The 55,791-nt window shown below is 66.4% G+C and carries 57 protein-coding genes (1 of these 57 only partly in view); 7 read left to right on the top strand and 50 right to left on the bottom strand.

Annotated elements, in window-relative coordinates; genetic code table 11:
• A protein-coding gene (locus NQ034_RS09790) for a biliverdin-producing heme oxygenase (protein ID WP_257048588.1) crosses the window boundary here: on the bottom strand, window positions 1-447 show its 5' portion. It extends 126 nt beyond the left edge of the window; only the first 447 of its 573 coding nucleotides appear in the window; it begins with the start codon at window positions 445-447; its stop codon lies off the left edge, out of view.
• 143 nt (window positions 448-590) lie between these two features.
• On the opposite strand from NQ034_RS09790, the gene NQ034_RS09785 reads away from it, so the two are divergent.
• On the top strand, window positions 591-1,775 hold the full coding sequence (locus NQ034_RS09785) for an NAD(P)/FAD-dependent oxidoreductase (protein ID WP_257048587.1): 1,185 nt from the start codon (window positions 591-593) through the stop codon (window positions 1,773-1,775).
• Window positions 1,776-1,901: 126 nt separating this feature from the next.
• On the opposite strand, the gene NQ034_RS09780 is transcribed toward NQ034_RS09785, so the two are convergent.
• Window positions 1,902-2,786 (bottom strand): bifunctional methylenetetrahydrofolate dehydrogenase/methenyltetrahydrofolate cyclohydrolase, encoded by an 885-nt coding sequence (locus NQ034_RS09780; protein ID WP_257048586.1) that lies wholly within the window; start codon window positions 2,784-2,786, stop codon window positions 1,902-1,904.
• Window positions 2,786-4,069: a serine hydroxymethyltransferase gene (gene glyA / locus NQ034_RS09775; RefSeq protein ID WP_257048585.1), complete on the bottom strand. Its 1,284-nt coding sequence runs from the start codon at window positions 4,067-4,069 to the stop codon at window positions 2,786-2,788. The genes NQ034_RS09780 and glyA overlap by 1 nt, the downstream gene beginning before the upstream one ends.
• Before the next feature lie 171 nt (window positions 4,070-4,240).
• On the opposite strand from glyA, the gene purU reads away from it, so the two are divergent.
• The gene (gene purU, locus NQ034_RS09770) at window positions 4,241-5,113 is read left to right on the top strand and encodes a formyltetrahydrofolate deformylase (protein WP_257048583.1); all 873 of its coding nucleotides are present in this window, start codon (window positions 4,241-4,243) and stop codon (window positions 5,111-5,113) included.
• A gap of 234 nt (window positions 5,114-5,347) precedes the next feature.
• Here the strand turns inward: purU and rplQ are convergent, their stop codons facing one another.
• The 34 genes from rplQ to NQ034_RS09600 form a co-directional block, all read right to left on the bottom strand.
• Window positions 5,348-5,854, bottom strand: a complete 507-nt coding sequence (rplQ, locus tag NQ034_RS09765) for a 50S ribosomal protein L17 (RefSeq protein WP_257048581.1) — start codon at window positions 5,852-5,854, stop codon at window positions 5,348-5,350.
• A 21-nt stretch (window positions 5,855-5,875) separates the two neighbouring features.
• A complete protein-coding gene (locus NQ034_RS09760; protein ID WP_257048580.1) occupies window positions 5,876-6,874 on the bottom strand; it encodes a DNA-directed RNA polymerase subunit alpha in 999 nt (332 codons plus the stop codon).
• 95 nt (window positions 6,875-6,969) lie between these two features.
• Window positions 6,970-7,377 carry a 30S ribosomal protein S11 gene (gene rpsK / locus NQ034_RS09755; protein ID WP_257048579.1) on the bottom strand — a complete coding sequence of 136 codons (408 nt, stop codon included), beginning with the start codon at window positions 7,375-7,377 and terminating at the stop codon, window positions 6,970-6,972.
• 29 nt (window positions 7,378-7,406) lie between these two features.
• Window positions 7,407-7,775 carry a 30S ribosomal protein S13 gene (gene rpsM / locus NQ034_RS09750; RefSeq protein WP_257048578.1) on the bottom strand — a complete coding sequence of 123 codons (369 nt, stop codon included), beginning with the start codon at window positions 7,773-7,775 and terminating at the stop codon, window positions 7,407-7,409.
• A gap of 315 nt (window positions 7,776-8,090) precedes the next feature.
• A complete protein-coding gene (gene rpmJ, locus NQ034_RS09745) occupies window positions 8,091-8,204 on the bottom strand; it encodes a 50S ribosomal protein L36 (protein WP_257048577.1) in 114 nt (37 codons plus the stop codon).
• 81 nt (window positions 8,205-8,285) lie between these two features.
• Window positions 8,286-8,507 carry a translation initiation factor IF-1 gene (gene infA, locus NQ034_RS09740; protein ID WP_257048576.1) on the bottom strand — a complete coding sequence of 74 codons (222 nt, stop codon included), beginning with the start codon at window positions 8,505-8,507 and terminating at the stop codon, window positions 8,286-8,288.
• A 246-nt stretch (window positions 8,508-8,753) separates the two neighbouring features.
• Window positions 8,754-9,578, bottom strand: a complete 825-nt coding sequence (gene map / locus NQ034_RS09735; RefSeq protein ID WP_257048574.1) for a type I methionyl aminopeptidase — start codon at window positions 9,576-9,578, stop codon at window positions 8,754-8,756.
• Window positions 9,578-10,141 carry an adenylate kinase gene (locus NQ034_RS09730; RefSeq protein WP_257048573.1) on the bottom strand — a complete coding sequence of 188 codons (564 nt, stop codon included), beginning with the start codon at window positions 10,139-10,141 and terminating at the stop codon, window positions 9,578-9,580. Before NQ034_RS09730 ends, map begins: the two co-directional genes overlap by 1 nt.
• Window positions 10,142-10,222: 81 nt before the next feature.
• Window positions 10,223-11,518, bottom strand: a complete 1,296-nt coding sequence (secY, locus tag NQ034_RS09725) for a preprotein translocase subunit SecY (RefSeq protein ID WP_257048572.1) — start codon at window positions 11,516-11,518, stop codon at window positions 10,223-10,225.
• Between the two features lie 283 nt (window positions 11,519-11,801).
• Window positions 11,802-12,254: a 50S ribosomal protein L15 gene (gene rplO / locus NQ034_RS09720; protein WP_257048571.1), complete on the bottom strand. Its 453-nt coding sequence runs from the start codon at window positions 12,252-12,254 to the stop codon at window positions 11,802-11,804.
• Between the two features lie 2 nt (window positions 12,255-12,256).
• Window positions 12,257-12,439 carry a 50S ribosomal protein L30 gene (gene rpmD / locus NQ034_RS09715; RefSeq protein ID WP_257048570.1) on the bottom strand — a complete coding sequence of 61 codons (183 nt, stop codon included), beginning with the start codon at window positions 12,437-12,439 and terminating at the stop codon, window positions 12,257-12,259.
• Window positions 12,439-13,095: a 30S ribosomal protein S5 gene (rpsE, locus tag NQ034_RS09710; protein ID WP_257048569.1), complete on the bottom strand. Its 657-nt coding sequence runs from the start codon at window positions 13,093-13,095 to the stop codon at window positions 12,439-12,441. The genes rpmD and rpsE overlap by 1 nt, the downstream gene beginning before the upstream one ends.
• The gene (gene rplR, locus NQ034_RS09705; RefSeq protein WP_257048568.1) at window positions 13,092-13,472 is read right to left on the bottom strand and encodes a 50S ribosomal protein L18; all 381 of its coding nucleotides are present in this window, start codon (window positions 13,470-13,472) and stop codon (window positions 13,092-13,094) included. The genes rpsE and rplR overlap by 4 nt, the downstream gene beginning before the upstream one ends.
• Window positions 13,473-13,474: 2 nt before the next feature.
• Window positions 13,475-14,011: a 50S ribosomal protein L6 gene (gene rplF / locus NQ034_RS09700; RefSeq protein WP_257048567.1), complete on the bottom strand. Its 537-nt coding sequence runs from the start codon at window positions 14,009-14,011 to the stop codon at window positions 13,475-13,477.
• Window positions 14,012-14,028: 17 nt separating this feature from the next.
• Entirely contained in the window at window positions 14,029-14,427 is a 399-nt protein-coding gene (gene rpsH, locus NQ034_RS09695; RefSeq protein ID WP_257048566.1) for a 30S ribosomal protein S8, read from the bottom strand.
• Between the two features lie 64 nt (window positions 14,428-14,491).
• Window positions 14,492-15,058: a 50S ribosomal protein L5 gene (gene rplE / locus NQ034_RS09690; RefSeq protein WP_257048564.1), complete on the bottom strand. Its 567-nt coding sequence runs from the start codon at window positions 15,056-15,058 to the stop codon at window positions 14,492-14,494.
• Window positions 15,058-15,435, bottom strand: coding sequence for a 50S ribosomal protein L24 (rplX, locus tag NQ034_RS09685; RefSeq protein WP_257048563.1), 378 nt, complete (start codon window positions 15,433-15,435; stop codon window positions 15,058-15,060). The genes rplE and rplX overlap by 1 nt, the downstream gene beginning before the upstream one ends.
• A gap of 2 nt (window positions 15,436-15,437) precedes the next feature.
• Window positions 15,438-15,806: a 50S ribosomal protein L14 gene (gene rplN, locus NQ034_RS09680; protein WP_257048561.1), complete on the bottom strand. Its 369-nt coding sequence runs from the start codon at window positions 15,804-15,806 to the stop codon at window positions 15,438-15,440.
• Between the two features lie 149 nt (window positions 15,807-15,955).
• On the bottom strand, window positions 15,956-16,231 hold the full coding sequence (gene rpsQ / locus NQ034_RS09675; protein ID WP_257048560.1) for a 30S ribosomal protein S17: 276 nt from the start codon (window positions 16,229-16,231) through the stop codon (window positions 15,956-15,958).
• Window positions 16,231-16,482 (bottom strand): 50S ribosomal protein L29, encoded by a 252-nt coding sequence (rpmC, locus tag NQ034_RS09670; protein ID WP_306427979.1) that lies wholly within the window; start codon window positions 16,480-16,482, stop codon window positions 16,231-16,233. Before rpmC ends, rpsQ begins: the two co-directional genes overlap by 1 nt.
• Before the next feature lie 2 nt (window positions 16,483-16,484).
• Window positions 16,485-16,901: a 50S ribosomal protein L16 gene (rplP, locus tag NQ034_RS09665; protein ID WP_257048559.1), complete on the bottom strand. Its 417-nt coding sequence runs from the start codon at window positions 16,899-16,901 to the stop codon at window positions 16,485-16,487.
• 3 nt (window positions 16,902-16,904) lie between these two features.
• Window positions 16,905-17,708, bottom strand: coding sequence for a 30S ribosomal protein S3 (gene rpsC / locus NQ034_RS09660; protein ID WP_257048558.1), 804 nt, complete (start codon window positions 17,706-17,708; stop codon window positions 16,905-16,907).
• Window positions 17,708-18,076 (bottom strand): 50S ribosomal protein L22, encoded by a 369-nt coding sequence (gene rplV / locus NQ034_RS09655; RefSeq protein WP_257048556.1) that lies wholly within the window; start codon window positions 18,074-18,076, stop codon window positions 17,708-17,710. Before rplV ends, rpsC begins: the two co-directional genes overlap by 1 nt.
• 43 nt (window positions 18,077-18,119) lie before the next feature.
• A complete protein-coding gene (gene rpsS, locus NQ034_RS09650) occupies window positions 18,120-18,401 on the bottom strand; it encodes a 30S ribosomal protein S19 (protein ID WP_257048555.1) in 282 nt (93 codons plus the stop codon).
• Window positions 18,402-18,416: 15 nt separating this feature from the next.
• Window positions 18,417-19,253, bottom strand: a complete 837-nt coding sequence (gene rplB / locus NQ034_RS09645) for a 50S ribosomal protein L2 (RefSeq protein WP_257048554.1) — start codon at window positions 19,251-19,253, stop codon at window positions 18,417-18,419.
• Window positions 19,254-19,283: 30 nt separating this feature from the next.
• Complete coding sequence (rplW, locus tag NQ034_RS09640) at window positions 19,284-19,586, bottom strand: 50S ribosomal protein L23 (protein ID WP_257048553.1); 303 nt, start codon at window positions 19,584-19,586, stop codon at window positions 19,284-19,286.
• The gene (rplD, locus tag NQ034_RS09635) at window positions 19,583-20,260 is read right to left on the bottom strand and encodes a 50S ribosomal protein L4 (protein ID WP_257048552.1); all 678 of its coding nucleotides are present in this window, start codon (window positions 20,258-20,260) and stop codon (window positions 19,583-19,585) included. Before rplD ends, rplW begins: the two co-directional genes overlap by 4 nt.
• A gap of 5 nt (window positions 20,261-20,265) precedes the next feature.
• Window positions 20,266-20,940, bottom strand: a complete 675-nt coding sequence (gene rplC, locus NQ034_RS09630; protein WP_257048550.1) for a 50S ribosomal protein L3 — start codon at window positions 20,938-20,940, stop codon at window positions 20,266-20,268.
• 13 nt (window positions 20,941-20,953) lie between these two features.
• Window positions 20,954-21,262, bottom strand: a complete 309-nt coding sequence (rpsJ, locus tag NQ034_RS09625) for a 30S ribosomal protein S10 (protein ID WP_009379191.1) — start codon at window positions 21,260-21,262, stop codon at window positions 20,954-20,956.
• Window positions 21,263-21,670: 408 nt separating this feature from the next.
• Window positions 21,671-22,861, bottom strand: a complete 1,191-nt coding sequence (gene tuf / locus NQ034_RS09620) for an elongation factor Tu (RefSeq protein WP_257048548.1) — start codon at window positions 22,859-22,861, stop codon at window positions 21,671-21,673.
• Window positions 22,862-22,969: 108 nt separating this feature from the next.
• A complete protein-coding gene (gene fusA / locus NQ034_RS09615) occupies window positions 22,970-25,117 on the bottom strand; it encodes an elongation factor G (RefSeq protein WP_257048547.1) in 2,148 nt (715 codons plus the stop codon).
• Between the two features lie 78 nt (window positions 25,118-25,195).
• Complete coding sequence (gene rpsG, locus NQ034_RS09610; protein WP_257048546.1) at window positions 25,196-25,666, bottom strand: 30S ribosomal protein S7; 471 nt, start codon at window positions 25,664-25,666, stop codon at window positions 25,196-25,198.
• Window positions 25,666-26,040: a 30S ribosomal protein S12 gene (rpsL, locus tag NQ034_RS09605; RefSeq protein WP_257048545.1), complete on the bottom strand. Its 375-nt coding sequence runs from the start codon at window positions 26,038-26,040 to the stop codon at window positions 25,666-25,668. Before rpsL ends, rpsG begins: the two co-directional genes overlap by 1 nt.
• Before the next feature lie 380 nt (window positions 26,041-26,420).
• Entirely contained in the window at window positions 26,421-27,113 is a 693-nt protein-coding gene (locus NQ034_RS09600) for a hypothetical protein (RefSeq protein ID WP_257048543.1), read from the bottom strand.
• A gap of 283 nt (window positions 27,114-27,396) precedes the next feature.
• Here NQ034_RS09600 and NQ034_RS09595 point away from each other — a divergent pair, with 283 nt between their 5' ends.
• Window positions 27,397-28,101, top strand: a complete 705-nt coding sequence (locus tag NQ034_RS09595; RefSeq protein ID WP_257048542.1) for a hypothetical protein — start codon at window positions 27,397-27,399, stop codon at window positions 28,099-28,101.
• A 70-nt stretch (window positions 28,102-28,171) separates the two neighbouring features.
• Here the strand turns inward: NQ034_RS09595 and NQ034_RS09590 are convergent, their stop codons facing one another.
• From NQ034_RS09590 to NQ034_RS09565, 6 genes are all read right to left on the bottom strand, one after another.
• Window positions 28,172-29,707 carry a sensor histidine kinase gene (locus NQ034_RS09590; protein WP_257048541.1) on the bottom strand — a complete coding sequence of 512 codons (1,536 nt, stop codon included), beginning with the start codon at window positions 29,705-29,707 and terminating at the stop codon, window positions 28,172-28,174.
• A 188-nt stretch (window positions 29,708-29,895) separates the two neighbouring features.
• Entirely contained in the window at window positions 29,896-30,606 is a 711-nt protein-coding gene (locus tag NQ034_RS09585) for a response regulator transcription factor (protein WP_257048540.1), read from the bottom strand.
• A gap of 125 nt (window positions 30,607-30,731) precedes the next feature.
• Window positions 30,732-32,360 carry a mannosyltransferase YkcB-related protein gene (locus tag NQ034_RS09580; protein ID WP_257048539.1) on the bottom strand — a complete coding sequence of 543 codons (1,629 nt, stop codon included), beginning with the start codon at window positions 32,358-32,360 and terminating at the stop codon, window positions 30,732-30,734.
• Window positions 32,249-33,031 carry an ArnT family glycosyltransferase gene (locus tag NQ034_RS09575; RefSeq protein WP_257048538.1) on the bottom strand — a complete coding sequence of 261 codons (783 nt, stop codon included), beginning with the start codon at window positions 33,029-33,031 and terminating at the stop codon, window positions 32,249-32,251. Before NQ034_RS09575 ends, NQ034_RS09580 begins: the two co-directional genes overlap by 112 nt.
• Before the next feature lies 1 nt (window position 33,032).
• Window positions 33,033-34,382 (bottom strand): glycosyltransferase, encoded by a 1,350-nt coding sequence (locus NQ034_RS09570; protein WP_257048537.1) that lies wholly within the window; start codon window positions 34,380-34,382, stop codon window positions 33,033-33,035.
• A 122-nt stretch (window positions 34,383-34,504) separates the two neighbouring features.
• The gene (locus NQ034_RS09565; protein WP_257048536.1) at window positions 34,505-36,499 is read right to left on the bottom strand and encodes a glycosyltransferase family 39 protein; all 1,995 of its coding nucleotides are present in this window, start codon (window positions 36,497-36,499) and stop codon (window positions 34,505-34,507) included.
• A 99-nt stretch (window positions 36,500-36,598) separates the two neighbouring features.
• Here NQ034_RS09565 and NQ034_RS09560 point away from each other — a divergent pair, with 99 nt between their 5' ends.
• Entirely contained in the window at window positions 36,599-37,306 is a 708-nt protein-coding gene (locus NQ034_RS09560) for a DUF1707 SHOCT-like domain-containing protein (protein WP_257048535.1), read from the top strand.
• Between the two features lie 70 nt (window positions 37,307-37,376).
• Window positions 37,377-38,402, top strand: coding sequence for an ATP-dependent 6-phosphofructokinase (locus tag NQ034_RS09555; protein WP_257048630.1), 1,026 nt, complete (start codon window positions 37,377-37,379; stop codon window positions 38,400-38,402).
• 38 nt (window positions 38,403-38,440) lie between these two features.
• Here the strand turns inward: NQ034_RS09555 and NQ034_RS09550 are convergent, their stop codons facing one another.
• From NQ034_RS09550 to rpoB, 3 genes are all read right to left on the bottom strand, one after another.
• Complete coding sequence (locus NQ034_RS09550) at window positions 38,441-39,487, bottom strand: putative endonuclease domain-containing protein (RefSeq protein ID WP_257048534.1); 1,047 nt, start codon at window positions 39,485-39,487, stop codon at window positions 38,441-38,443.
• Between the two features lie 268 nt (window positions 39,488-39,755).
• Window positions 39,756-43,634, bottom strand: coding sequence for a DNA-directed RNA polymerase subunit beta' (locus tag NQ034_RS09545; protein WP_257048532.1), 3,879 nt, complete (start codon window positions 43,632-43,634; stop codon window positions 39,756-39,758).
• 72 nt (window positions 43,635-43,706) lie between these two features.
• On the bottom strand, window positions 43,707-47,192 hold the full coding sequence (rpoB, locus tag NQ034_RS09540) for a DNA-directed RNA polymerase subunit beta (RefSeq protein ID WP_257048531.1): 3,486 nt from the start codon (window positions 47,190-47,192) through the stop codon (window positions 43,707-43,709).
• Window positions 47,193-47,706: 514 nt separating this feature from the next.
• On the opposite strand from rpoB, the gene NQ034_RS09530 reads away from it, so the two are divergent.
• Window positions 47,707-51,288, top strand: a complete 3,582-nt coding sequence (locus NQ034_RS09530; protein WP_306428225.1) for a hypothetical protein — start codon at window positions 47,707-47,709, stop codon at window positions 51,286-51,288.
• A 9-nt stretch (window positions 51,289-51,297) separates the two neighbouring features.
• Complete coding sequence (locus NQ034_RS09525) at window positions 51,298-52,050, top strand: MBL fold metallo-hydrolase (RefSeq protein WP_257048529.1); 753 nt, start codon at window positions 51,298-51,300, stop codon at window positions 52,048-52,050.
• A gap of 200 nt (window positions 52,051-52,250) precedes the next feature.
• On the opposite strand, the gene rplL is transcribed toward NQ034_RS09525, so the two are convergent.
• The 4 genes from rplL to NQ034_RS09505 all read right to left on the bottom strand — a co-directional run bounded on the left by rplL (window position 52,251) and on the right by NQ034_RS09505 (window position 55,680).
• A complete protein-coding gene (rplL, locus tag NQ034_RS09520) occupies window positions 52,251-52,634 on the bottom strand; it encodes a 50S ribosomal protein L7/L12 (RefSeq protein ID WP_257048528.1) in 384 nt (127 codons plus the stop codon).
• 57 nt (window positions 52,635-52,691) lie between these two features.
• Window positions 52,692-53,219 (bottom strand): 50S ribosomal protein L10, encoded by a 528-nt coding sequence (gene rplJ, locus NQ034_RS09515; RefSeq protein WP_257048527.1) that lies wholly within the window; start codon window positions 53,217-53,219, stop codon window positions 52,692-52,694.
• Window positions 53,220-53,473: 254 nt separating this feature from the next.
• Window positions 53,474-54,592, bottom strand: a complete 1,119-nt coding sequence (locus NQ034_RS09510) for a CPBP family intramembrane glutamic endopeptidase (RefSeq protein WP_257048526.1) — start codon at window positions 54,590-54,592, stop codon at window positions 53,474-53,476.
• A 2-nt stretch (window positions 54,593-54,594) separates the two neighbouring features.
• Complete coding sequence (locus NQ034_RS09505) at window positions 54,595-55,680, bottom strand: Ldh family oxidoreductase (protein ID WP_257048525.1); 1,086 nt, start codon at window positions 55,678-55,680, stop codon at window positions 54,595-54,597.
• Window positions 55,681-55,791 lie beyond the last annotated feature (111 nt).

Raw genomic sequence — 55,791 nt, 5'->3', positions numbered from 1 at the left:
CACCAGGCGGGCGATCGCCAGGCCACCGGACAGATCTCCCATATAGCGCAGGTAGTGATGGGCCAGCAGGCGTTCGGCCGGTAGACCCGAACGGATCCGTTCCGCCAGGGCAACGGTCGCCGGCACCGGGCGGGGCGCGCCGCGGTCGTCCCCGGCCAGGACGTGCAGGTCCGCGTTGATCGCGGCCACGCGCTCCAGTCCGTCGTCATGGAAGGCCGCGATCACCGGATCTGCCGAGCGCACGCGGACCTCCGCCTCCAGGGCCGCGTAAATCACCGCATATTGTTCGAGCAGGGCGATATACGCATCCGTGTCCAGGTTGCCCTTCATCAGCTCCACGATGAACGATTCCGATTCCGCATTGCGGTGCGGCTCCATCGTGGTCTCCCGCAGGCGGCGGGAGAAGCGGGATTCCTGCACTGGCTGGTCGCTGAGCGTCTGAGTCATGATCGTTCCTTAGGGTCGGTGGCAACTAAGCTTAGGTCACACTTATCTATTTTGCATCCGTGTTCCGTGAACGCCGGCCGAGGCCGCTCACGGGTTGGAACAGCAGCGGCCTGCACCGTGCCCGCGCCCGGTAACGTAGTCGTATGAGCTCAGCTATCGTGATCGGCGGAGGCATCGCGGGAGCCGCCACCGCATTCGAACTGGCCGCCCGCGGCATCCGGACCACCCTGATCGACGCCGGCGACACCGGCCAGGCCACTGCCGCCAGCGCCGGGATCCTGCAACCATGGTCCAGTTCCGTGACCGGGGACTTCTACCGCCTGTACTCCCACGGAGCCGCACACTACCCCGGACTGCTGGAACGCCTGGCAGGCCGGGACATCCACACGACCTCCTTCGCACGCACCGGCGGCCTCTTCGTGTCCCGCGACGAATCCACCGTCGCCACCGCCCTGGAACGGACCCTGGCGCGCAAGGACGCGGGCGAGGAGCTGATCGGCGATGCCAGGATGCTCAGCTCCACGCAGCTGCAGGAAATGTTCCCGCCCCTGGCCGCGGGCCTCACGGGATTCGTGGTCCCCGGTGGCGGGCACGTCGACGGGCGGGTCTTCCGCGATGCGCTGCTCGACGCGGCGGTGAGCCTGGGAGCACAGGTGATCCGCGGGCGCGCCGAACTCGGAGCGGGTCTCGGAGCGGCCGGCGCTGAACAGGCGGAGGCAAGCACAGCGGGGGCCGTCACGGTGCACCCGCCGGCAGGGGCCTCGGCCACGGCGGGCAGTGCGCAGCAGGCCACGAGAGGCACTGCCGATCGGGCCCAGGTCCTGCACGCCGATGCGATCGTCGTCGCCTCGGGCGCCTGGACCAATGCGCTGCTGGCACCCTTGGGCATCGAGGTGCCCCTGCACCCGCAGCGCGGACAGATCACCCACCTGCGCGTCGAGGGCGTGAACACCTCGGGCTGGCCCAGCGTCCACATGGGCGATCACTACCTGGTGGCCTTCGGCGATTCCCGCGTGGCCGTGGGCGCCACCCGCGAGCACGAGGCCGGCTTCGACCCGCGCGTCACCGCCGCCGGCCAGCTGTCCGTCCTGGCCAAGGCCCTGGACGTGGCGCCCGGCCTGGCCGACGCCACCCTGATCGAAACCCGCGTGGGGCTGCGGCCCTACCCCGACGCGGAACTCCCCCTGTTCGGCAGGCTCGCCGACAGGCTGTACCTGGCCACCGGGTTCGGCGCGGGCGGACTGACCATGGGGCCATACATCGGCTCGCTCGTGGCCCGGGCCGTGGCCGAAGACGCCCAGGTCGAAGCCGCGACCGTGGGCTCCTGAGGGCATACCAGGGCACAACAATGGGCAGTCACTTCGGTCTGGTTTCCGGGGGTGGAACCAGACCAAAGTGACTGCCCATTGAAGGAGGACCTGCCCAGAGCGGGAGGCCAGCCCATTGCGCGACGTTCAGTCCTGCACGGTGCGCTCCGCGGCCTCGACCACGTTCGTCATCAGCAGGGCGACCGTCATCGGACCCACGCCGCCGGGGTTAGGCGACAGGTAGCCCGCGACATCCGCCACGGCCGGCTCGACATCGCCGAAGACCTTGGATTTGCCGGTCTCCGGATCCGTCTCACGTGTGACGCCCACGTCCAGCACCGCGGCACCGGGCTTGACGTCGGCGGCCTTGACCAGGTGCTTCACCCCGGCCGAGGCCACGATCACGTCGGCCTGCTTGAGGTACTTCGGCAGGTCCACCGTGCCCGTATGCGTCAGCGTGACGGTCGCGTTGATCTCCCGGCGGGTCAGCAGCAGGCCGATCGACCGGCCAATCGTCACGCCGCGGCCCACGACCACCACGTGCTTGCCCTTGAGGTCGTAGTCGTTGCGCAACAGCAGCTCGATCACCCCGCGCGGCGTGCACGGCAGCGGGGAGGTGATCGGCGCATTGACGTTGAGCACCAGCTTGCCCAGGTTCGTCGGGTGCAGCCCGTCGGCGTCCTTGGCCGGATCGATCCGTTCCAGGATCGCGTCCGTGTCCAGGTGCTTGGGCAGGGGCAGCTGCACGATGAACCCGTGGCAGGTGGGGTCGGCGTTGAGCTCGTCGATCAGCGCCTCGACCTGTTCCTGCGTGGCATCGGCCGGCAGTTCGCGTTGGATCGAGTTCATCCCGATCGCCACGGACTGCTTGTGCTTCATCCCCACGTACAGCTGCGACGCCGGGTCCGCGCCCACCAGCACGGTCGCGATCCCCGGGGTCACGCCCTTCGCCTTGAGTGCTGCGATGCGTTCGGCCAGCTCCGCCTTGATCGCCTTGGACGCCTCGCGCCCGTCCAGTCTCACAGCCGTCATCAGTACTGCTTCAGCCCCTCGTACAGCGGGAAGTCGGCAGCGATCTTATCGACCCGCTTGCGCAGCGCCACCGGGTCGGCACCCGGCTTGAGCGCCTGCGCGATGATGTCGGCGACCTCGGCGAATTCGTTGTCGCCCAGCCCGCGCGTGGCCAGCGCCGGCGTGCCGATCCGCAGGCCCGAGGTGACCCGCGGCGGGCGCGGATCGAAGGGCACCGCATTGCGATTGACGGTGATGCCGACCTCGTGCAGCAGATCTTCGGCCTGCTGGCCGTCCAGATCCGAGTTGCGCAGGTCGACCAGCACCAGGTGGGTGTCGGTGCCCTCGGTCAGGACGGACACGCCGTTGGCGGTCACGTCCGGTTCCAGCAGGCGCTCGGCGATGATCTTCGCACCGCGCAGCGTGCGCTCCTGACGCTCCTTGAACGCCTCCGAGGCCGCGATCTTGAAGGCGATCGCCTTCGCCGCGACCACGTGCATGAGCGGGCCGCCCTGCTGGCCGGGGAACACAGCGGAGTTCAGCTTCTTCGCATTGTCCGGGTTCTTCGACAGGATGAAGCCCGAACGCGGGCCGCCGATCGTCTTGTGCACGGTAGAGGACACGACATCGGCGTACTCGACGGGGTTCGGGTGCAGCCCGGCGGCCACCAGGCCGGCGAAGTGCGCCATATCGACCCACAGGGTCGCGCCGATTTCGTCGGCGATGTCGCGGAAGGCCTGGAAGTCCAGCTGGCGGGGGTAGGCCGACCAGCCCGCGACGATCACCTTGGGACGGTGCTCCAGAGCGGTTTCGCGCACCTTGTCCATATCGATCCGGTGCGTGGTCGCGTCCACCTTGTAGGAGGACACATCGTAGAGCCGGCCGGAGAAGTTGATCTTCATGCCGTGGGTCAGGTGGCCGCCGTGGGACAGGTCCAGACCCAACAGCCCGTCGCCGGCCTTGGCGAAGGCGTGCATGACGGCCGCGTTGGCCTGCGCGCCGGAGTGCGGCTGAACATTGGCGTACTCCGCGCCGAACAGGCTCTTGGCCCGGTCGATCGCCAGTTCCTCGGCCACGTCGACGAACTCGCAGCCACCGTAGTAGCGCTTGCCCGGGTAGCCCTCCGCGTACTTATTGGTCAGCACCGAGCCCTGCGCCTGGAGCACCGCGCGGGGCACGAAATTCTCCGAGGCGATCATTTCCAGGGTGGTCTGCTGCCGGTTGAGTTCTTTGTCCAGCACCGCGGCGATCTCGGGATCGACCACGTCCAGCGGCGCATTGAACAGGTTATTGGAATCGGTCATGAAGTTTTCCTCTTGTGTGGGGCTCACGACACCGCTGTTGAGGGCGGCAGCCGCTCACGGTATTGGCTACACGGGCGACTCCCCCAGGTTATCAGCGCACAGGATGTGGGGCCTGCGGTGGCCGTCATCCGGGCACTGCGACCGGCCGAAGTGTGGCGGTAAAATCGGACCATGTCTGAAACCCTCGAACCCACCATTTCCCCCACGAACTGGACGCTGAGCATTTCGTGCCCTGACCGCGCCGGCATCGTGCACGCGGTCTCCGGCGCCCTGCTGCGCCTGGACGCCAACATCACCGAATCGCGCCAGTACGGCTCGCCCGACTCCCAACAGTTCTTCCTGCGCATCGAGTTCGAGGCCGATGCCACCGCCGATGACATCCACGCCGCCCTGGCCGCTGACGCCAAGCGCCTGCAGCTCGACGTCAAGCTGGCACCCACCGGCCGCAAGATGCGCACGCTCATCATGGCCTCGAAGACGGGGCACTGCCTCAACCAGCTGTTGTTCGAACACGCTAACGGCGGCCTGCCGATCGAACCGGTCGCGGTGCTGAGCAACCACCCGGACCTGGCGCCGATGGCCGAGTTCTACGGGGTGCCCTTCCACCACGTGCCGGCGACCCCGGAGACCAAGGAGGCCGCCGAGGCCGCACTGCTGCAGCTGGTCGACGACCTGGACGTGGAGCTGGTGGTACTGGCCCGCTACATGCAGGTGCTCTCCCCCGCGCTGTGCCAGAAAATGAGCGGACGGATCATCAACATCCACCACTCGTTCCTGCCCGGCTTCAAAGGTGCCAAGCCGTACCAGCGCGCGCACGCCCGCGGGGTCAAGCTGATCGGCGCGACGGCCCACTACGTCACGGCGGACCTGGACGAGGGCCCGATCATCGAACAGGACGTCACCCGGGTGACCCACGCGCAGACCAATGCGGATTTCGTCCGGGCGGGCTCGGAAATCGAGGCCTCGGTCCTGGCCCGCGCAGTCAACTGGCATGCGCAGGGCCGCGTGATCCGCGACGGCCAGCGCACGGTCGTCTTCGCCTAAGGGTCCTGGCAAGTTTGGGCGGTCTGTTTCAGATTGGGCGGTTTGAACGGCCCAATCTGAAACAGACCGCCCAAACTTCGCCGCGCGCCCAGCGTCTCCGGGCCCCGCACTCAGCGCCACACGCTCCGGACGCGCAGAAGGGGCCGGCCCACCTTGCGGTGGACCGGCCCCTTCTCTGCGAAGCTGGGGTGAAGCTACGTCAAGACTGAGCCCGACGCAGGCCTCAGATCAGCGTCACTTGGCCTCTTCGGCTGCCTCGGTGGCTTCGGCCTGGGCCTCGTCCTCCTGGGCACCGGACTCGACGTCGGCTTCCACGGCGGGGGCTTCGGCAGCTGCATCGGCGACTGCTTCGGCTTCCTTCACGGTGGCCTGCTTGGGCGAGTAGGGCTCCAGCACCAGTTCGATCACGGCCATGGGCGCGTTGTCACCCTTGCGGGGACCGATCTTCGTGATGCGGGTGTAGCCACCCGGACGTTCGGCAACGGCCGGAGCGATCGAGGTGAAGAGCTCGTGCACGATGCTCTTGTCCGTGATCGACTTCAGCACGCGGCGGCGCGCGGCCAGGTCGCCCTGCTTGGCGAAGGTCACCAGGCGTTCGGCCACCGGACGCAGGCGCTTGGCCTTGGTCACCGTGGTCTTGATGGACTTGTTTTCAAAGAGCTGGGCTGCCAGGTTGTTGAGCATCGCCCGCTCGTGCGCCGGGGATCCGCCGAGGCGGGGACCCTTGGTAGGCGTAGGCATGGGTAAATCTCCTTGGAATTCTTAGAACTGCTCGTCTTCGACGAACGCGTCGTCGTCTGCGGGGGCGTCTTCACCGAAGCCGGCGGGGCTGTCCTTGAGGCTGAGGTTGAGCTCGGCGAGCTTCTCCTTGACCTCGTCGATGGACTTCGAACCGAAGTTGCGGATGTCCATGAGGTCCGCCTCTGACCGGGCAACGAGTTCGCCGACCGTGTGGATGCCCTCGCGCTTCAGGCAGTTGTAGGACCGGACCGTCAGGTCCAGATCCTCAATGGCCAGCGCCAGGTCCGCAGCCATGGCTGCGTCCACCGGCGACGGGCCGATCTCAATGCCCTCCGCTTCGACGTTCAGTTCCCGGGCGAGCCCGAAGAGTTCGACCAGCGTCTTGCCCGCGGACGCCAGGGCGTCGCGCGGAACGATGGACGGCTTGGTCTCAACGTCGACGATGAGACGATCGAAGTCGGTCCGCTGTTCGACGCGGGTCGCCTCGACCTTGTAAGTCACCTTCATAACCGGCGAGTAGATGGAGTCGACCGGGATCCGGCCGATCTCCGCATCGGGGTTCTTGTTCTGCGCCGAGGACACATAACCGCGACCGCGTTCGATCGTCAGTTCCATGTCCAGCGAAGCGGACTCGTTCAGCGTTGCGATGAACAGATCCGGGTTGTGGATCTCAACGCCACCGGGAGCCGAGATATCGGCAGCCGTGACGATGCCGGGGCCCTGCTTGCGCAGGTAGGCCACGACGGGCTCATCGAATTCCGAAGACACGACAAGGGACTTGAGGTTAAGAAGGAATTCGGTGACGTCTTCCTTCACACCGGGCACGGTGGTGAACTCGTGCAGAACACCGTCGACGCGGACACTGGTGACAGCTGCACCAGGAATCGACGACAGCAGAGTGCGACGCAGCGAGTTGCCGAGGGTGTAGCCGAAGCCCGGTTCCAGCGGTTCGATGACGAAACGGGAACGGTATTCGGAGACGACCTCTTCCGTGAGCGTGGGGCGCTGTGCAATGAGCACGTGGGCTTCCTTTCAGCGAGCATCCGCTATATGACGCTCGCAATGCCAGAGAGTGAGAACTCTAAACGCTTGCGGTGATTAGTGCTGGGGCGTTCTCAGCCGCGGCGACGCTTCGGGGGACGGCAACCGTTGTGCGGCACCGGGGTGACGTCCTGGATCGTGCCCAGTTCCAGGCCGGTGGCCTGCAGCGAGCGGATCGCGGTCTCACGGCCCGAACCCGGGCCCTTGACGAAGACGTCGACCTTCTTCAGGCCGTGTTCCTGCGCGCGGCGGGCAGCGGATTCCGCGGCCATCTGAGCGGCATAGGGGGTCGACTTGCGCGAACCCTTGAAGCCGACCTCGCCGGACGAGGCCCAGGAGATGACGGCACCGGTCGAGTCGGTGATCGACACGATGGTGTTGTTGAAGGTGGACTTGATGTGAGCCTGGCCGTTGACTACGTTCTTCCGGTCCTTGCGGCGAGGCTTACGCGCAGCAGCGACAGCGCGAGACTTGGGAGGCATGTGTGATTCTCCTGATCGAACCTGAGGGTTTACTTCTTCTTACCGGCGACGGTGCGCTTCGGACCCTTGCGGGTACGGGCGTTCGTCTTGGTACGCTGGCCGCGGACGGGCAGGCCACGACGGTGGCGCAGGCCCTGGTAGCTGCCGATTTCGATCTTGCGGCGAATGTCGGCTGCGACCTCGCGGCGGAGGTCACCTTCAACCTTGAACGTGCCCTCGATGTAGTCGCGCAGACGCACGAGCTCATCGTCGGTCAGGTCCTTCACACGGGTGTCGGGGCTGACACCGGTCTCCGTCAGGGTCTGGCTCGCACGAGTGCGGCCCACACCGAAAATGTATGTCAGGGCGATTTCCACGCGCTTCTCACGCGGGAGATCGACTCCGGCAAGACGTGCCATTATTTCTCCAGTTGTTTGTATCGAAGGTGCTTACTCAGGCCTGTCCGGTCCGGAGCGCAGCCCGTGTGGGCCCGTCTTCCGGCCTGGTCCCCGGCCTTCGAACCGGGGGTGTCGTCCCGTGCAATTCGTCCATGCATCCCGGGGCGAAGGCCCTGGGGTGCTCTGGAAGGTTGTGCGCGGGGGTCGAGACCTGCTTGGGTGTGGTCTCACCGTCTCCCTGCCGCTCGCCCCACCACCGGTTATCGGCGGCCGAGGTCACTGTGGGTCGGGTGCGAACCGTCTGATCTGCGAAAGCTTGGGTCCGGAGGTCCGGACTCAGCCCTGACGCTGCTTGTGGCGCGGGTTCGTGCAGATCACCATGACGCGCGAGTTGCGGCGGATGACCTTGCAGTTGTCGCAGATCCTCTTGACGCTAGGCTTTACCTTCATAGCTGTTCCTTTGTTCCACGCTCAAATCCCCACTGGCTGCAAGCCCGCGGGGATCGGACGCGAAATTGTCGAAAAGATCTTTTACTTGTACCGGTAGACGATACGTCCGCGCGACAGGTCGTAGGGAGACAGCTCCACCACGACACGGTCTTCGGGAAGGATGCGGATGTAATGCTGGCGCATCTTTCCGGAGATGTGCGCGAGCACCAGGTGGCCGTTGCTCAGCTCGACCCGGAACGATGCGTTCGGGAGAGCTTCGACGACGGTGCCCTCGATCTCAATGACCCCTTCTTTTTTGGCCATATCGACTGGTTACCCCATTTTCTCGCAGACCTACTGCGTTTGGATCGCGTCGCGGGCGATCACCCGCCCGCTTCTACCGTGGTCTGCGCACCCATCGCCCCGGCGAACCAAAGGCATGACGAAGTCCACAGACCAAAACACCACTGTACACGCCCCTTCCCCCCGATGACAAGAGCGCCCGGCCCCTATGGCCTATGGCGTGCACCACGCATAGACCGGAGGGGCCGGGCCACGAGCCACGGGCGATTAGAGCGGGACCGGGGTGATGCCGTAGGGCGCCAGCCCCGCGAGACCCCCGTCCTCCTCCGTGAGCACCCAGATGCCACCGGCATGACGGGCCACCGTGTTCTCCCAGTGGCTGGCGCGCTTGCCGTCGACGGTCTTGACCGTCCAGTCGTCTTCGAGCGTGACCGTTTCGATGCCGCCGGCGGTGAGCATGGGCTCCACGCACAACACCATGCCGGTCTTCACCCGTGGGCCCTGGTTCGAGGCCGCGAAGTTCAGCACCTCGGGTTCCATGTGCATGGCGGTGCCGATCCCATGACCGGTGAACTCCTCCACCAGGCCCAGATCGGGGACGTTCTCCGTGGCATAGGCATCGATCGCATTGCCGATGTCGCCGACCCGCCGGGCCGTGGCGAAAGCGGCGATACCCGCCCACATCGCGGCCTCGGTCGCATCGGAGAGTCGCTGATCAGCCGGGTCGGCGTGCTGCGGCCCGCCCACGATCATCGTGAAGGCGGAGTCCCCGTGCCAACCGTCGACGATCGCCCCACCGTCGATCGACACCAGGTCGCCGTCGGCCAGCACGTAATCGTCTGGGATGCCGTGGACCACGGTGTCGTTGACGGAGATGCACACGGTCGCGGGATAGCCGTAGTAACCCAGGAAGTTCGGCGTCGCACCCGCGTCCGCGATCGCCTTGGCCGCGGCCGCGTCCACATCCCTCGTCGTATTGCCGGCCACACAAACGGCGCGGGCCGCCTCGAGGGCGGCCCGCGTCACCAGACCCGCGCGACGCATCGCGCGGATCTGATCGTCCGTTTTCAGCTGGACGTGTGATCCGAACATCAGGCCTGCAGAGCCTTCAGCAGACGATCCGTGACCTCGTCGATCTCGCCCAGTCCGTCGACCTGCTTGAGCAGGCCGCGGTCGGCGTAGATCGTCGTCAGCGGCTGCGTTTCGGCCGCGTAGACGTCCAGCCGGTGCCGGATGACGTCCTCGGTATCGTCGGAGCGACCCTGGATCTGCGCGCGGGCCAGCAGCCGCCCGACCACCTCGTCGGTGTCCGCGGTGAGTTCGACGACCGCGTCCAACGCGACGTCGGCCGCAGCCAGCATCTTGTCGAGTTCGTCGACCTGGGCCGCAGTGCGCGGGTACCCGTCGAGCAGGAAGCCGCTCTTCGCGTCGTCCTGGCCCAGCCGGTCGGCGACCATCTTGTTGGTCACCTCGTCCGGGACGTATTCACCTGCGTCCATATAGCGCTTGGCCAGCTTGCCCAGCTCGGTTTCGCCTTTGACATTGGCACGGAAGATGTCACCGGTGGAGATCGCCGGGATGTGCAGGGCCTCCTGCAGCCGAGCGGCCTGGGTGCCCTTGCCGGCCCCGGGCGGGCCGATCAGGATGATGCGCATGGTGTGTCCCTCCTTGAGGATCGGGGATTGTGTGGAAAACCAGAAGGGCGCGGCGACCAGGAGGGCCGCCGCGCCTGCGGGCTACTTCAGCAGGCCCTCGTAGTGGCGCTGTTGCAGCTGCGAATCGATCTGCTTGACCGTCTCCAAGCCGACGCCCACCACGATCAGCAGCGAGGTACCGCCGAACGGGAAGTTCTGATTCGCGTCGATCAGGATGAAGGCGATCAGTGGCAGTGCCGCGACGAAGGCCAGGTAGATGGACCCTGGGAAGGTGATCCGGTTGAGCACGAAGCTCAAGTACCTGGCGGTGGGATTGCCGGCGCGGATGCCTGGAACGAAGCCACCGTACTTCTTCATATTGTCCGCGACTTCCTCCGGGTTGAAGGAGATCGCCACGTAGAAGAACGCGAAGAAGACGATGAGCACCAGGTAGATCGTGATGTACAGCGGGTGATCGCCCTTTGTCAGGTACGTCTGGATCCACTGCACCCAGCCGGACTGGGGGTCGCCGAACTGTGCGATCAGGCTGGGCAGGTACAGGATCGAGCTGGCGAAGATGACCGGGATGACACCGGCCTGGTTGACCTTGATCGGGATGTAGGTCGAGGTGCCGCCGAACATCCGGCGGCCCACCATGCGCTTGGCGTATTGGACGGGGATTCGGCGCTGGGACTGTTCGACGAAGACCACCAGGGCGACCACTGCCAGGCCCACGATCACGACGATCGCGAAGACGTCGATGCCCTTGGACTGCAGGATCGAGCCGAAGGCGGACGGGAAGCCCGCTGCGACCGAGGTGAAGATCATCAGCGACATGCCGTTGCCGATGCCGCGTTCGGTGATCTGCTCGCCCATCCACATGATCAGGGCCGTGCCGGCCGTCAGGGTCAGGATGATGACGACGATGTTCCACCACTGATCGTCGGGGATCAGGTTGTCGCAGCCGGCCTGGTTGCCGAACAGCGCGCCGGTGCGCACCGTGGTCACCAGGGTGGTGGCGTTGAGGATCGCCAGGCCGATCGTCATGTACCGGGTGTACTGGGTCAGTTTGCCCTGCCCGGAAGCGCCCTCTTTGTGCAGGGCCTCGAACCGGGGGATCACCACGCGCAGCAGCTGGGTGATGATGCTGGCGGTGATATAGGGCATGATGCCCAGGGCGAAGATCGACAGCTGCAGTAGCGCGCCGCCACTGAACAGGTTGATCATCGCGAACGCGCCTGTCTCCGCGGAGGCGATGCAGGCCTTGACGGCCTCGTAGTCGACTCCGGGTGCAGGGATGAAGCACCCCACGCGGTACAGAACGATTACACCGAGGGTGAAGAGGAGTTTGTTCCTCAGATCGGGCGTCTTGAATGCCCGCCCAATTGCGCCGAGCAAGCGTCCTCCAAACTTTGGTCGACGTCAGTGCGCCGATGGTGGTGTCCGCGCCACACCCCTGCTTGGGCGCGCGACACGGTGAAACATGAATGCCAGGTTGAACCCTACCAGCTTTAAGGCATGCCTTATGAACCGGGCCGGTTCGCTGAGACAGGGCCGCGGGCCCCAGCGGGGCGCGAGCCCTGAATGCACGCGGGGGAGGATACCGAATCCGGTATCCTCCCCCGCGTCACTTACGCTGAGAGCACGAGCCCGCGGCTCGGTGAGTCGCAGGTGATGCGTCTCACGCGGCCGTGGTCGATCCGCCCGCGGCGTTGATCTTCTCAACGGCGCTGGCCGAGAACTTCGTGGCCGTGACATCCAGCTTGACGGTGATCTCACCGTCGCCCAGGACCTTCACCGGCTGGTTGGGGCGCACAGCGCCCTTGGCAACCAGGTCGGCGATCGTCACGGTGCCGCCCTCGGGGAACAGGGTGGAGAGCTTGTCCAGGTTCACGACCTGGAAGACCACCTTGTTCGGGTTCTTGAAGCCACGCAGCTTCGGCAGACGCATGTGCAGCGGCGTCTGGCCACCTTCGAAGCCGTGGGGCACCTGGTAACGGGCCTTCGTGCCCTTGGTGCCGCGACCGGCCGTCTTACCCTTCGAGCCCTCACCGCGACCCACGCGGGTCTTGGCCTTGTTCGAGCCCGGGGCGGGACGAAGGTTGTGGAGCTTAAGAGCGCGTTCTTCCGCCATGATCAGTCCACCTCTTCCGTCTTGACCAGGTGGCGAACGACGTTCAGCAGTCCGCGGACCGAGGGCGAATCCTCACGCACAACCGAGGCGTGCGGGTGATTCAGGCCCAGGGTCTTCAGGGTTTCGCGCTGGTTGCGCTTGCCACCGATACCCGACTTGATCTGAGTAATCTTGAGCTTTGCCATCAGGCCTTCGCCCCCGTTTCAGCAGCCGCACGCAGCAGAGCGTGCGGAGCGACCTCGTCCACGGGCAGGCCACGGCGAGCCGCGACCTCTTCGGGACGCTCGAGGCCCTTGAGGGCCGCGATGGTCGCGTGCACGATGTTGATCGCGTTCGACGAACCGAGCGACTTCGACAGGATGTCGGAGATGCCGGCGCAGTCGAGGACGGCGCGCACCGGACCACCGGCGATAACACCGGTACCGGGAGCGGCCGGACGCAGCAGCACGACGCCGGCAGCGGCCTCGCCCTGCACGGGGTGCGGGATCGTCTTGCGGACGCGGGGGACGCGGAAGAAGTTCTTCTTCGCCTCCTCGACGCCCTTGGCGATGGCCGCGGGAACTTCCTTGGCCTTGCCGTAACCGACGCCGACCATGCCCTCACCGTCGCCCACGACGACCAGAGCCGTGAAGGAGAACCGACGTCCGCCCTTGACGACCTTGGACACGCGGTTGATGGTCACAACGTGTTCGATGAACTGGTTGCGGTCGTCGCGGTCACCACGGTTGCCGCGACCACGGCCACCGTCGTTGCCGCGGCCACGGCCGCGGCCCTGACCCTTGCGGTCTTCGTTCTTCGCAGCGGAATCGTTGTTCTGCTGCTGGGTTTCTTCAGCGCTCACAGGGACAGCCCTCCTTCACGAGCTCCTTCGGCGACGGCCTGCACACGGCCGTGGTAGGCGTTTCCACCGCGGTCGAAGACCACGGCTTCCACGCCGGCGGCCTTGGCCCGTTCGGCGACGCGGGCGCCGACCTGACGTGCCTTGGCGGTCTTATCGCCGTCGAACGTCCGCATGTCGGCTTCCATCGTCGAGGCCGAGGCAACGGTGTTGCCCACGGTGTCGTCGATGACCTGGACGAAGACGTGACGCGAAGAGCGGGTGACGACCAGACGCGGACGTGCCGGCGTACCGGAGATGTGCTTGCGCAGGCGTGCATGACGGCGCGCACGAGCGGCCGCCTTGCCCTTGCCGTAGCGCTTCTTGATACCAAAGGCCATGGTTACTTACCAGCCTTTCCAACCTTGCGGCGTACAACTTCGCCGGCATAACGCACACCCTTGCCCTTGTAGGGTTCGGGCTTGCGCAGCTTCCGGATGTTTGCTGCGACCTCGCCGACCTGCTGCTTATCAGCGCCGGAGACGGCGACCTTGGTCTGGCCGTCAACGCTCAACGTGATGCCTGCCGGCGGTTCCACGGTGATCGAGTGGCTGTAACCCAGGGCGAATTCGAGGTTCGCACCCTTCGCCTGCACGCGGTAACCGGTGCCGACGATTTCGAGCTTCTTCTCGTAGCCCTCCGTCACGCCGATGATGGCGTTCTGGATGAGCGTACGGGTCAGGCCGTGCAGCGAACGCGATTCGCGCTCGTCGTTCGGGCGCGACACGGTGATGATGTTGTCGTCGATCGACACGGTGATCGGGTCGGCGACCCGAACGTGCAGTTCGGCCTTCGCGCCCTTCACATCGACCTGCGAGCCGTTGAGCTTGACCTCAACGCCGGCCGGGATGGAGATCGGCTGCTTGCCAATACGTGACATTGTGCTTTCCCCTTCCTTTACCAGACGTAGGCGAGGACTTCCCCACCCACGCCCTTCTTGGCCGCTTGCTTGTCGGTCAGCAGACCGGAGGACGTCGACAGGATCGCGATGCCCAGGCCGCCCAGAACCTTCGGGAGGTTCGTGGACTTCGCGTAAACGCGCAGACCGGGCTTCGAGACGCGCTTGAGGCCGGCGATCGAACGTTCGCGGTTGGGGCCGAACTTCAGATCGAGCGACAGGGTCTTGCCGACCTCGGCGTCTGCGACGCTGTAGTCGGAGATGTAACCCTCCGCCTTGAGGATTTCAGCGATGTTCACCTTCAGCTTGGAAGAAGGCATGCTGACATCCTCGTGGTACGCCGAATTGGCGTTGCGCAGACGCGTAAGCATGTCTGCGACGGGATCAGTCATAGTCATTGGGCTGATGCCCTTCCTCGTTGTGGTTTCCTCCGACGGCGTCGGCGGACCTGCAACGTAGTGGTCAGTTGGTCTTGAACGGGAAGCCCAGGTGGCGCAGCAGCGCCCGGCCCTCGTCGTCGGTCTTCGCCGTGGTCACCACGGTGATGTCCATGCCGCGCACGCGATCGATCGAATCCTGATCGATTTCGTGGAACATCGACTGTTCGCTCAGACCGAACGTGTAGTTGCCGTTACCGTCGAACTGCTGGTCCGACAGGCCGCGGAAGTCGCGGATACGGGGCAGCGCCAGGCTGACCACGCGGTCCAGGAACTCCCACATGCGGGCGTTGCGCATCGTGACGTGCGCGCCGATGGCCTGGCCCTCACGCAGCTTGAACTGCGCGATGGACTTCTTGGCCCGGGTGACGACCGGCTTCTGACCCGTGATCAGGGTCAGGTCGCGGATCGCGCCCTCGATCAGCTTCGAATCACGTGCGGCTTCGCCGACGCCCATGTTCACGACGACCTTGACAAGGCCGGGAACCTGCATCGGGTTGGCGTAGTTGAACTCATCCTGCAGCTTCGCGACGATATCGTCGCGGTAGACCTGCTTGAGGCGGGGCTGCGGACGGGAAACGGTCTCAGTCATCAGATCTCCTCCCCGGTGCGGCGCGAGATGCGAACGCGCACGGTCTTCTGCTTACCGTCGCGGTCGACGACCTCTTCGCGGTAGCCCACGCGGGTCGGCTTCTTGTCCTTGGGATCGACGAGCATGACGTTCGACGCGTGGATCGGGGCCTCGACGACCTCGATGCCGCCGGCCGTCGCACCCGAGGCCGTCTGCTGCGGCTTCTTGTGCTTGGTCACGCGGTTGATGCCCTCGACGAGGACGCGGTTGCGCTCCGGGAACACGGCCAGGACCTTGCCCTGCTTGCCGCGATCGCCACCGCGCGACTGGCGCGCGCCGGAGATGACCTGAACCAGGTCACCCTTCTTGATGTGCATTTTCACCTTATTGGCTGCCATTCTCACAACACCTCCGGTGCGAGCGAGACGATACGCATGAACTTCTTGTCACGGAGTTCACGGCCGACCGGCCCGAAGATGCGGGTACCACGGGGTTCGCCGTCGGCCTTGAGGATGACGGCTGCGTTCTCGTCGAATGCGATGTAGGAACCGTCCTTGCGGCGGGTTTCCTTCTTCGTCCGGACGATGACGGCCTTGACCACATCGCCCTTCTTGACGTTACCGCCCGGGATGGCGTCCTTGACGGTGGCGACGATGGTGTCGCCGATGCCGGCCGAGTTACGGCCGGAACCGCCCAGAACCCGAATGGTAAGGATTTCCTTAGCCCCGGTGTTGTCAGCGACTTTGAGTCGCGACTCCTGCTGGATCACTAGTTTTCTCCTGTCGTCGCGCTGGTTCTCATGTGCATGAGCCTTGCGGAACGGTTATTGACACAAAAATGCCCCAACCCCCGGGTCCCGGTAGCCGCCGCGGAAGAGGCGGGACCGGGAGGGACCCCGGGGGATGCAACCTTTTTAGTTTACTTGGCGCGCTCGACGATTTCCAGCAGACGGAACCGCTTGGTTGCCGAAAGCGGGCGGGTTTCCGTCACAGTGACGAGATCGCCGATGCCGGCATCGTTGTTCTCGTCGTGCACCTTGTACTTCGTGGTCGTACGCATGACCTTGCCGTACAGGTGGTGCTTCTTGCGGTCCTCGACCTCGACGACGATGGTCTTGTCCATCTTGTCGGAGACGACGTAACCGCGCATCACCTTGCGGCTGTTGCGCACGGGTGCGGTGGTCTCTTCAGCCATCACTTACCCTCTTCCTTGGCATCGGCCGGGTTGGGACGGATCGACAGTTCGCGTTCGCGCAGAACCGTGTAGATCCGGGCGATGTCGCGGCGCACGGCCTTGAGGCGACCGTTGTTCTCCAGCTGGCCGGTGGCCGACTGGAAACGCAGGTTGAACAGCTCGGCCTTGGCCTTCTTCAGCTCTTCGTTCAGACGAGCGTTGTCGTAGCCGTCGAGCACGTCCATGGACAGGTCCTTCGAACCTACTGCCATTGTCACTCACCACCTTCACGGGACACGATGCGGGCTTTCAGCGGAAGCTTGTGGACCGCCAGGCGCAGGGCCTCGCGGGCGACTTCCTCGGACACACCGGCGAGTTCGAACAGAACCCGGCCCGGCTTGACGTTCGCGACCCACCATTCGGGCGAACCCTTACCGGAACCCATGCGGGTTTCGGCGGGGCGCTTGGTCAGCGGGCGGTCCGGGTAGATGTTGATCCAGACCTTGCCGCCACGCTTGATGTGGCGGGTCATCGCGATACGGGCTGCCTCGATCTGACGGTTCGTCACATAGGCGCCCTCAAGGGCCTGGATACCCCAGTCACCGAAGGTGACCTCGGTACCACCCTTGGCAACGCCACCGCGCTTGGGGTGGTGCTGCTTGCGGTACTTCACACGACGCGGGATGAGCACGTGTCAGCCCTCCGATCCGGCCGCGGCAGGAGCCTCGGCGCTCTGTTCGGTCTTCTTCGCTGCGGGCGCGCCCTGGTGTCCGCGACCGCGGCCACCACGGCCACGCCCACGGCCGGCACCGCGGGGTCCGCGGTTCGGAGCGGCTGCCTCGGCGGCGGCCAGTTCCTTGTCGGTCAGGTCGCCCTTGTAGATCCACACCTTCACGCCGATCCGGCCGAAGGTTGTGTGGGCCTCGTAGAAGCCGTAGTCGATGTTCGCACGCAGGGTGTGCAGCGGCACGCGACCCTCGCGGTAGAACTCGGAACGGCTCATTTCGGCTCCACCCAGACGGCCGGAGCACTGCACGCGGATGCCCTTGGCGCCGGCCCGCTGAGCGGACTGGATGGCCTTGCGCATCGCGCGGCGGAAGGCCACACGGCTGGCGAGCTGTTCGGCAACGCCCTGGGCGACCAGCTGAGCATCGATCTCGGGGTTCTTGACCTCGAGGATGTTCAGCTGGATCTGCTTGCCCGTGAGCTTCTCGAGCTGACCGCGCAGGCGGTCGGCTTCCGTGCCACGACGGCCGATCACAATGCCCGGACGGGCGGTGTGGATGTCGACGCGGACGCGGTCGCGGGTGCGCTCGATGTTGACGCGGGACAGGCCCGCGCGCTCGAGGTTCTGCGTCAGCATCTTGCGGATCTTGGCGTCTTCACCGACGTAGTCGGCGTAGCGCTGACCCGGCTTGTTCGAGTCCGCGAACCACTTCGACTTGTGGTCGGTGGTGATACCGAGGCGGAACCCGTTCGGATTGATCTTCTGACCCATCAGGCCTCACCCTTCTCTTCCGCGCCATCGGACAGAACCACGGTGATGTGGCTCGTGCGCTTGTTGATGCGGAAGGCGCGGCCCTGGGCGCGCGGCTGGAACCGCTTCATGGTGGGTCCCTCGTCGACGAAGATCTCCGAGATGACCAGATTGTTCTCATCGAAGGCGGTACCGAGCTTGTCGGCCTGCTGACGCGCGTTGGCGATGCCGGACGCGACAAGCTTGCGGACGGGCTCGGAGGCCCCCTGCTCTGCAAATTTCAGGACCGCCAGAGCTTCGGTTGCCTGCTGACCACGAACGAGGTCAACGACACGCCGAGCCTTCTGGGGCGTAACACGCACGAAGCGTGCCTTTGCCTTGGCTTCCATCGTTTCCTACTTTCTAATCGATGACCGTTGGAACGTCACCGCGTCAGCGGCGGCGGCCCTTCCGGTCGTCCTTTTCGTGGCCGCGGAACGTCCGCGTCTGAGCGAATTCGCCGAGCTTGTGCCCGACCATCGATTCGGTGATGAACACCGGGACGTGCTTGCGCCCATCGTGCACGGCGATCGTGTGACCCAGGAAATCCGGGACGATCATCGAGCGACGGGACCAAGTCTTGATGACATTCTTGGTGCCCTTTTCGTTCTGAGCAGCAACCTTCTTGTAGAGGTGCTCATCAACGAAGGGGCCCTTCTTCAGGCTACGAGGCATGTTTGAGGCTCCCTATCAACGCTTCTTGCCGGTGCGACGACGACGCACAATGAGCTTGTCGCTTTCCTTGTTGGGCTTGCGGGTACGGCCTTCCGGCTTGCCCCACGGGCTGACCGGGTGGCGACCACCCGAGGTCCGGCCCTCGCCGCCACCGTGCGGGTGGTCGATCGGGTTCATGACCACACCACGGACGGTCGGGCGCTTGCCCTTCCAGCGCATGCGGCCGGCCTTGCCCCAGTTGATGTTCGACTGTTCGGCGTTGCCCACTTCGCCCACGGTCGCGCGGCAGCGCGCGTCGACGTTGCGGATTTCACCGGACGGCATGCGCAGCTGCGCATACTTGCCGAACTTGGCGACCAGCTGCACGGATGCACCGGCCGAACGACCGATCTTGGCGCCGCCGCCGGGACGCAGTTCGACTGCGTGGATGACGGTACCGACCGGGATGTTGCGCAGCGGCAGGTTGTTACCGGGCTTGATGTCCGCTTCCGGACCGGCCTCGACGGTGTCACCCTGCGCCAGCTTGTTCGGCGCGATGATGTAGCGCTTGGCGCCATCGGCGTAGTGCAGCAGCGCGATACGAGCCGTGCGATTCGGGTCGTACTCGATGTGAGCGACCTTTGCCGGCACGCCGTCCTTGTCGTGACGACGGAAGTCGATCACGCGGTACTGGCGCTTGTGTCCACCGCCCTGGTGACGGACGGTGACACGGCCCTGCGAGTTACGTCCACCCTTTTTCGGGAGGGGACGGAGAAGCGACTTTTCCGGCGTGGAACGAGTCACTTCGGCAAAGTCGGCGACCGACGAGCCACGGCGGCCCGGTGTCGTCGGCTTGTGCTTACGGATTCCCATGTTTAATCCTTCTTCAACGAGGAGGTTCGCTTAGAGCGATCCACCGAAGATGTCGATCGAACCGTCCTTGAGGGCGACGATGGCACGCTTGGTGTCCTTGCGCTTGCCCCAACCCGTCCGGGTGCGGCGGCGCTTGCCCTGACGATTCAGGGTGTTCACCGAGCTGACCTTCACACCGAAGATCGATTCGATTGCGTACTTGATTTCCGGCTTGGTCGCGGCCTGGTCGACGACGAAGGTGTACTTGCCCTCGTCCATCCCGGCGTAGGACTTTTCCGAAACGACCGGTGCGACGATGATGTCGCGGGGGTCCTTCACACGTACGGAGCTCACTTGGCGGCCTCCTCGCTCTTGGCGTTGTCAGCCTTGGCGCCCTGGTTGAACGCCAGGAATGCGTTGAACGCACCTTCCGTGAACACGATGTCATCGGCCATCAGCACGTCGTACGTGTTGAGCTGGTCGAAGGACAGGACGTGAACGTCGGAGAGGTTACGGGCGCTCAGCTGCGTCAGTTCATCGGAACGCTCGACCACGACGAGCTTGTTCTTGCGGTCCGACAGACGCTCGAGGGCGACGCGTGCCTGCTTGGTCGAGGGCTTGTCGCCCTCCACCAGGCCGGTCACGACGAACACCTGGTCGAGGCGTGCGCGGTCCGACAGGGCACCGCGCAGTGCGGCGGCCTTCATCTTCTTGGGGGTCCGCTGCGAGTAGTCGCGCGGCACCGGCCCGTGGACGATGCCACCGCCGGCGTACTGCGGCGCACGGATCGAACCCTGACGGGCGTTACCGGTGCCCTTCTGCTTGTACGGCTTCTTGCCACCGCCGCGCACTTCCGAGCGCGTCTTGGCCTTGTGCGTGCCCTGGCGCGCTGCAGCGAGCTGGGCGACGACGACCTGGTGGATCAGCGGCACATTGGTCGCCACACCGAACACGGCATCGGGCAGCTCGACGGAACCGGACTTCTTGCCGGCCAGGTCGAGCACGTCGATGTTCTTGGTCTCAGTCATGTAACTCAGGCCTCCTTCGCAGCAGTGCGGATGAGGACAACGCCCTTCTTGGGGCCGGGGACGGCACCCTTGACGAGCAGCAGGTTGTTCTCAACGTCCACCGCGTGAATCGTGAGGTTCTGGGTGGTGTGACGGGCATTGCCCATGCGACCGGCCATCCGCATACCCTTGAACACACGGCTGGGCGTCGAAGCGCCGCCGATCGAACCGGGCTTGCGGTGGTTGCGGTGGGCACCGTGGGATGCACCCACACCCTTGAAACCGTGGCGCTTCATAACGCCCGCGGTTCCCTTACCCTTGGTCTTCGCGGTCGCATCGACCTTCACGCCGGCTTCGAAGGTCTCCACGGAGAGCTCCTGACCCAGCGAGTATTCGGCGGCGTCGGCCGTGCGCAGTTCCACGAGGTGGCGGCGCGGGGCGACCCCGGCCTTCTCGAAGTGACCGGCGGTCGGCTTGTTGACCTTGCGCGGATCGATCTCCCCGAAGCCGATCTGCACGGCGGTGTAGCCGTCGACGTCTTCGTTGCGGACCTGCGTGACAACGTTGCCGCCGGCCTGGATGACCGTCACGGGAACGAGATTAGCGTTCTCATCCCACACCTGGGTCATGCCGAGCTTGATGCCCAGCAGGCCCTTGACGTTGCGGGTGGTGGGGAGAGGCTTGGAACGAGTGTTCACCATTACTGCTTCCCCCTCAGAGCTTGATCTCGATGTTGACATCGTCGGCCAGGTCGAGGCGCATGAGCGAGTCAACGGCCTTCGGCGTGGGGTCGACAATGTCGATCAGACGCTTGTGCGTGCGCATTTCGAAATGCTCACGGCTGTCCTTGTACTTGTGCGGCGACCGGATAACGCAGTACACGTTCTTCTCGGTCGGCAACGGCACGGGGCCCACAACCGTAGCGCCAGCGCGGGTGACGGTGTCCACGATTTTACGTGCAGCACTGTCGATAACCGCGTGGTCGTACGACTTGAGCCGGATGCGGATCTTCTGTCCCGCCATGGCGTCGTAACTCCATCTTTAGTTCTTCCCGGCCATCAACCGCGGTCCTGTTCGGATCACGCGGTCTGTGCCGGCTGAATTGACCGACCCCCGCGGTCGGGCGTGTCGCCTGCCCTACCGGGTGAAAACACGCATAACTCAATCTGTGTTGTCCGGTACAGGCGAACCCGCTATTGCAGATTCCTTCCGGACTGTTCTGGGCCGTTCGCGACACGAATGCCGCAGTGCAGGGGTCTGGGGCCCAAAACGCAACTCGTCTAGTATGGCACATCCGTTCAGGGGGCCACAAGCCGATCCTGAAAATCGGCTGTGGGATTCCCGTCACAGTACATGCAAGGGGCCCCGGAACCAATCGGTTCCGGGGCCCCTCGTGCCTACGGGGTCTCCCCCGCCGCAATCACCTGATGATCACTTGTTGATCTTGGTGACACGGCCGGCACCAACGGTGCGGCCGCCTTCGCGGATCGCGAAGCGCAGGCCCTCGTCCATGGCGACGGGCTGAATCAGCTCGACGGACATGTCCGTGTTGTCGCCCGGCATGACCATTTCGGTGCCTTCCGGCAGCGTGATGACGCCGGTGACGTCGGTCGTGCGGAAGTAGAACTGCGGGCGGTAGTTCGAGTAGAACGGGTTGTGACGCCCGCCCTCGTCCTTGGACAGGACGTAGACCTGGCCCTCGAACTGCGTGTGCGGGGTGATCGAACCCGGCTTCACGACGACCTGGCCGCGCTCGACCTCGTCGCGCTTCGTGCCGCGCAGCAGCAGGCCGACGTTTTCACCGGCGCGCGCATCGGGCAGCTGCTTGCGGAACATCTCGATACCCGTGACGGTGGTCTTCGAGGTTTCCGGCTTGATGCCGACGATCTCGACTTCCTCGTTGGGCAGCAGGATGCCGGTCTCCACACGACCGGTCACGACGGTGCCGCGGCCGGTGATGGTGAAGACGTCCTCGACGGGCATCAGGAAGGGCTTGTCGGTGTCGCGGACGGGCTCCGGGATGAAGTTGTCCACGGCTTCCATCAGGTCCTCGACCGACTTGACCCACTTGGGGTCGCCTTCCAGGGCCTTCAGAGCGGAGACGCGGACGATCGGGGACTCCGGATCGAATTCCTGCGACTCGAGCAGTTCCGAGACCTCCATCTCGACCAGGTCGAGGAGCTCTTCGTCATCGACCATGTCGGCCTTGTTCAGCGCGACGACGATGGCGGGAACGCCAACCTGGCGAGCCAGCAGGACGTGCTCGCGGGTCTGCGGCATCGGACCATCGGTGCCGGCGACGACCAGGATCGCACCGTCCATCTGGGCGGCGCCGGTGATCATGTTCTTGATGTAGTCGGCGTGACCGGGGGCGTCGATGTGAGCGTAGTGACGCTTCTCGGTCTGGTACTCAACGTGCGAGACGTTGATGGTAATGCCGCGCTCCTTTTCCTCAGGAGCGTTGTCGACCTGATCGAAGGCCTTGGCCTCGTTCAGATCCGGGTACTTGTCTGCCAGTACCTTGGTGATTGCCGCGGTCAGAGTCGTCTTACCGTGGTCAACGTGACCGATGGTACCGATGTTGACGTGCGGCTTGTTCCTATCAAAGGTAGCCTTTGCCACTGGGTTCCTCCTCGTGGATGGCACGGCCCGCTGGGTTGCGGGCCGCCACCGTGTTTCTTCTGTCGGTGCCGGCCGGAGGACCACTCCCCCGGCCGGCGAACGGGGAGATTACTCTCCGCCGCGGGTCTTCTGGATGATCTCGTCGGCAACTGCCTTCGGGACCTCGGAATAGCTCTGGAACTGCATCGAGTACACCGCACGGCCCTGGGTCTTCGACCGCAGGTCGCCGATGTAGCCGAACATCTCGGACAGCGGGACCAGTGCCTTGACGACCTTGACGCCGGAGGCGTCCTCCATCGACTGCACCTGGCCACGACGCGAGTTCAGGTCGCCGATGACGTCGCCCATGTACTCCTCGGGCGTACGCACCTCAACGTCCATCAGCGGTTCCAGCAGAACGGGGCTGGCCTTGCGCGCGGCTTCCTTGAAGACCATGGAGCCGGCGATCTTGAAGGCCATTTCGGACGAGTCGACGTCGTGGTAGGCACCGTCGACCAGCGTCGCCTTGACGCCGACCATCGGGTAACCGGCCAGGATACCGACCTGCATGGCATCCTGGATGCCCGCATCGACCGACGGGATGTACTCGCGCGGAACGCGGCCACCCGTGATCTGGTTGTCGAACTCGTAGATCGTATCGCCTTCGACCTCGAGAGGCTCGATCGTGACCTGGACCTTCGCGAACTGGCCGGATCCACCCGTCTGCTTCTTGTGGGTGTAGTCCTGCTTCTCCACCTTGCGGCGAATGGTCTCGCGGTAGGCCACCTGGGGCTTGCCCACGTTGGCGTCGACCTTGAACTCGCGGCGCATGCGGTCCACCAGGATGTCCAGGTGGAGCTCGCCCATGCCGGAGATCACGGTCTGGCCGGTCTCGGGGTCCAACTCGACCTTGTAGGTCGGGTCTTCCTTCACGAACTTCTGGATGGCCGCGGACAGCTTCTCCTGGTCGCCCTTGGTCTTGGGCTCGATGGCCACGGAGATCACGGGCTCGGGGAAGGTCATCGACTCCAGCGAGATCGGGTTCGACGCGTCGCACAGCGTATCGCCGGTCGTCGTGTCCTTGAGCCCGATGAAGGCGTAGATGTGGCCTGCAACGGCCTCTTCCACCGGGTTCTCCTTGTTGGAGTGCATCTGGAAGAGCTTGCCGATGCGCTCCTTCTTGCCGGAGGTCGCGTTGAGGACCTGCTCGCCCGGCTTGACCTCACCCGAGTACACGCGGACATAGGTCAGCGTGCCGAAGAACGGGTGCGTGGCGACCTTGAAGGCCAGAGCCGAGAAGGGCTCGGAGGTCGAGGGCTCACGGGTGAGCTCGACTTCTTCGTCCTTCGGGTCGTGACCGATGACCGAGCCGACGTCCAGCGGGGTCGGCAGGTAGTCGATGACCGCGTCGAGCATGGGCTGAACGCCCTTGTTCTTGTACGCGGAACCGGCGAAGACCGGGTAGGCCTCCGAGTTCACGGTCAGGTGACGAATGCCGGACTTGAGCTGCTCGAGCGTCAGGTCGTCGTTCTCCAGGTAGGCTTCCATGAGCTCATCGGAGGCTTCGGCGACGTCTTCGACGAGCTTCGTACGGTATTCCTCGACCTTGTCCGCGATGTCCTCGGGGATCGGCACCTCGATCTCCAGCTGACCGCGGGTTTCATCGCCCTTCTTGGCGTGGAACTCGTCGTGATCCTCCGGGAAGACCTCGGGCCATTCGTATGCCTTCATCTCGACCAGGTCGACGACGCCGCGGAAGTCGTTCTCCGCGCCGATCGGCACCTGCATCACCAGCGGCTTCGCGCCCAGGCGATCGACGATCGTCTGCACGGTGAAGAAGAAGTCCGCGCCCAGCTTGTCCATCTTGTTGACGAAGCAGATGCGGGGGACATCGTACTTGTCGGCCTGGCGCCAGACGGTCTCCGACTGGGGCTCCACGCCCTCCTTGCCGTCGAACACGGCGACAGCACCGTCGAGCACACGCAGCGAACGCTCCACCTCAACGGTGAAGTCGACGTGCCCGGGGGTGTCGATGATGTTGATCTGGTTGTCTTTCCAGTAGCAGGTCGTCGCGGCCGACGTGATCGTGATACCGCGCTCTGCTTCCTGTTCCATCCAGTCCATCGTCGAAGCGCCATCGTGCGTTTCGCCGATCTTGTAGTTCACACCGGTGTAGAACAGGATTCGTTCCGTCGTGGTGGTCTTACCGGCATCGATGTGGGCCATGATGCCGATATTGCGGACCTTGTTGAGGTCCTTGAGCACTGCAAGTGCCACGGTGTCTCTCTCTCGTGTCTAGAGCTTCTGGCCCCGGCGGGCCTGCGGGCCCGCAGGCCCGCCGGGTATAACCGAGGATTACCAGCGGTAGTGTGCGAAGGCCTTGTTCGACTCGGCCATCTTGTGCGTATCCTCACGGCGCTTGACAGCGGCACCGAGGCCGTTCGACGCGTCGAGAATCTCGTTCATCAGGCGTTCGGTCATGGTCTTCTCGCGGCGCTGCCGGGAGAAGCCGACCAGCCAGCGCAGGGCCAACGTGGTGGCGCGGCCCGGCTTGACGTCGACGGGGACCTGGTAGGTCGCGCCGCCGACGCGGCGGGACTTGACTTCGAGGGCCGGACGGATGTTGTCCAGGGCCTTCTTCAGCTGCTGTACCGGATCGTTGTTGCTCTTCTCGCGCACGCCCTCGAGTGCACCGTAGACGATGCGTTCGGCGGTGGAGCGCTTGCCGTCGAGCAGGACCTTGTTGATCAGCTGCGTGACGATCGGCGAGTTGTAGACCGGGTCGATGACGACCGGGCGCTTGGGTGCGGGTCCCTTACGAGGCATTACTTCTTCTCCCTCTTGGCTCCGTAGCGGCTGCGGGCCTGCTGGCGGCCCTTGACGCCCTGCGTATCGAGGGTGCCGCGGATGATCTTGTAGCGGACGCCGGGGAGGTCCTTCACACGGCCACCGCGCACGAGCACGATGGAGTGCTCCTGCAGGTTGTGGCCTTCACCCGGAATGTACGCCGTGACCTCGATCTGCGAGGACAGCTTGACACGAGCGACCTTGCGCAGTGCCGAGTTCGGCTTCTTCGGGGTGGTGGTGTAAACGCGGGTGCAGACACCGCGGCGCTGCGGGCTGCCCTTCAGGGCAGGCGTCGCGTTCTTCGCGGCCTTGTCGTGCCGGCCCTTACGGACCAGCTGCTGAATGGTAGGCACTTAAGTGTTCTCCAGTTGCTTCTCGATATTCCTAAGTCCTCACCGCGGTAACAGGCGGAGCCCGCCGACCGTTGGTGCGAACATGTCCCATGCGATCGGGTGAAGCTGCCTGCCCGATCGCAGTAAGTACGCGGTCCCTGTGCACCCGAGGTCGGGTGTGTCGGGCGGATATAACACCGCGAATTCCAACACCGGGGACCACATCGTTCGCATGCGAGCACGCGAACATGGCTGATCGAAATCAGTCCTTTCCAGAGTAGACCGCCCGCGCCCCGGCGGTCAAACGATTGGCAGAGGGCAATCTTGTGGAAGTCGTCACAGTACGGGCGCGCCGGTACACCTGCTCGGGTGTACCGGCGCGCGGTCGTCTCCCCAGTCCCTCAAACGGCCCAGCTCGCAGCATCGGCGAGGTTGCCTCCGACCTTTCGGACAGTGGCCACCGTGGCGTTCTCGACCTGCCCAAGATAGCGACTCAGGCTCGTCTGCTCTTCGGCCGACTGGCCGGTGGGCCCGCCCGCGGAACCCGAGGAGGTGGTGCCACCGCTCGAATCGGACTGACCGCCCTGCTGAGCGGTGCCCTGGTGTCCGCTCTGCCCGCCCGAGGACGAGGATGAGCCCTGTTGGCTCCCACCCATGCCGCCGGGGCCCCCTTGGCCACCGCCACCGGGTCCTCCCTGGCCACCGCCGGGACCGCCCATCTGGCTCGAACCACCGGAGGACGAACCCGCTGCGGCCGCGCCGATCGCCCCGCCGGCCACTCCCCCGACCAGCAGCAGGCCGACGCCCGCCGCAATCGCCGGGGTCAGGCCGATCGTGCGCTTGGGCCTTCCCGCCGGTCCGGCTGTTGGCTGCGGAGGATAGTAGGGCGCCGGTGCGCCCTCCGCACGCTCCGCTCCACTCGCCGGCCCCGCTGGCCCCGCCGGGAGCGTCGGCCCGGTCGGGAGCGTCGGCCCGGTCGCTCCCGGCAGGCCGTCGCCCCGTCCCAGGCGACTGTCTCCGCTCTGCCCGCCGGTAGTGGCCCCGGGCCGGGCCGCGTACTGATCCTGCGGGTTCTCGTTCTGGTTACTGCTCATCGCTGTTCCTCCTCCGATCCGGCAAGCGCCGGTTTCGACCTGATGGAATCAGCATGGTCGTCGGCCCTGGAGCGTGCTTATGCCGTTTCTATGCCACAGCTGTGAAAAGCCGCGCGCCGCCTGGCAGCCGCCGAAGGACGCCGGCTCGCGGGGAGCCCGCCGGTTCCTTACAGTGGGAGGACCGGTGCCGACAGATCACAGCTGAGGTACATCCTCTGCAAATGAGCCGCATGGTGACGGCGGCGAATCTTGAACCGTCGAACCACACGGGCAGGAGAAGACAATGGCACCCAAGGAAAAGAAACACTCGACGGCAACGGAGAACCGGGCACGGCGCAAGTCCCGCCACGAGGCGGAGGAACGGGCACACAAGATCACCCCGCGCCGGCTTCTGACATCGGTCGGAGTCGCACTGGCTGTCGGACTCGGCGGAGTGGGGCTGGCCGCCTGCACGAGTACGGCCGACACCGCCGATTCGACATCCCAGTCACAAACCGGGTCCGGCGCGCAGGATTCCGCGGCCGGCCAGAGCGGACAGAGCCCGTTCTCCAGCATCGACACCGCGGCTCTGGCCACGGCCCTGGACACCACCGAGGACAAGGTCACCGAGGCGATCCAGACAGTCGAGTCCGCACGGCCCGCCGACGGCGCCCCCGGCGGTCAGGCAGGCGGCCGGCAGGGCTCCGGGTCCGCGGGGACCGGGCAGGCCGGATCGTCCACGGACTCGACCGCCCAGGCGCAGCCGCCCCAGGGCGCCCAGTCGGGTTCGAGCGACTCCTCCGGCACGGGTTCCGGTGAGGATCCGATGGCCGCACAGCTGGCCACGGCGCTCGACATGGAATACGACACCGTGCTCAGCGCACTGCAGGACGCCGGCTACACCTCGGGTGGCCCCGGAGCCCAGCAGGCAGACGGCGCGAACGCCGGCGCGACCGACACCTCGAATGACAGCACCGGCAGCCAGGAGACCGCAGCGGCTGAAAGCTGAGAGCCGCGCTCGACCACGGCACGCCGCAGGGGCGGATCCACATGGATCCGCCCCTGCGGCGTTGTGCGCCTCAGCTCGTGGCGCGCAATTCCACGGTGAATACGGCGCCGGCCGGGCTCGAGGCCACCGACACGTCTCCGCCCATGGCCCGCGCCAGCGACCTCACGATCGCCAGTCCCAAGCCGGAGGACCCACCCTGGACCTGGGCCTCGTTGGAACGGGCGCGCTGCTGGTCCCCGCGGGCGAAACGGTCGAAGATCTTCTCGCCCAACTCCGGATCGATCCCCGGGCCGTCGTCGGCGACCCGCACCACTGCCTGTTCCCCGATTCGTTCGGCGCTCACGGTGATATGTGTGCCCTGCGGGGTGTGGACCCTGGCGTTCGTCAGCAGATTCGCCACGATCTGCACGATCCGCGACCGGTCACCCAGGGCCTCGACCGGTTCGGGTGGCAGTTCGAGGGAATAGTCGTGGTCGGCAGTCGTGGCGTGGGCATCGCCCACCATCTCGATCAGCAGCTCCGAAAGATCCACGGTGGCTGTCTGCACCCGTTCGCGTCCGGCATCCAGCCGGGCCAACAGCAGCAGATCGTCGACCAGGCCGGACATCCGCAGCGCCCCGGCGTCGATCCGCTCAAGCGCCTGCGCGACCTGAGCCGGGGACTGCGAGCGCAGCGGTTTGGTCAGATCCGCATAGCCGCGGATCGTCGTCAGCGGCGTGCGCAGTTCGTGCGAGGCATCGGCGACGAACCTGCGCATCTGCAGCTCCGAACGGTACCGGGCCGCCAGCGCCTCGTCGACATTGCCGAGCATCGCATTCATCGCCGCGGCCACATCCCCCACCTCTGTGCCGTTCTTCACCAGGGGTTGGGGGACCCGCACCTCCACGGCCGTGCCGCCGGGGCTCAGATCCAGGCCGGCGACCTCGCGCGCGGTCCGGGCCACCTGGCGCAGCGGCCGGAGCTGCCGGGAGATCACCAGGCCGGCGGCCAGCCCGGCGGCCACCAGGCCGATGCCCACGGCACCCGCCGTCCACGCCCCCGTGGTGCGCAGTGCGGAGTCCACGCCGTCCTGCGGAATCCCGTAGGTCACGCGCAGGCCCTGCTGGTCGAAGGTCATAACGCGATAACTGCCCAGGGTGGGCAGGGAGATGCTGTGCGCGGCTTCGTCGGCGTTCAAACCGATCAGACTGCGTGCGTCCGCCTCCTCCAGGGACTGCGGCGCACCGTATTCGGCCCGGGTGATCATGCCGATCGCGGTCGACCCATCGGTCACCATGGCGATGGTGCGATCGCCCTGACCCGGCATGTCGAGGAAGCGCAGCCACCGGCGGTACTCCGCCGGCAGCTCGCCTTGGGCCGCCGCACTGCCGGACGCCGTCGCCGCAGCCGTCGGACCGCCCGAAGTGCCACCGACTCCGCCATCGGAACGCGCTCCCCCGCCGGGGCCGTGTTGGGCGCTCTCGGCCGTGGTCCGCAGCTGTTCGTCCAGGTTGCCCATCAACGAGGCCCGCACGGTCAGCACGGAGGCCAGCCCGATGCCCACGCCGATCACCACGAGCACGCTCAGGGTCGTCAGAATCAGCCTGGCCCGCAGGCTCGGATGCATTCCGCGGCGCGGTGTTGAGCCCGCAGCAGGCGAGGCTGCCGGGCCGGTTGACGGCGAGGCTGCCTGACCGTTTGGCGGCGCAGCTGCCTGGCCGGCTGCCTGCCCGTTTGGCGCGGGAGGCGGAAAGGCCGGCTTCGGAGGAATCCCCGTTGGCCGTCCCCGGTTCGGTGCCGGGGAATCGGACTCCATCAAACCTCCCGCAGCATATAGCCTGCACCGCGCTTGGTCTGGATCATCGAGGGCTTGTCGGGGACGACCGCGTCGATCTTCTTGCGCAGATAGGAGATGTAGAGCTCGACGATATTGCCATTGCCGCCGAAGTCGTAGTCCCACACCCGGTCGAGGATCTGCGCCTTGGTCAATACCACGTGCGGATTGCGCATGAACAGCAACAGGACCTCGTATTCGCGCGCAGTCAGGTCGATCGGCGTACCGTCGCGGCTGACCTCGTGGCTGGCCTCGTTGAGCTGCAGGTCGCCCACATTGAGGACACCGGACTCGTCCTCGGGCAGGGTACCCGTCCGGCGCAGCCGAGCGGCCACTCGGGCCATCACCTCTTCGAGGTTGAAGGGCTTGGTCACATAATCGTCCCCGCCCAGCTGCAGACCGTTGAGGCGGTCGTCCACCGAATCCCTGGCCGACAGGAACACCACCGGAGTGTCAATGCCCTCGCCGCGCAGCTTGGCCAGGACTTCGAAGCCATCGAGGTCGGGCAGCATAACGTCCAGGATGATGGCGTCGAAGGGTTCCATCCGGGCCAGTCGGACGGCCTCGCGCCCGGTTCCCGCGGTCGTGGGCTGCCAGCCCTGCACGGTGCAGGCCATGGCCAGCAGTTCGGCCAGGTTCGACTCGTCGTCGACGACCAGAATGCGCATCGGGGTGCCGTCTGTGTGTGCCATGTGCTGTGTTCCTGTTCCGTTCACGGTGTCCATTATCGTTCCCCAGGCCTCTCTTATGCGGCTCGCCCGGCGCCTGATTCCGCTCCCTGCGGCCGAAGTCCCGGCAGGGGCGCCCAACGTGCTTCTCAATTCCCGCCCAGGTCGTAGACGGTCGTCCCGTCGACGGTCTGCGCGGTGTAGTTCTGTTCGACCCACTCGGCGATCCGGGATGCGGTATCGTCATCGTCGGCCATATGACTGGCGGCGATGTAGTAGTGGATCTTCCCCTGTGCCACATACTGCTGGAACTGCGCCAGCGTGGGCGAGGGGTCGGTGCCGTTGTATCCGCCTATCGCCATCACCGGCTGCCCGGTGGACAGTTGATAGCCCGAGGCGTTGTTGGAGCCGATGATGGCCGCCATCCACGTGTAGTCCCCGGCGTCCTGGGCCAGGAACTCGCTCAGCTCGGTACTGGGCTCGCTGCCCGTGAGCAGACCGCCCATGCCGCCCATCCCGCCGGATGGTGAGCCCTGTGCCGTCCCATCAGCGGACGGTGAGGCGGCCGACTGCGAGCCGGTCTGCTGGCCGCCCAGGCCCGGCCCGCTCTGGCCACCGCCCATCCCGCCGGTTCCGGCAACCTGCACCAAAGACCCCGTGGCCGAGGCGTTGACCGTGTTGACTGTCAACACGGCCGGCACGCTCAGCCCGGCCACCAGTCCGGCCACCAGTGCCACGGCGGCCAGGCTCCGGCCCAGCCCGCGCGAGATACCGGGCAGGCCCCGCACGATCAGCACCACGCCCGCCAGCAGGCCGGCGCCCAGGACCGTCCAGCGCAGCCAGGCGGGCACGCCGGACACCGAGGCCGACAGCCAGAAGGCATAGGCCCCGGTCCCGGCTGCGCCGACCGCCAGCACCGGGTGGGTCCAGATGCGCCGATGTGCCAGCAGGACCGGCACGGCCAGTGCGATACACGCGGCGATGGCCGGGCTCAACACCACCGTGTAGTACTCGTGGACGATGCCATTCATATTGCTCAGGACCAGCCAGGTGACCAGCAACCACCCACCCCAGGCCACGAGCGCAGTCCAACCGGCGGCGAGCGCGGTGGGGGTCACCGGTCCGCCACGGCGTCCAGCGGCCGAGGTCTTCGCCGGGACAGTCAGGGCCTGCGCGTCGAAAGCTGCCCGGGTCGTGGTGCCAACGGGGACCTCGGCCAGGGCCTGTTTCCTCGCGGCCCGGCCGATTGAGACCAGGCTGGCGGCCAGCGCGCAGACGGACAGGAGTGCGATGGGCAGGAGCCAGGAGCCCTGCAGGGCGAAGGAACCGCTGAGCAAGCGGCTCCAGCCGGTCTCCCCGAAGTTCCCACCCGGTCCCACACTGCCGGTCTCGTCACCGGTCAGACGGCCCAGGCCGTTGTAGCCGAAGGTCAATTCGAGGAAGGAGTTGTTCTGCGAGCCGCCCACATAGGGGCGTTTGTCCTCGGGCAGGAGTTCGATCAGGGCGACCCACCAGCCTGCGGATACCAGCATGGTGGTGACTGGCCAGGCCAGTAGTCCCAGGCGGCGGGTCCAACCCGGCCGGATGACACGCGGCAGCAGGGAGACGCCCAGCAGCCAGGCTGCGACCAGGCCGGGGACGATGAAGAGGACTTGGAACTGCTTGGTCAGGAAGCCGAAGCCCAGGGCCACGCCGGCCAGGGCCAACCACCCGGCGGGGTGAGGCCCGCCGGTGGAGGGGCCCTGCGACCGAGCCGTCGACCGACGCGCCCAGCGCATGTGTCCTGGGCTGTGCGGCCGCTCAGGGACCGCACGGCCTGCTGCGTGCACAGCACCGCGGCGGCCATCAACGCGATCAACATGGCGTCGGGGTTGTTGAACCGGAACATGAGGGCCGCCACCGGGGTCAGGGCGAAGATCGCGCCCGCGGCCAGGCCCGCCCAGCGGGATGCGGTGGCGCCGACGAGCCCCTCCAGGCCGATCCGCACTGACCGGCCCAGCATGAGCACGACCAGTCCCGCCAACACCACCTGGGGTGCGAGCATCTGCACACTGCCCAGGCCGAACAGGCGCACGCTGAGCTCCATCAACCACAGCGCGGCCGGGGGTTTGTCCACGGTGATCGCGTTCGCCGCGTCGGAGGATCCGAAGAGGAACGCCTCCCAGTTCTGACTGCCGGCCTGGACCGCTGCAGCGTAGAAACTGTTGGCCCAGCCATTGGCCTTCAGGTTGCACAGGTAACCGCCCATAGTGCCCAGGGTCAGCAGGGCCAGCAGCAGTCCGTACCAGTGGCCGCGGCACCACGTCCCGAGGCCCGTCCGGTGTGCCCGTGCGACCGGTGTCCGCGACTCGGGACCGTGGTCCGCGCCCGGGGCGCGATCGGTCCTGTGTACCCGATCGCGCCCCAGATAGGCCCTAACCAGGTGCAGGGCGGGAGTCGTGTGTGTCATCTCAGTGTTCCTTCGGCTGTGTCGTCGAGTCGCCCTCCGAGCGGGACGCGTAATGGGACGCGGTGCGGGGGCGGGAGGCTCGCCGCTGTGTGTCGGCGAAGACCCAGAGGCGCTGCAGCGCGAAGCGCAGCACAGTCGCGCCCACATTGGCCACGGTCACCGCCACCAGCACCGCCACGGTGGGCAGCCCGGTCGTCATCTGGATCGCGGCCGAGGTCAACAGCCAGCACAGGGCGAATACGGCCAGGCCCTTGAGGTGGTGGGCCAGCTTGCCGCGGGGATTGCGCGCGGCGAAGGTGTGCCGACGGTTGAGCGCGGTGTTGAGCACCGCCGAAGCCAACAGTGCGGTGAAGTTGGCCAGGTTGACGTCCAGGAACATCCCCAGCAGCAGGAAGCCCAGCGAGTACGTCACGGTGGACACGATGCCCACGTCCACGAAGTGCATGATCTGGGCACCGAGGTTCGGCACGGCGGCCGGCCGACCGACCTCGGCGGAGATCCGCTCCAGCGAGATCGCCGAGCGCCGCAGGTCCCGGCGCATCCGGGCCATCCCCTTGAGGTCCTCGAACGCGGTGGCGACCACGTCCACGGACGAGTCGGGGTCATCGGTCCAGTCCGCGGAGAATTCGTGGATCCGCAGGCCCGCCCACTGGGCCAAGGTCAGGACCTCGGTGTCGAAGAACCAGTTGACGTCGCTCACATGGGGCAGGAGCGCATCGGCGGCCCTGCGGCTGAGCGCCTTGAACCCGCACTGCGCATCGGAATACCCCACGTCCAGGCCCAGCTTGAGCAGCCGGTTGTAGCAGCGGGAGATGACTTCACGTTTGGGGCCGCGCACCACATTGGAATCCGGCAACAACCGCGAGGCGATCGCCACGTCCGCGGTCCCCGAGGCCAGCACCTGAACCATGGGATCGAGCAGGCGGATGTCGGTGGCCAGGTCGACGTCCGTATAGGCGACGACATCGGCCCGCGAGGCGCTCCACACCTGGTTCAGCGCCCGGCCGCGCCCTTTCCGGTCAAGTCGGACGTAACGCACGCGCTGCTGCAGCCGCGCCAGGTCCTCGCCGATCCGGCCGGTCCGGTCGGTACTGGCGTTGTCGGCGATGACGATGGTGACGTCATTCGCCGATTCCGCGGTCAGACCCAACAGGGTGTAGACCGTGTCCGCCAGCTGGGCCTGTTCGTTGTACACGGGCACGACCAGGTCCACCGTGGTCCGACTCCCCCGTCTGCCGGGGGCCGGCACAGGGCCGCTCGTGAACTGTGGATCGTCATCGCCGTCTGCCAGGGCGTTCAGGGTCTGGGGCGCATCCGCATAGCCGGTCTGCATGCTGTTCGTCGTGTCCATGTTCTCATCACACTCCGGGCGGATATGGCGGTCATTGGCTGAAACTGTGGCCTCGCTTTGAGCCTGCGGAAACCCCGCGGGCCGGGCGCCCACAGCCCCCGCGCGCCGGCCCCGGTCGTCGCTCACGACTTCGCCTGGGTCAGGTCGTAGACGGTCGAGCCGCCCACGGTCGTCGAGGAGTAGTTGTCCGCGACCCACGCGGCGATCTCGTCATTGCCCCCGCCGGGCCCGCCGCCCTGGCCGCCGGAGATGTAATAGGCGATTTCGCCATCGGCCACCAACTGCTTGAACTCATCGAGCGTGGGGAAGGAATCGGAGCCGTTCCACCCGCCGATGTCGAGCACCTCGGTGTCCGAGGAGATCATCAACTCCGCTGCGCTGGTCGCCCCGGACATGGCGGCCGAATACGTAGTGGTGGTCTGCTGCAGCAGGTCGACCAGCTCGCTCTGGCTCTGCCCGCCCGCGCCGCCGGGGCCGCCGCCCATCCCACCTCCCATACCGCCGCCCGTGCCGGTTCCGGCCACGGCCGGGCCGGATGCGGGGATGGAACCCGTGTACGCATTGCCGACCGAGGCCAGGGACCAGGCTGCGGTGCCGCCGGCGCCGAACACGAGTGCTGCGGTCAGCACCACCGCGCCGATGTGTTTGAATCCCGCTATCCGCAACTGGTCGAGTCCAACCGTGATCGCAATGGCCGCGAGCAGGGAACCGATCAGCAGGACCCAGCGCAGCCAGGGCAGCCAGGTGGCGCCGTTGACCGCCAGCAGATAGTAGGCGCTCGCCCCGCCGGCGGCTACAGCCGCACCCAGGCCCGCGCGGTACCAGAAGGCGCGGGAGCCTCGACCGCCGGCGGCCGCATGGTGCCCGTGCGAGGCCTCGCCGCCGGCTGTGGCGGAGGCGCGGTCGTCGTCCTGGATTCGGGCCAGGACCGCCTGTGCGCCGACCGCGGTCAGTCCCGCGATGGCCGGGGCCAGGACCACTACGTAGTACGGGTGGATGGTGCCCTCCATATAGCTGAAGACCCCCACCGTGACCAGCAGCCAGCCACCCCAGACGATGAGCGCGGCCCGGCTGGGGTCGGTGCGCACGGCCCGGCGGGTGGCGATGAGGCCTGCGACCAGCAGGATGACCGCGGTGGGTAGCAGCCAGGCGATCTCCGGGCCGAAGCCCGTGTTGAACAGGCGCAGGAAGCCGCTGGAGCCGCCGAAACTGGTGTTCGAGCCGTTCAATCCCGGGGAGAACAGCTTCATGAGGATGTTGCCGTCGGAGGACTGCCCGCCCATGCCTCCACCGCCGTTGCCCGAACCGCCGAAGATCCGCCCCAGCCCGTTGTAACCGAAGACCAACTCCCAGAAGTCATTGCCATCGGTGCCGGCCATATAGGGGCGTTCGTCCTCGGGCCAGGCGTAGAACACGCCGGCATAGGCCACCACCGGCACGATGAGGCCCGCCACGCCCACGGCCAGACCACGGAGCCGACGCAGCCACCCGCCCTGGGCTGCGATGAGGAAGGCCAGGCCCAGAGCCGGCAGCGTCATGAAGCCCTGCAGCATCTTCGTCAGGAAGGCCAGACCGATGATCAGGCCACAGCCCAGCATCCACCAGTCGGCCCGCCGCGGCGATTGGATGGCACGGACCGTCAGATAGGCGGCCAGGGTCAGACACAGGGTCAGCATCGCGTCGGGGTTGTCGAACCGGAACATCATGACGGCCACGGGGCTCAGCGTCATGAGCAGCCCCGCCAACAGGCCCCAGGCCCGCCCGCTGGTGCGCGCGACCGTGCAGTAGACCAGCCAGACCGTGGCCACGCCCATCACCGCCTGGGGGAACAGTACGGTAAACGATGAGAACCCGAAGATCCGGGCGAACAGGGCGGGTATCCAGTAGGCCGCCGGTGGCTTGTCCACTGTGATCCCATTGGCCGCATCGAGTGAGCCGAACAGCAGCGCGGTCCAGTCCTGGGAACCCGCGCGCACCGCCGCGGCGTAGAAGGCATTGCCGTAGCCGGAGACCGTGAGATTCCACAGGTACACGAGTGCGGCCAGCAGCAGCATCGCCACGACACCGAGGTTCAGCCACAGTTTCTTCGTCTCTATCGTCTTCTTGCCTATCGTCATGGGATCAGGGTCCCGGCCGCGGCGAGGCCGGGCGTGTGTCCAGCCTGTGCCGCGTCTGTGAACCTGTGAACTGGGCGGACGTGTCGTAGGCTGGAACACGTGGATGAACAGACTCCGGCCGAAGAACCCGCACACCGGGCCCCGCGGGTACGCGCCGCGGACAGCGACCGCGATGCGGTGCTCGATGTGCTGGCGCTGGCCCACGCCGCGGGCCGGTTGGACGTCGGAGAACTCGACGAACGCCAAACCGGGGCGATGCGGGCGAAGTACATCGACGAACTCCCCGCCCTGTTGGCCGACCTCCCGGAGGGGCGTGAGTTGCACGCCCGGTACACGGCGCAGACGGCCGGCGGGGGCCTCGGCGCCGGGCACGGCCTGCAGGTGCCGGGGACCGGCCACACACCGGCCACCTCGGGTGAGAACAACCTGCCCGTGCTGCCGGGGGCCGGGCGCGCCCGCAACCAGGTCGACATCCTCAGCGGCGGCGATCTGGAGCTCGAGGCGGGCACCCCGGAGCTCAGCGATTACGCGCTGATGGGTGGGTCGAACATCCACCTGCGCCAGGTCATGGGCCCCGGCGTGCTGCTGACCCTCAACCTGTACTCACTCATGGGCGGGCACGACATCTTCGTCCCGGCCGGGGTGCGCGTGGTCGACGAGACGATCAACATCATGGCCGGCAACACCATCCGCAAGTCGGCGCAGGGCGATGGTTCCCAGGGCACTCTGGTGCTCAAGGGATTCTCGGTCATGGCCGGCCACACCGTGAAGCTCGAACCCGAGGACAAGCGCCGGCTCACGCGCTGAGCCGGGCACCGACCCAATCGCCGGCCGGAACCGTCGGCCGAGGCTCAGGAGGAGCAATATGAGCACACCCATGAACATCGGCATCATGACATCCGGGGGCGACGGGCCGGGGCTCAACGCCGTGATCCGCGGCGCCGTGCGCAAGGGCGTAAGAGCCCACGGACACTCCTTCATGGGGCTGCGCGACGGATGGCGTGGGCTGCTCGAGGACGACATGTTCGAACTCGACACACATGCGGTGCGCGGCATCTCCGGACGCGGCGGCACCATCCTGGGGACCTCGCGCACTCATCCGTACTCCGGCGGGGGGCCGGCGCGGATGCGGCAGGTGATGGACGAACGCGGACTGGACGCGGTCATCGCTATCGGTGGCGAGGGCACCCTGGCGGGGGCGGCGCGCCTGGCCGACGATGAGGGTCTGCCCGTGGTGGGGGTGCCCAAGACGATCGACAACGACTTGGGCGGGACCGACTACACCTTCGGCTTCGACACGGCCGCGGCCATCGCCACGCACGCGATCGATTCCCTGCGCACCACCGCGGAATCACACCACCGCTGCATGGTGATCGAGGTGATGGGCCGCAATGTCGGGTGGATCGCGCTCAATGCCGGAATGGCAGGCGGCGCGCACGCGGTCCTGATCCCCGAGTTCCCCGTGTCCTATGCGCAGATCTACGAATGGGTGCGTTCGGCCAAGGACCGGGGGCGCGCCCCGATCGTGGTCGTCGCGGAGGGCTTCGTGCCCGAGGACGTGGACTCCCAGGTGTCCGAGGCCGGCTTGGACAAGCACGGCCGGGTGCGCCTGGGCGGGGTCGCGAACCACCTGGCACCGCTGATCGAGGAGGCCACCGGTATCGAGACGCGTTCGATGATCCTGGGCCACCTGCAGCGCGGGGGCGCGCCGACCGGCTATGACAGGGTGCTGGCCACCCGTCTGGGTCTGGCGGCGGTGGATCTGGCCACCGAACACCGCTGGGGTGAGATGGCTTCGCTGCGCGGGATCGACATCGCGCATGTGCGCATGGCCGATGCCGTCAAGGAGCTCAAACGCGTTCCGCGCAGCCGGTGGGATGAGTTGCAGGTGTTGTTGGGGTGAGGCGGCCCACAACACGTGGTTCGCACACGAACACGCGGCTATAGACGCGTGTTTCCGTAGGAACGACGAGTTCCACGGGGCCCCAGCACGATTCTGGCTTGGCGCATCCGTTTTCTGAAACGCGCCGGGTCGATGAGGTCGGCCCACATCAGCCGGTGGACCTCGTAGCCCAGTGCCTGTAGCGCGTACTGCCTGCGCTTTTCGGCCTCCAGCGGGTCCTCGCCGTCCCTCCGGTAGCCGCCCTGGGCGATGGTCTTGTACTTCGCCGCGCCATCGGCTTCCAGGATCTTGTCGTCGTCGAGCAGGAAGTCCACGCGCGCGATGACGCGCCCGTGCTCATCGTAGATCTCCACCTGCTGCCGCAACCGGGGCAGGCTACCCGACTCCGCGAATCGAACCACCGTCAGGCTCTCCGCCGGGCTCTCCGCCAACCCGGTCGCCCAGGCCAGGCACCTCGCCAGCCTCGCACTGCGTGCAAAACGCCCATCCGCCTCGACCATGCCCAACAGGACACCGCGCATGGAGTCCGGGTCCGCAGCGGTTCGGATGACGTGGTCGGGGGCGATCACCCCCGCCTCCACCGAGACATCCGACGCCATTTCGAGTGCTGCCCGAGCCGCGGTCGCCACCGCCAGGCCCTGCCACAGTCCGACGGAGCCCTCCGGCACACTGCGCTTGCGGCGCCGACACACCGCCTGCGTCTCGGATCGTCCGGGGTTGCTCACCATCACCTTGGTCAGGCGCATCGGCAGGATCGGGACACAGCGGATCAGCGCAGCCGACTCATGGCTGACCACATCCGTGGTCCGCATCCCCGGAGCCACCGTGATCAGACCCATATGGGCCAACCGCCAGAAGCGCGCCGCCCGCCCAGTGTTCGTTCCGTCTTCCCGGAGGCTGCGCGCCAGCGTTACGGATTCCTCATCATCGATCAGGCCGACGAACTCCGGATGGACCCGGCACGGATAGAGGACCGTGTAGATGCCCCTGGACTGTCGCAACAGGCAACAGGACTGGGCTGTGTGGAGTACCTCGGGGCGGATCCCCAGTGCGCTGGCCTGAGCGCTCGTGAACGTGTTGAACATGGCACAGAGCCTGGCGCCGTGCCCATGCGCCGTCCACCCCCGTGGGGTCCCCTGTGGAACACGTGTGCCGGTCCACAGGCCCACGACGCACCGGTCGTGCGCGCGTCCACAGGCCCCGACACAGCCGACACGTGGTTTCCCCGCGAACACGGCACTATAAAGACGTGTTTCCGGGGAAACCACGTGTCCGGGCGTCCCGACAGGTGAATATGCACAGGGGCCGCACACCCGATGGGTGTGCGGCCCCTGACCTCAGCGGATCAGACGATCACATATCGTCCATACCGTCGAAGTCGTAGTCCTCCAGCGGAATGGTCGCGCCATCGCCCATGCCGGCGTAGATGGAGCTGAACTCGGCCGAGTACAGTTCCTGCTTCGCCTCATCGGTCGGCTCGACGATCTGATCGCGGAACCGGTGCATACCCGTACCGGCCGGGATCAGCTTACCGAGGATGACGTTCTCCTTCAGGCCCAGCAGCGGATCGGACTTGCCCTCCATCGCGGCCTCGGTCAGAACGCGCGTCGTCTCCTGGAACGACGCGGCGGACAGCCACGACTCGGTGGCCAGCGAGGCCTTCGTGATGCCCATCAGCTCATCACGTGCGGAGGCGGCGTTACCGCCCTCGGCCACCACCCGGCGGTTCTCAGCCAGGTAGCGTCCGCGGTCGACCAGTTCGCCCGGCAGCAGGTTGGTGTCGCCGGACTCGATCACGGTCACACGGCGCAGCATCTGCCGCACGATGACCTCGATGTGCTTGTCGTGGATGCCCACGCCCTGCGAGCGGTACACCTTCTGCACTTCGTTGACCAGGAACTGCTCGGCCTTGCGGCGACCCAGGATGCGCAGCACCTGCTTCGGATCCACAGCACCCTCGGTCAGCTGCTCGCCGGCCTTGATGTGCTGGCCCTCCTGGACCTTCAGGCGGGCGCGGCGACCGACTGCGTGCTCGATCTCCTCGCCGCCGTCGTCCGGGGTGACGATGACAAAACGGGTCTTGCGGGTGTCGTCGATCTTCACGCGGCCTGCGGCCTCGGCGATCGGGGCGAAGCCCTTCGGGGTCCGGGCCTCGAACAGCTCGGCCACGCGGGGCAGACCCTGCGTGATGTCGCCGCCGGAACCGGCCTCCGCCACACCACCGGTGTGGAAGGTGCGCATCGTCAGCTGGGTGCCGGGCTCGCCGATCGACTGGGCCGCGACCGTGCCGATCGCCTCGCCGATGTCCACCAGCTTGCCGGTGGCCATCGAACGGCCGTAGTGCTGCGCGGAGATGGCCACGTCCGAATCGGCGGTCAGCACCGAATGGACCTTGACCTCGCGGACACCGGCTGCGACCAGTGCTGCGATCTCCGCCGTGCCGAGCTCGTGCTTGGCGGGAACCACCACATTGCCGTCGGCGTCCACGATGTCGGACACCGCGATGCGGCCCAGCACGCTGGTCTCCACGTACTCGTGGGGAACCAGATTGCCATCTGCATCCTCCTGCGCGACCGGCAGGGTGATGCCCTTCTTGTCCTGGGTCTCCTCCTCGCGCACGATGACGTCCTGCGACACGTCGACCAGACGACGGGTCAGGTAGCCCGAGTCGGCGGTACGCAGAGCCGTATCGGCCAGACCCTTGCGGGCGCCGTGGCTGGCGATGAAGTACTCGAGGACGGACAGGCCCTCGCGGTAGTTCGACTTGATGGGACGCGGGATGATCTCACCACGGGGGTTCGTCACCAGTCCGCGCATACCCGCCAGCTGGCGGACCTGCGTCCAGTTACCGGAGGCGCCGGACTCCACCAGACGGAACACGGAGTTCTCCCGGGGGAAGTTCTCCTCCATCGCCTTGCCGATCTTGTTGGTGGTGTCACCCCAGATCCGGATCAGCTCCGCACGGCGCTCCTCATCGGTCAGTGCGCCGATGTCGAAGTTATCCTGCACTTCGGCGGCCTGTGCCTCGGCCTCCTCCAGCAGGGCGTCCTTCGACGCCGGGGACACGACCTCGGACATCGCGACGGTCAGGCCCGAACGGGTCGCCCAGTAGAAACCGGCGGCCTTGAAGTTGTCCAGGGTGTCGGCGACGATGATCTTCTCGTAGGCGTCGGCCAGGTGGTTGACGATCCCGGACAGGGTCTTCTTGTCCACCGTGCGGTTGACGAACGGGTAATCCGCCGGCAGCGTCTCGTTGAACAGCGCGCGGCCCAGGGTCGTCTCGAGGACGATCGGATCGCCTGCGGTCCAGCCCTCGGGCACCTCGGTGCCCTCCGGCGGGACGATGCCGCCCAGACGGATCTTGGCGATCGCGCCCAGGTCCAGTTCCCCGCGGTCGAAGGCCATCTGAGCCTCGGCGATGCCGGTGAACTCCCGACCGATACCGGGCACGTCGTCCCGGTCGCTGGTCAGGTGGAACAGACCGATGATCATGTCCTGCGAGGGCATGGTCACGGGCTTGCCGTCCGAGGGCTTCAGAATGTTGTTCGCCGAGAGCATCAGGATGCGGGCCTCGGCCTGGGCCTCAGGTGACAGCGGCAGGTGCACTGCCATCTGGTCACCGTCGAAGTCGGCGTTGAACGCCGAGCAGACCAGCGGGTGGATCTTGATGGCCTTGCCCTCGACCAGCTTGGGTTCGAAGGCCTGGATGCCCAAACGGTGCAGCGTGGGCGCACGGTTGAGCAGCACGGGGTGTTCCGTGATGACCTCTTCGAGCACGTCCCACACCTGCGGGTTCTGGCGTTCCACCATCCGCTTGGCCGACTTGATGTTCTGCGCGTGGTTCAGATCGACCAGGCGCTTCATCACGAACGGCTTGAACAGCTCCAGCGCCATGGTCTTGGGCAGACCGCACTGGTGCAGCTTCAGGGTCGGGCCCACGACGATGACCGAACGGCCCGAGTAGTCCACGCGCTTGCCCAGCAGGTTCTGACGGAAGCGGCCCTGCTTGCCCTTGAGCATATCGGACAGCGACTTCAGCGGGCGGTTGCCAGGACCCGTGACGGGACGACCGCGGCGGCCGTTGTCGAACAGCGAGTCCACAGCCTCCTGCAGCATCCGCTTCTCGTTGTTCACGATGATCTCGGGAGCACCGAGGTCCAGCAGACGCTTCAGTCGGTTGTTGCGGTTGATGACGCGGCGGTACAGATCGTTCAGGTCCGAGGTGGCGAAGCGGCCACCGTCGAGCTGGACCATCGGCCGCAGTTCCGGCGGGATCACCGGGACGGCGTCGAGCACCATGCCCTCGGGCTTGTTGTCCGTGGTCAGGAAGGCGTTGACGACCTTCAGACGCTTCAGGGCGCGGGTCTTGCGCTGGCCCTTGCCGGTCTTGATCAGTTCGCGCAGCATCTCGGCTTCGGCCTCGAGGTCGAACTCCTGCAGGCGCTTCTGGATCGCCTCGGCGCCCATCGAGCCGGAGAAGTAGATGCCGAAGCGGGCGACCATGTCGCGGTAGAGCTGCTCATCGCCCTCGAGGTCGTTGACCTTGAGGTTCTTGAAGCGGTCCCAGACCTTCTCGAGACGGTCGATGTCGCGATCCGCGTGCTTGCGCAGATTGCCCATCTCCTTCTCCGCGGCCGTGGCCAGCTTGGTGCGCTGGGGCTTGGTGGCCCCTTCGGCTTCGAGGGCCCTGAGGTCCTCTTCCAGCTTCTTCGCGCGGCGATCGATGTCGACGTCGCGCCGGTTCTCGATCTGCTTCTTCTCCACGTCGACCTGGTTCTGCAGGGTCGGCAGATCACGGTGGCGCGAATCCTCGTCCACCGAGGTGATCATGTACGCGGCGAAGTAGATGACCTTCTCCAGGTCCTTCGGCGCCAGGTCCAGCAGGTAGCCCAGCCGGGACGGAACACCCTTGAAGTACCAGATGTGGGTCACGGGGGCGGCCAGTTCGATGTGGCCCATGCGCTCACGGCGCACCTTGGCACGGGTGACCTCGACACCGCAGCGTTCGCACACAATGCCCTTGAAGCGCACGCGCTTGTACTTGCCGCAGTAGCACTCCCAGTCGCGAGTCGGTCCGAAGATCTTCTCGCAGAACAGGCCGTCCTTCTCCGGCTTCAGCGTGCGGTAGTTGATGGTCTCGGGCTTCTTGACCTCGCCGTGCGACCAGCGGCGGATGTCCTCACCGCTGGCCAGGCCGATGCGCAGTTCATCAAAGAAATTGACGTCAGGCACGTAAATCCTCTTTCTCGTTGACGCGGTTCGCACCGCGCCGGAATTCCCTCGTAGTGTTCAGACTTCTTTGAATCAGACTTCTTCGACCGTGTTGGCCTCGGGGCGGGACAGGTTGATGCCCAGCTCCTCTGCCGCACGGAAGACCTCGTCGTCGGAGTCGCGCATCTCGACGGACATGCCGTCCGCGGACAGCACCTCCACGTCCAGGCACAGCGACTGCATTTCCTTGATGAGCACCTTGAAGGATTCCGGAATGCCCGGATCCGGCAGGTTTTCGCCCTTGACGATCGCCTCGTAGACCTTCACACGACCGGGAATGTCATCGGACTTGATCGTCAGGAGCTCCTGCAGCGTGTACGCCGCACCGTAGGCCTCGAGGGCCCACACTTCCATTTCGCCGAAGCGCTGGCCGCCGAACTGCGCCTTACCACCCAGCGGCTGCTGCGTGATCATCGAGTACGGGCCGGTCGAACGCGCGTGGATCTTGTCGTCGACCAGGTGGTGCAGCTTCAGCATGTACATGTAGCCCACAGAGATGGGGTACGGGAACGGTTCGCCGGAACGGCCGTCGAACAGCCGGGTGCGGCCGGTCGAATCGATCATCCGGTTGCCGTCGCGATCCGGGTTGACCACGTCGAGCATGTTCGACAGTTCTTCCCAGTGGGCGCCGTCGAACACGGGGGTCGCGACATTGGTGCCGGGTGCCGCATCGCGATCGAAGTCGCGCTCCAGCAGTTCCTTGGCCCAGTCGGGGTTGCCCTCGATCTTCCAGCCCTGGCTGGCGATCCACCCCAGGTGGATCTCCATGACCTGGCCGATGTTCATACGACGCGGCATGCCGTGCGGATTCAGGATGACGTCCACCGGGGTGCCGTCGGCCATGAACGGCATGTCCTCGATCGGCAGGATGTTCGAGATGACACCCTTGTTGCCGTGACGACCGGCCATCTTGTCGCCCACCGTGATCTTACGGCGCTGGGCGATGTAGACGCGGACCATCTGGTTCACGCCGGGGGACAGCTCATCGTCGTCGTCGCGGTCGAAGACCTTGACGGCGATGACGGTGCCGTACTGGCCGTGCGGCACCTTGAGCGAGGTGTCACGGACTTCGCGGGACTTCTCGCCGAAGATGGCGCGCAGCAGGCGCTCCTCCGGGGTCAGCTCGGTTTCGCCCTTCGGGGTGACCTTGCCGACCAGGATGTCGCCGTCGGTGACCTCGGCGCCGATGCGGATGATGCCGCGCTCGTCCAGGTCCGCCAGAGCGTCCGGGGAGATGTTCGGGATGTCCCGGGTGATCTCCTCCGCGCCCAGCTTGGTGTCGCGGGCGTCCACTTCGTGTTCTTCGATGTGGATCGAGGACAGCACGTCGTCCTGCACCATGCGCTGGCTCAGGATGATCGCGTCCTCGTAGTTGTAGCCCTCCCACGACATGACCGCGACGAGCAGGTTCTTGCCCAGCGCCATTTCACCGCCGTCGGTGGCAGGGCCGTCGCCCAGCACCGCGCCGACCTCGACGCGGTCGCCCTCGTCGACGGTGATCCGCTGGTTGTACGAGGTGCCGTGGTTCGAACGGCGGAACTTCTCGGCCTTGTACAGGGAGGTGGTGCCGTCGTCGTTCATCACGCTGACGTAGTCGGCGGCGACCTCGGTCACGACACCGGCCTTCTTGGCGACGATGACGTCGCCGGCATCCACCGCGGCGCGGTATTCCATGCCGGTACCCACGTACGGGGCCTGGCTCATCACCAGCGGCACGGCCTGGCGCTGCATGTTCGCACCCATCAGAGCGCGGTTGGCGTCGTCGTGTTCCAGGAACGGAATCAGGGCGGTACCCACCGACACCATCTGGCGCGGGGAGACGTCCATGTAGTCGATCTCCGCAGCCGGGATCAGTTCGGCCTCACCGCCGCCGCCCTTGGGGCGGGCCAGCACGGTGGACTCCGTGAAGCGGCTGTCGTCGTTCAGCGGGGCATTGGCCTGGGCGATGTTGAACTCGAGTTCGTCATCGGCCGTCAGGTATTCGGTGTTGTCGGTGACGACACCGTCGACCACCTTGCGGTACGGGGTCTCGATGAAGCCGAAGGGGTTGATGCGGGCGAACGAGGCCAGCGAACCGATCAGACCGATGTTCGGGCCCTCAGGCGATTCGATCGGGCACATACGGCCGTAGTGCGACGGGTGGACGTCACGGACCTCCATGCCGGCGCGGTCGCGGGACAGACCGCCGGGACCCAGCGCGGACAGGCGGCGCTTGTGCGTCAGCCCGGCCAGCGGGTTGTTCTGGTCCATGAACTGCGACAGCTGGCTGGTGCCGAAGAACTCCTTGATCGCGGCCACGACGGGCCGGATGTTGATCAGGGTCTGCGGCGTGATCGCCTCGACGTCCTGGGTCGTCATGCGTTCGCGCACGACGCGCTCCATGCGCGACAGGCCGGTCCGGACCTGGTTCTCGATCAGTTCGCCCACAGCGCGGATGCGGCGGTTGCCGAAGTGGTCGATGTCGTCGAGCGCCACACGCAGTTCGATCGGCTCCCCATCGCGGTTCCCCGGCATCGTCTCGACGCCCGCGTGCAGGCTGACGATGTAGCGGATGGTCGCGACGATATCGTCGACGCTGAGCACCGATTCGCTCAGCGGAGCGTCGATGCCCAGCTTGCGGTTGACCTTGTAGCGGCCGACCTTGGCCAGATCGTAGCGCTTGTGGTTGAAGTACAGGTTGCGCAGCAGGTTCTCCGCGGCCTCCACCGTGGCGGGCTCCGCCGGGCGCAGCTTGCGGTAGATGTCCAGCAGGGCCTCTTCCCGCGTCTGGACGGTGTCCTTGGCCAGCGTTTCGCGGATCGATTCGAAGTCGCCGAATTCTTCGAGGATCTTCGATTCGGTCCAGCCCAGGGCCTTGAGCAGCACGGTGACCGACTGCTTGCGCTTGCGGTCCAGGCGCACACCCACCTGGTCGCGCTTGTCGATCTCGAATTCCAGCCACGCACCGCGGCTGGGGATGATCTTCGCGGAGAAGATGTCCTTGTCGCTGGTCTTGTCGGCGGCCTTCTCGAAGTAGGCGCCGGGCGAACGGACGAGCTGCGAGACAACGACGCGCTCGGTTCCGTTGATGACGAAGGTGCCCTGATCGGTCATCAGGGGGAAGTCGCCCATGAAAACGGTCTGCGACTTGATTTCACCGGTGTTGTTGTTCATGAATTCGGCGGTCACGTAGAGCGGCGCCGAATAGGTGATGTCACGCTCCTTGCAATCGTCGATCGAGTACTTGGGCGTTTCGAAGCGGTGTTCGCGGAACGACAGCGACATGGAGCCGGAGAAGTCCTCGATCGGGGAGATCTCTTCGAAGATGTCTTCCAACCCGGACGTCGTCGCGACCGAATCATCGTCGTTCTCGATCGCTTCTGCGACCCGGTCCTGCCAGCGCTCGTTACCGATCAGCCAGTCGAAGCTGTCAGTCTGGAGGCCCAGCAGGTTGGGGACTTCAAGCGCCTCTTCGATCTTGGCGAAGGAGATGCGCTTGGGCGGATTAGCGGTCCTGGTGTGTACGTTGGCGGCGGCCATTGGATCCTTCCACGTGGTTGTCTCTGCCGTCGTTGCCATCGATACAACCGGGCGAACCGTCCACGTGAACCCGAGCACCGACAAGTGCTACAGTGCATGTGGCTGGACCGGTCGACACGGTCCGGAAGAGGGGTCGATGAAGACCCGACAGCCCAAACCATGCGGTATGGGGCCCACCGCTATATGAAGGCACCACGAACGACAGCAACGCAAATGTCAAATATACAGGGTGCCGTCAACTATTGCAAGGCCTTCACGAGCAATCCGCCTGGATCTGTGGTAGGGTTTCACCTTTTCGCCGTTCCTCCTGACACACTGCCGAGGGTTCCGCATAGCCATAACCGCGAGCGACTGGCGGTCCGTCACCTGTGGATACTGAACCCGCACCCGACCGTGCGTACCGATTTCTGTGGATTGCGGGGATTTCGGGTGTACTCCGGGTAGGGACCGGTACGGTGGAGCTAATCGGACACCCGTCCAGGAGTGTCCGCCCGATTCCCCCGGAGGACCGGCCTTGAACACCAGCGACGCCTTCGTCTTCGCGATCGGCCTGACACTGCTGTCGATCTGTCTCCTCGCACTCATGGCCGCGATCACCCCTGTCCTCACCGCCATGCGCACCGGCGCGCCGCGCGGACCCTTGCCCGCTGGGCCGCACCGCCGGGGAGGGACCGCCCCGGCCGGTGGTCGGGCGAGCGCCGTGCCGCCCTATGGGCCGCTCCCGCCCGGACCCCGCCCCGGCCCGGGAGTCCCGATCGGCGCCCGGCCGGGTTCGGGGCCGACGCCCCCGCCCCGGCCCACCGGACCGCCGGCCGGCCCCAGTGCCCTCCAGGTGGCCCGTCCCTACGGGCCGTATGGGCCGGCTGTGCCTCTCCCCCAGGCGCCGGGCTCCGGTGGGTACCACCCCGTTCACCCCTCCGGCCCTCCCGGAACCCCGTACCCCGCCCGGGTGACTCGCTCGGTACTGTATCCGAACCTCCTGCTGGGCTTGGCCTGCGTCTTCGTCATCACCTCGGCCCTGATCTTCGCGAGCATCGCCGACAGCGCGCTCGTGGGGGCCTCGTGCATATGGTTCGTCGCCCTCCTGTCCTATGTCCTGGGGCTCGTGCTCTACACCCGAACCCGCAGGCTGCACCCGGTTGGCATCGCACTGACCGGCCTGGGCCTGGTCCTGGTACCGATCGCAGGTGCTCTGCTGGGCGGAATGGACCTGGTCGCCGGCCGTATCGCCTGGTTCATCTCGTCCCTGGCGGGTCTGGCCTGCTATGTGTTGGCCGCCTACCTGCTGCGCTCGGCCCTGGTCACCTGGTTCGCGGCCCTGTTCAGCGTCTCCTTGGTGCTCTCGGCGGTGTCGCTGACCGGCACGGACTCCGTTTTCTGGTACCTGTGTGCCGTGGTCGCGATCGGCACGGCCTTCGCGGTGGCCGCCCGACTCCTAACGCCTCGGCTCCCCCGCCGCTTCATCCTGCCGCACCTCGTACTGGGCCAGTTCCTCGCACCGTTCGCTCTGCTGATGGCACTTGTCGTGCCCTTCGATATGACACTCTGGCGCTGGACCATTCTGCTGAGCACCGTGGGGCTGCACTATCTGGTCGCGGCCTGGTGCCTGGGCGGGCGAGCGCGGTTGGCCCTGGCACTCGTGCTGCTCAGCGGAGCCCTGATGGCGGCGGCCGCGGCGCTAGTGCTGACCCCTGCGGGCAGCGGCGACCGGGGACTGACCGCGGCCGGCGCCGCCTGTCTGACTGGCACCGTTCTGGCCTGCGGATTCTGGCTCGGCGCACTGCTGAGCCGGTCGAAACCGTTCCCCGTGCTCTTCGGCCCGGGCATTGCCGTCTTGGCCGTCGCACAGCTGGTCGGCGGCTGGACCCCCGCCACCGGCGAGGCTCCCCACATCGCGATCGGCATCATCGCCGGCGATGCCGCCGCAACCGCGCTGCTGTTCCTCCTGGCCTGGCGCAGGGATCTGCCCGTGGCTCGCTGCCTGGCAGCGACCGCCGGGGCGCTCACCGCCCTGACCCTGGCGGCCCACCTGGCCGGTGCCGAGGAGGCCGGGGCGTACACGGATTCCGAGCAGCTCGGCCTGCTCGCGCTGGCCTGCGGACTGTGCGCCGTCTGCGCCGTCGACATTCTGCTCGCCTGGTTACTCGGCGGTTCGGACCGAGGCGGACGCAGGTCGCGGACACGCCCGCGGCAACAAGCCGCTTCGGCCCTGGTGACCCCATGGAACGCCTTCTGGCTGATGCTCCCCTTGCCCGCTCTGGTCGGACTCGATGCGCGCCTGGTCGGTTCCGCCGTCCTCGTCGTCCTGTTCTTGGGCCTGTTGGCCCTGAGCTACCCGCTGCGCAACGCCTGCCTGACGCTGGCCGGCGTCCCCGTGCTCACCGCCGCAGCACTCTGCCTGTACGCGGGAATCGACGAAATGGACGTATCGCGGACCTGGGCGACGGCGGCCGGGCACAGCGTGTTCATCGCGGGGATGATGCTGACCAGTGGCGGGCTTGCGCTGTTCCACCTCGCCCTGCTGCGCCGGTCCAAAACCTCCGAGGCCCGCACCGCGGTCGTCGCCCAGGGGCTCTACGCCCTTGCGTTCCTGTTCGTGCCCACCTTCGGTGGAATGCGGGACGAACCATGGGCGACCGGAGTTGTCGGCCTGGTCACCGCACTTGTCCTCGTCGGGCAGGGCTGTCTGTTGTTCGTCCAGACCCGGTTCGCCCAATCCTGGTTCACCCGGTCCCGCCCACCACGGCCCGCTGGGGCACCCGGGATGTCCGTGGTCAGCCTGGTGTTCACCGCGGCGCTGGCGCTCCTCGTGTTCTGCCAGACGATCCCCGTCTGGAGTTCGGGAGCGCTCCCCCTGACCGTGCCGTCCCTCGTCCTGGTCGGCGCCGCCGCGACCTGGCTGGCCTTCACCCGCTGGCAGTACTCGTTCGTCATCACCACGGTCTGCACGTTCCTGCTGGCCAAGGTCGTGCTGCGCACTGTGATCGACGACGGTGTGCTCCTGGTCATCGCGGCGGCCTGGTTCACCTGGGCACTGGCGTATGCCTGCTATTGGGTTCTGCAGCGCCGCGGTAGCCGGTGGATCACTCCTCTGTCCTGTGCCTTCGCGGCGACCCTACTGGCGATCCTGGCCACTCCGTTCCTCGATACGACGGTCCCCTGGCTGCATTCGCCGAGCCAGCTGCTCACCGGCGTGTCGATGGCGATTCCAGCACTCATGCTGGCATTGCTGACCGCCCGCGTCCGCAACCGTGTGGTCCGGCTGGTGGTGCCGGAGCTGGCAACCTACGTCGGGGCCATGGGCCTGGCCATTGCGGCCCATGGCATCGTGGCGACGCAGGCGGTGGTCGGTGCTCACGTCCTGCTCATCGCTGCCTGGGTCTGGGCATTCCTCGCGCGGCGCCGAGGCGACGAGGCCGCTTATATCGAGATCCGGCTGGTCCTGCCGATGGCTCTGCTCACCCTGTTCGGTGTGGCCGCCGGACTGCTGGTGGGCGGCTGGTATGCCGTCCTGTTCCTCGTCGACCATGTCGCCCTGTTGATCTTGGGCGCCCTGCGGACCAAACCATGGGCACTGTGGTGGGGTCTGGTGGCTTCGGTGGCCGCGGTCGTCTGGTTCCTGCGCGATCTGGTCTGGCTGGCACTCATCGTGCTGGCGCTCGTCCTCATCGGCGTGGTCATCTGGTTGCTGATCCGCGGCGGTTCTCAGGCACCGCGGCAGCGCGGCGGCGCGGGCTTCGGCACCCCCGCACCACCGGGGCGTCCTGCACGGCCGACCCCGACACCCCACTACGCCCCTGCGCCACCGCTGCGGATGCCACCGCCCGGCCCTCTGGCCCCGCAGCGGCCGGCGCCACCACGGCAGGCGCCGCCACAGCAGGGTGCGCCGCGGTATCCCGTTCCCGGACCGGGTCCGGCTCCCCAACCGGATCCGCGGTCGCCCGCCCGTCCTGGGCCCGCGGCCACACCGCGCCCGACGACCTCGCACGGCCCAGTGCCCCAACGTCCCCCGCTACCCCCACAGCCGGGCGGCGCACCACCGCGGGGACGGGCAGGGGAACCGGACGAACGGGCGGATCGGAACCGGGGCGATTAGGCTGGAGGGGTGGCAGAGATCTACAGTTTCACCTCCGACCCCGTCGCCCTCAACTCCTATCTGGTGGTGGGTGAGGAGCGCGCCCTCGTCATCGACACCGGCTCCGGTCCGGCCCAGGCTACTGGAATCCTGCGCGCGTTCCGGACCGTGACGGGTCTGCCCCTGTGCGTGGTCAATACCCACGACCACTGGGACCATTTCTTCGGCAATGCCACATGCGCTGCCCGGGGAATCGACACCTTCTACGGCGCTGCCGGTTTTCTGCGCGACAGCCAGGCCAGCGCCTGGGTGCAATTCGAGAATGTCCCACTGAGCGCGGAACCCGATCTACCGTCGGATCCCGGAGACCTCATCGTACCTGCGACCGAACTGGCTGCCCAGGATTCCATCGACCTGGGCGGCGGCACGGTGGTCGAGACGCTCGAATTGGCCGGACACACCGAGAGCGACCTGGTCCTGCGCGTCGACGACGTCGTCTTCACCGGTGATCTGGTCGAAGAGGGCCAGCCCCCGCAGTTCGGCGATGACGCGACTCCCGCCCGTTGGGCCCAGGCCCTGCGCCGGATCCTCCTGTTCGAAGGGGTCACGGCATATCTACCCGGCCACGGGAATCCCGTGGACCGGCGCTTCGTGCAGGCCCAGGCCGCCGATGTTGCAGGCCTGGCCGCAGACCACACCGCGGTCGTGCCGGCCCGCAACTCCGCGGGTTCGTCCGTCGCCGGGCAGAGTGCAGCGCCAGTGGGACTCGTGCGCATCCGCTGACAGCCGGCCCCACTCGGCGGGCCCTCCCCCACCCGAAGGGCCTTCCCCACCCCATGGAGTTTCCCCCACCCGGCGGAACCCCACAGTGGAGCCCACAGAAACAGTTCGACCCCCGATCGTGAATACGATCGGGGGTCGAACGGAGCAACCAACCGGTCAGACCGCGGGAGCAGAGCTCCCTGCGATGCGACCGGACGTCATCACTTCAGGGTGACGGTGGCGCCGGCGCCTTCCAGCTTTTCCTTGGCAGCGTCAGCAGCGGCCTTGTCAACGCCTTCCAGGACGGCCTTGGGAGCGGAGTCAACGAGCTCCTTGGCTTCCTTCAGACCCAGCGAGGTCAGGGCGCGGACCTCCTTGATGACACCGACCTTCTTCTCGCCGGCGGATTCGAGGACGACGTCGAATTCGGTCTTTTCCTCGGCGGCTTCACCGGCAGCGCCGGGAGCAGCGGCGACGACGGCGGCGGCCGGAGCAGCAGCCTCAACGTCGAACTCTTCTTCGAACTTCTTGACGAAGTCGCTCAGTTCGATGAGGGTCAGTTCCTTGAAAGCCTCAATGAGCTCTTCGGGGGTGAGCTTAGCCATGGTGGCTTAGTCCTTCCGTATGTGGCCGCAGATGCGACCGGGGTGATTGGGTGAAACTCAGGCGGCCTCGGCACCCTCGCGCTTTTCGCGCAGGGCGTCGATCGTGCGAACGTTCTTGACCAGCGGTGCCTGGGCAACGCGGGCGACCTTGGCGTAGGTGGCCTTGACGGCACCGGCAGCCTTGGACAGCAGAACTTCGCGGGATTCGAGGTCGGCGAGCTTCGTGATGTCATCAGCCGTGAGCGTGGAGCCGTCGAAGCTACCACCCTTGATCACGAGCTGCTGATTCGCCTTGGCAAAGTCACGCAGTGCCTTGGCAGCGTCCGGAACTTCACCGGTCACGAAGGCGATGGCGGTCGGCCCATTGAGCTGATCGTCCAGACCTTCGACTCCGGCTTCCTTGGCCGCAATCTTGGCAAGCGTATTCTTTACCACGGCGTAGGTTGCGTTCCCACCCAGAGAGACGCGCAGCTCTTTCATCTGCGCGACGGTGAGACCGCGGTACTCGGTCAGCACGGCTGCGGAGGAACCCGCGAAGAGCTCCTTGATTTCCGCAATAGCTGCTGCCTTGTCAGGCCTCGCCATGGTATTCCTTTCATCGATTGGATGCGCCCTCAACACCAAAAAAGCGCTCCGCGCACATGCACGGAACGCTTACGTCTTCACGTAGAAAGTCCTATACACCTGCGCAGGTCACTCATTCGAGATCTTCTTCCGGGGCCCCGCCTCACGGCGATTCCCCGAAGACCAGCGGTCTTGGGCCTCATTAAGCATACGGGGCCGAGGCCTCGGCCCGCAAGCGGGTACCGGTCACCTTCCCGGTGACCTTAGTCACCCGATTACCTCTCCAGCCGGACGCGGCCGAACTGGCCGGCCGCCACAAGGACCAGGATCACCACGGCGCACACGATCCAGCCGGCGGCGCCCAGGGGCGAGACCAGCGCGGGGTCGGACTGCGCGCCGGAGGCGGAGAACAGCAGGTACAGGCCGGCCGCGGCGTTCAGGGTGCCGTGGGCGAAGACCGCCGGCCACACGGAGCGCGAACGCAGGCGCAGCCAGCCGAACAGCACTCCCCAGGCCATACAGCCGACGACCATCAACAGCACACCGGTGACGTCGGTACGGCCGAAGTTATAGCCCAGCAGGATCACCGGCGCATGCCACAGGCCCCAAACCGCACCGGTGACCAGGAGCGCCGCCCAGGTTCCGGCAGCGCCCTGGCCCCAGCGCCCACGCAGGGCCGGCAGCAGGAAACCGCGCCAGCCCAGCTCCTCTCCCAGGGTCAGCACCGCGTTGACTGTGGCGCCGGCCGCCGGAATGATGAGCAGCTGGGAGACCACACCGGTCCACACGACCGAATCCATCGCCTCGGCCGGGATGGTATTCGCCGGCAGCTGCCCGACCAGGGTTTCGCGGTAGCCCGAGAGCCCGAGCGGATCCAGCTGCAGCCAGCCGCAGGCGGCCGCCACCAGCACCGAACCCGCCACGAGGATTCCCGGGCCCAGGACGGCGGCCAGGCAGCACACCACGAACCTGCGCCAGCTGCCGGTGCGCAGCGAGCCCAGCGGCCACATCCCCAGGAAGCGGATGCGGGCCAGGCGCTTACCGTGGAAGCCACGGCGGAACACCGCGAACACCACCAGGACCGCCGCGACGGGGGCGTACATCATCAGCGGGATCAACACCCCCGCTACGGGGCTGCGGAGCCCGTCGCCGATCCACAGGGGCAGGGCGACGAGCCAGGCCAGGCCGCAGGCCGCCACGACGAACACCACGATCGGCGGCCATCCGACAGAGGAGCGCACGGGCTCTCGGGGGCGGGTCAGCTCGGCCGCACGGCGCGCCGACATCCGACCCGGCGGCACCGCGTGGTCCGACACCGCGCCCGGCGGCACCACGCCGTCCGCGGGCCCAACGGTATCCCCCGCGGGCACGCGCACCTCCCTGGACCCCGGCATGGTCAGGCCTGCTCCTCCAGCGTGAACTCGGCGTCCAGCTCAGTGGCCAGGCCGCGCAGCTGCTCGACGAGTTTGTCCGCCAGCGGAATGCCCAACTCGCTGCGTTCGGCACGGGTGTCGAAGTCCCGATCGCCCATCGCCTGCACCGGCAGGTCCGGGTCGACCGGTTCCATCCCCCGGATCGTATTGCGCAGGGTGCGGACGTACTCGTAGGTCTCCTCGCGCGAACCCACCAGATCGGGGTCGATCGCCAGGAAGAAGTAGCCGATCGACTGGTAGCCATCGACATTGCCCGGCTGGTCGGAGCCGGACAGCGCGGCGGAGAGCACCTGGACCATCGTCGCCAGACCCGAGCCCTTCTGCCCGCCGCCGAAGAAGGTCTCCCCGCCCAGCGGCAGCAGCCCGATCGAGTCGTTGTCGGAGTACTCCATCTGCTCATAGGCCGCCGTCGAGTCCGTGATGACCCGACCGTCCTCCGACTGCACCCAGGCCGCCGGCAGCTCCTCGCCCTTGAGGCCGTAGACCTTCACCTTGTTCAGCGGCACCACCGAGGTCGCCATGTCCAGCAGCAGCGGGTTCTCGCCCGGCACCGGGACGGCGAAGGCGATCGGGTTGGTGCCCATCAGAGGCCGTTTGGCCCGGTGCGGAATCTGCAGGGCATTGGCCGTGGAGCACATGGATACGCCGATCAGGCCCGCGTCCGCGGCCATCCGCGCATAGTAGCCCGCCGCACCGTAGTGGTTGGACTGTTTGACCGAACCGATGCCGACGCCGAACTTCTGCGCCGCTTCGATCGCCTTGCTCATCGCCAGGTGCCCAGCGGTGTGACCGAACCCGCGGTGGCTGTCGATCAGCGCGACTGCGCCGGTCTCCCGGACGACTTCGGGGGCCACATCGGGCACCAGCACGCCGGCCTGGACCTCGTGGACATAGTAGGACAGCATCGAGATGCCGTGGGAATCGACGCCCATCAGATCGGTGTCGTACATGATGGTCGTGCAGATCTCCCGCGTCGCATCGTCGGCGCCCATGCCGGCCATGATGGAGGAGATCTGATCGCGAACACTCTGTGGTTTGAATCTCATCATGGCTCCACCCTATCGGGCCGCAGCACAGGATGCCGCGCGGGAACGGAGAATGAGAAAGTCCGGGGATGACAAAGGCCGGGGCCGCGGCGGGTGAGTAGTTCACTCACCCGC

It is taken from the genome of Brevibacterium moorei (assembly GCF_024580735.1).
GTDB classification, from domain to species: Bacteria; Actinomycetota; Actinomycetes; order Actinomycetales; family Brevibacteriaceae; genus Brevibacterium; species Brevibacterium moorei.
This window is presented reverse-complemented; position numbering and strand designations above follow the sequence as displayed.

What these genes read in the sequence shown, in the direction of transcription:
- NQ034_RS09785 (WP_257048587.1), top strand. Translation starts at nt 591, where the DNA reads ATGAGCTCAGCTATCGTGATCGGCGGAGGCATCGCGGGAGCCGCCACC.
- NQ034_RS09780 (WP_257048586.1), bottom strand. Translation starts at nt 2,786, where the DNA reads ATGACGGCTGTGAGACTGGACGGGCGCGAGGCGTCCAAGGCGATCAAG.
- glyA (WP_257048585.1), bottom strand. Translation starts at nt 4,069, where the DNA reads ATGACCGATTCCAATAACCTGTTCAATGCGCCGCTGGACGTGGTCGAT.
- purU (WP_257048583.1), top strand. Translation starts at nt 4,241, where the DNA reads ATGTCTGAAACCCTCGAACCCACCATTTCCCCCACGAACTGGACGCTG.
- rplQ (WP_257048581.1), bottom strand. Translation starts at nt 5,854, where the DNA reads ATGCCTACGCCTACCAAGGGTCCCCGCCTCGGCGGATCCCCGGCGCAC.
- rpsK (WP_257048579.1), bottom strand. Translation starts at nt 7,377, where the DNA reads ATGCCTCCCAAGTCTCGCGCTGTCGCTGCTGCGCGTAAGCCTCGCCGC.
- rpsM (WP_257048578.1), bottom strand. Translation starts at nt 7,775, where the DNA reads ATGGCACGTCTTGCCGGAGTCGATCTCCCGCGTGAGAAGCGCGTGGAA.
- rpmJ (WP_257048577.1), bottom strand. Translation starts at nt 8,204, where the DNA reads ATGAAGGTAAAGCCTAGCGTCAAGAGGATCTGCGACAACTGCAAGGTC.
- infA (WP_257048576.1), bottom strand. Translation starts at nt 8,507, where the DNA reads ATGGCCAAAAAAGAAGGGGTCATTGAGATCGAGGGCACCGTCGTCGAA.
- map (WP_257048574.1), bottom strand. Translation starts at nt 9,578, where the DNA reads ATGTTCGGATCACACGTCCAGCTGAAAACGGACGATCAGATCCGCGCG.
- NQ034_RS09730 (WP_257048573.1), bottom strand. Translation starts at nt 10,141, where the DNA reads ATGCGCATCATCCTGATCGGCCCGCCCGGGGCCGGCAAGGGCACCCAG.
- rplO (WP_257048571.1), bottom strand. Translation starts at nt 12,254, where the DNA reads ATGGCGGAAGAACGCGCTCTTAAGCTCCACAACCTTCGTCCCGCCCCG.
- rpmD (WP_257048570.1), bottom strand. Translation starts at nt 12,439, where the DNA reads ATGGCAAAGCTCAAGATTACTCAGATCAAGTCGGGTATCGGTGGCAAG.
- rplR (WP_257048568.1), bottom strand. Translation starts at nt 13,472, where the DNA reads ATGGCCTTTGGTATCAAGAAGCGCTACGGCAAGGGCAAGGCGGCCGCT.
- rplF (WP_257048567.1), bottom strand. Translation starts at nt 14,011, where the DNA reads ATGTCACGTATTGGCAAGCAGCCGATCTCCATCCCGGCCGGCGTTGAG.
- rpsH (WP_257048566.1), bottom strand. Translation starts at nt 14,427, where the DNA reads ATGACTATGACTGATCCCGTCGCAGACATGCTTACGCGTCTGCGCAAC.
- rplE (WP_257048564.1), bottom strand. Translation starts at nt 15,058, where the DNA reads ATGACTGAGACCGTTTCCCGTCCGCAGCCCCGCCTCAAGCAGGTCTAC.
- rplX (WP_257048563.1), bottom strand. Translation starts at nt 15,435, where the DNA reads ATGGCAGCCAATAAGGTGAAAATGCACATCAAGAAGGGTGACCTGGTT.
- rpsQ (WP_257048560.1), bottom strand. Translation starts at nt 16,231, where the DNA reads ATGGCTGAAGAGACCACCGCACCCGTGCGCAACAGCCGCAAGGTGATG.
- rpmC (WP_306427979.1), bottom strand. Translation starts at nt 16,482, where the DNA reads ATGGCAGTAGGTTCGAAGGACCTGTCCATGGACGTGCTCGACGGCTAC.
- rpsC (WP_257048558.1), bottom strand. Translation starts at nt 17,708, where the DNA reads ATGGGTCAGAAGATCAATCCGAACGGGTTCCGCCTCGGTATCACCACC.
- rplV (WP_257048556.1), bottom strand. Translation starts at nt 18,076, where the DNA reads ATGGAAGCCAAGGCAAAGGCACGCTTCGTGCGTGTTACGCCCCAGAAG.
- rpsS (WP_257048555.1), bottom strand. Translation starts at nt 18,401, where the DNA reads ATGCCTCGTAGCCTGAAGAAGGGCCCCTTCGTTGATGAGCACCTCTAC.
- rplB (WP_257048554.1), bottom strand. Translation starts at nt 19,253, where the DNA reads ATGGGAATCCGTAAGCACAAGCCGACGACACCGGGCCGCCGTGGCTCG.
- rplD (WP_257048552.1), bottom strand. Translation starts at nt 20,260, where the DNA reads ATGACTGAGACCAAGAACATCGACGTGCTCGACCTGGCCGGCAAGAAG.
- rplC (WP_257048550.1), bottom strand. Translation starts at nt 20,940, where the DNA reads ATGGTGAACACTCGTTCCAAGCCTCTCCCCACCACCCGCAACGTCAAG.
- rpsJ (WP_009379191.1), bottom strand. Translation starts at nt 21,262, where the DNA reads ATGGCGGGACAGAAGATCCGCATCCGGCTCAAGTCGTACGACCACGCG.
- rpsG (WP_257048546.1), bottom strand. Translation starts at nt 25,666, where the DNA reads ATGCCTCGTAAGGGACCCGCACCCAAGCGCCCGGTCGTCATCGACCCG.
- NQ034_RS09600 (WP_257048543.1), bottom strand. Translation starts at nt 27,113, where the DNA reads ATGAGCAGTAACCAGAACGAGAACCCGCAGGATCAGTACGCGGCCCGG.
- NQ034_RS09595 (WP_257048542.1), top strand. Translation starts at nt 27,397, where the DNA reads ATGGCACCCAAGGAAAAGAAACACTCGACGGCAACGGAGAACCGGGCA.
- NQ034_RS09590 (WP_257048541.1), bottom strand. Translation starts at nt 29,707, where the DNA reads ATGCATCCGAGCCTGCGGGCCAGGCTGATTCTGACGACCCTGAGCGTG.
- NQ034_RS09585 (WP_257048540.1), bottom strand. Translation starts at nt 30,606, where the DNA reads ATGGCACACACAGACGGCACCCCGATGCGCATTCTGGTCGTCGACGAC.
- NQ034_RS09580 (WP_257048539.1), bottom strand. Translation starts at nt 32,360, where the DNA reads ATGCGCTGGGCGCGTCGGTCGACGGCTCGGTCGCAGGGCCCCTCCACC.
- NQ034_RS09575 (WP_257048538.1), bottom strand. Translation starts at nt 33,031, where the DNA reads ATGACACACACGACTCCCGCCCTGCACCTGGTTAGGGCCTATCTGGGG.
- NQ034_RS09570 (WP_257048537.1), bottom strand. Translation starts at nt 34,382, where the DNA reads ATGGACACGACGAACAGCATGCAGACCGGCTATGCGGATGCGCCCCAG.
- NQ034_RS09565 (WP_257048536.1), bottom strand. Translation starts at nt 36,499, where the DNA reads ATGACGATAGGCAAGAAGACGATAGAGACGAAGAAACTGTGGCTGAAC.
- NQ034_RS09555 (WP_257048630.1), top strand. Translation starts at nt 37,377, where the DNA reads ATGAACATCGGCATCATGACATCCGGGGGCGACGGGCCGGGGCTCAAC.
- NQ034_RS09550 (WP_257048534.1), bottom strand. Translation starts at nt 39,487, where the DNA reads ATGTTCAACACGTTCACGAGCGCTCAGGCCAGCGCACTGGGGATCCGC.
- rpoB (WP_257048531.1), bottom strand. Translation starts at nt 47,192, where the DNA reads ATGGCCGCCGCCAACGTACACACCAGGACCGCTAATCCGCCCAAGCGC.
- rplL (WP_257048528.1), bottom strand. Translation starts at nt 52,634, where the DNA reads ATGGCTAAGCTCACCCCCGAAGAGCTCATTGAGGCTTTCAAGGAACTG.
- rplJ (WP_257048527.1), bottom strand. Translation starts at nt 53,219, where the DNA reads ATGGCGAGGCCTGACAAGGCAGCAGCTATTGCGGAAATCAAGGAGCTC.
- NQ034_RS09510 (WP_257048526.1), bottom strand. Translation starts at nt 54,592, where the DNA reads ATGCCGGGGTCCAGGGAGGTGCGCGTGCCCGCGGGGGATACCGTTGGG.
- NQ034_RS09505 (WP_257048525.1), bottom strand. Translation starts at nt 55,680, where the DNA reads ATGATGAGATTCAAACCACAGAGTGTTCGCGATCAGATCTCCTCCATC.